Consider the following 56,047-nt stretch of genomic DNA (forward strand, 5'->3'; position numbering starts at 1 on the left):
TGGCGGCTTCGGTGTTGTACTTGAACTCCTGCTTGCTCAGGGCCAGGGTTTTCAAGGCCTCGTAAGGTTCATTGCGGTCCGCCAGCACATGGGCCAGGCCGGTGTAGGCGCCAGGGGCTTTGTAGGGAGAAAACTCACCGATCTTGATGGTCTTCTCGAAGGCGTTTTGGGCCACATCGAGCGAGCCATTGCGGTAGGCCGTATCCCCCAGCATCTTTTGCCGGGTGGGCGAGTTGGGCGAAATTTTGACCGCCTCCAGCAGCACCTGTTCGGCCTCTGCGGTGTCGCCCAGACGGGTGCAGGCTTTGGCCAGCCAGTCCGAGGCCTCCATGTACACCGTGTGCTCGCGCAGCACCTGCTGAAAAACTTCCCTGGCCTGCGCAAACTGGCGCGCCTGGAAGTGGATCTTTCCAATGCCGGTCTGGGCCCAGGGCACATCGCGTGTTGCCAGAATGGATTGGAACAATGTGCCTGCCGTTGCGTACTCACCCATACCCAGCAGCAACTCACTCTTGACGCGCAAGATTTCATGCGGGTAGGGCACCTTGGCCTTGAGCTGTACATCGCATTGGGCAATCGCGTCGGCATAGCGCATGGCCTTGATGGCGGACTCAATGGGCGCCAGCACGTGCTTTCTGGCAATCAGCTTGCTCAGGCGGCTTTCCAGCACGACCTGGCTGATGGGCTTGAGCAGGTAGTCGTCGGGACGCACTTCGGCCGCGCCCATCACCATTTCGGGCGTCTTTTCGGCGGTCACCATGGCCCAGACCGTGGCCACACCAATCAGGTTCTTGAGCCGGGCCTCCTCCAGCACCTGCTGGCCATTGGGGCCGGGCCCCAGGTTGTAGTCGCAGATGACAATGTCGTAGCGGTTGGCGCTGAGCTGGGCAATCGCATCCCGCCCGCTGGTGGCCGTGTCTATGGTGGTGACGCCCATAGAGCGGACAAAGTCGCGCAGCATGGTGCGCATGCCCTGAAAGTCATCAATCACCAGGACGCTGGCTTTTCGCAGGGTGAGGGTCATGGTCTGGTGTGTCGTGTGCCTCTGCTCGTGCCTTCGTTCATGGCAAGCGCAAAACAAAACAGCCGCCACCCAGGCTGCCACCGTTCTCTATCGCCAGCGAACCGCGCTTGCGGCCGTTCTTGTGCAGTCGCGCCACCTGGTCCGAAAAGTAAAAGCCCAGGCCGGTGCTGCCGGTCTCAAAGCTCACACCCTGGTCGGTGGGAATGTCCTGGTTAATCAGCATGCGCTGGGGGTAGCCCTGGCCGTTGTCCTCCACCCGCAACTCCAGGCGCTTGTCCTTGACGGTGGCCAGGATGTGGATTTTGTCGGTGGTGTAGTGGTAGGCATTGTTCAGTGCATTGACCAGCACGCCCTTGACCAGTTCGCGGTCCATGTACCAGTAGCAGTCGGGTGCGCAGTCCACGCTCACCACAATGCCTTTGAATTCCATCATCGACTGGTTTTGCATCACGGCTTCCTCAATCACCTCGGCTACGGCCTGCTCGGTGATGTCCATGGGATAGATCGACTTGCTCAGCTTGTACAGGCTCAGCAGTTCCACCAGGTTCAGGTTCATGCGGTTGGCCTGGTAGATCACCCGCCCCAAGTCCTGGAACATGGCGTCATCGCCCGTTTCCCGGCTTTTCAGCGCGATGCCTTCCAGCGCACTGACCTGAAGATTGAGCGAGTTCTTCATGTCGTGAATGCAGGACGCAATCAAGTCGGTAAAGCTGATGTCTTCTGGCGCCATTGTCTGTTTCTCCCGCAGTGTGGAAGCCCCCTTGCATACCAAAGGGCGCCCGCAAAAGGCCCCTGAATTGTGAGTTCACACCCGATACTAAACCGGCAGCAGCCCTTTTTTGGTTGGCAGGGCTGACGCAAGGCACCTTCCGTGGGGTGTTTTGCCAAGTAATATCGGTGTCCGAGACAGAAATACAACGAGACAAGACACCATGCCCATCCCATTCCCTACCTCTTTCCCCCCAGTCCGATCAGTCAGCCGCCGCAGCGTGCTGGCAGCCAGTGCCGGTGTGGCACTTGCGGCCGGTGGCGTGCCGGCTCTGGCCCAAAGCAAGATTGTCTTGCGCATCTCCACCCCGGCCGTGCCGGATGACTGGCACGCCAGGATGTGGACCGTGTTCAAGGACAGCCTGGAGAAGAGCGCACCGGGTGAGTTTGATGTGCAGATCAACCTGAATGCCTCGCTCTTCAAGCAGGGCGCAGAGCCCACTGCCATGGCGCGCGGCAACCTGGAGCTGACCACCGTCTCGGCGCAGGACTTGGCCAAGCAGGTACCCGAGTTCTCCATCTTCACTGCCGGCTACATCGTGCGCGATCCGGCCCAGCAGCAGAAAATCTTTAACGGCCCCATTGGCGCCGAGATGTTCAAGCTGGTGGCCGAGAAGATGGACATCTCACCCCTGTCCACCTGCTACTACGGCACCCGCCAGGTCAATCTGCGCGAAGTGCGCACCGTCAAGACCCCGGCCGACCTCAAGGGCGTGAAGCTGCGCATGCCCGGCTCCAAGGAGTGGCTGTTCCTGGGCGAGGCGCTGGGCGCCACGCCCACGCCGCTGGCTTTTGGCGAGGTGTACCTGGGCCTCAAAAGCGGCACCATTGACGGCCAGGACAACCCGCTGCCCACCGTCAAGGCGGCCAAGTTCTATGAAGTGACCAAGCAGATCGTGCTCACCAGCCATCTGGTGGACGCGCTGTTCATCGCCATTTCCAGCAAGACGCTCAAGGCCCTGAGTCCGGCCAACCAGCAAAAGGTGCTGGCTGCAGCCAAGGCGGCATCGGCCTACAACAACGACAACCGCATCAAGGAAGAGGCGCAGCTGGTGGAGTTCTTCAAGAAGGAAGGACTGCAGGTCAGCACCCCCGACCTGGATGCCTTCCACAAGACCGTGCAGGCAGCCTACCAAAATTCGGACTATGCCAAAGTCTGGCCCAAGGGCCTGCTGGAACGCATCAACGCGACCAAATAGCCCGCCCCTGTGAAAGCCCTGCGATTCTTGCGGGCCGCTGCCCAAGCCCTGGGCGGCGGCCTGTTCCTCACCCTGTTTGTCGTCTTCATCCTGCAGGTCACAGCCCGCTTTGGCTTCAACAAACCCTTGCCCTGGACTGACGAGGCCGCCGTGGTGCTCTACGTCTGGGTCATCCTCTGGGCGGCGGCAACAATAGTCCCCGAGCGCGAACATGTGGTGTTTGACCTGCTGTGGAACATGGCACCGCGGCGCGTGCGGCTGGGTATGCGTATCGTGGGCAATCTGGTGGTGGGCGGCTTGGCCGCCGTGGCTATTCCGGCCACCTGGGACTATGTGCACTTCATGCAGCGCGAGAGCACTCCCGTGCTGGGTATCCCGTTTATGTGGGTTTTCCTGCCCTTTGTCTTCCTGATGCTGGCCTTGGTGGCGCGCTGTGCCTGGGCGGTTTACACGGCGCTGCGTGGACAGGGGCTGGAAGCGGAGCTGCATCTCTCATGAGTCAGCATGCATTGGCCATCCTTGCCCTGGTGCTGGTGGGCGGCATGCTCTTGCGCATGCCGATTGGCTTTTCCATGCTGGCCGCTGGCATTGGCTACCTGCTGGCCAAGGGGCAGGACCTGGGCCTGGTGGCCGAGCAAGTGGGCAACGGCCTGTACAACAGCTACGTGCTGCTGGCTGTGCCCATGTTCGTGTTTGCCGCCAACATCATGAACGCGGGCACGGTGAGCGAGCGCCTGTTTGATTTTTGCCGCATCCTGGTGGGCCGCATGCGCGGCGGCTTGGCGCAGGTGGACATTCTGGTGAGCGTCATCTTCTCGGGCATGAGCGGCAGCGCCATTGCCGACGCCGCAGGCCCTGGCCTGGTAACCATCCGCCAGATGCTCAAAAAGCCCGAATACTCGCGCGGCTTTGCCGGTGCCGTGGTGGTGGCCAGCGCCACGCTGGGCCCCATCATTCCGCCTTCCATTCCCATGGTGATTTACGCGCTGGTGTCGGGTGCTTCGGTGGGCGCGCTGTTCCTGGGCGGCGTGCTGCCAGGTGCATTGATGGCGATTTTGATGATGGTGGTGGTGCACTTCATTGCCACCAAGCGCAACATGCCGCGCGAGGACAAGATTCCGCTGCGCGAGTGGCCCGCCATCCTCTACCGCGGCGCCTTGCCGCTGTCCATGCCCATCGTGCTGCTGGGCGGCATTTACTCCGGCGCCTTCACCCCCACCGAGGCCGCGGCCGTGGCGGCCCTGCACGCGCTCATCCTGGCCGGGGTGGTGTACCGGGCGCTGACCTGGCGCACGTTCTGGGGCGTGGTGATGGAGTCCACCCGGGGCAGCGCCGTCATCACGCTGATCCTGGCGGGCTCCTTCATGTTGAACTACGCCTTCACGTCGGAAGGCGTACCCCAGGCCATGGCGCTGTGGGTAGACAGCATGCATTTGTCGCAGCTGAAATTCCTGCTGCTGGTGAACCTGATGTTCCTGGTGCTGGGCTGTTTTCTGGATGTGTCGGTGCTGCTCTTGGTGTTTGTGCCCATGCTGCTGCCTGCAGCCAAGCTGCTGGGGGTGGACCTGGTGCACTTTGGCGTGCTGGTGGTGCTCAACATGATGATCGGCCTGATCCACCCGCCATTTGGCATGCTTTTGTTCGTCACCAAAGCGCTTACCGGCATCCCGATTGGCGAGATGATGCAGGAGGGATGGCCGTTTCTGGTGATGCTGCTTTTGCTGCTGCTGACGATTACGGTGTTCCCGCCAATCGTGCTCTGGTTGCCGCAAACCATGGGCTATGTCACGCACTGAGGGCCAAGGGCTTCGGCTGGCGCAGTGCCTACCAAGGGGTGCCGTCATGAAGAGCCTTGTATTTGCCGTGTGTTGCTGTGCCGTGCTGCTGCTGGGCACGGTGGGACTTGGCCCTTCGGCCCACGCCGCCCCATTGGCTGAAGCCTCCTTGCCCCGCCGGGACCTGACGGTGGAATTGCGTCAGATTGAAGAGGGGCATGATGCGCCGGGCAGCTACTCCGCAGGCAGATCCGATGACCACACCTGGGAGCCGCAATCGGTGCAGGTGCGCAATGGCGAAAAAGCGCTGCTGCGCATGAACGACGCAATTCCCATGCAGTGGACGCAGTCGGTGAGCACGCAAAGCACCTCAGCCACCGCCAAGCCCCAGGCCAGCGTGAGCAATGCCCTGGTCTGGTTTGATGCCGGCCAAAGCCTGTCGGTGCAAGCCAAATGGCCCGGTGGCAACAAGCCCGCCGTGTTGGTGATCGAAGTGCAACGCGCCGCAATGGACGCGCAGGTGGGGGCGGCCTTGCCGGCACAGAAGCGCAACACCGTGTCCACCACAGTTACCGTGCCGCTGGCCGAATGGGTCACGGTGGCGGCTACCGGTCGGGCGGCCAAGGCCGGTGTGTACAGCAGTGACGCGGGGGTGTTGGGGCGCAGGCTGTTGCAGGTGCGGGTGATGGCGCCTTGAGTTGTTTTGCTTGAGTTTGGTTTTTTCAGTGGTGTCTTTTTCGCTCGCTGCGCGGGAAGGGGGTATGCCGGGCGCCTCATGGCGGAGTACCGCAAATCGGCGCCCGGCACACCCCCTTCCCGCGCGAACCATTCGCAGACGAAACGCTTCAAGACACGGTGGACTGAGCGATCGCGTGGCTGCGCGGCTGTTGGAATTCCCATCAAGCGAAACAACGCCCCAGTGAGCAGGAGGGGCAAGGGCGGGCGACGATTTGCGGTACTCCGCCATGAGGAGCTCGCCCTTGCCCCTCCTGCGCACCCACACGCAGGCATGAACGGTATTTAAACCTCAGCAGTCTTCAAAGCATCCAAGGCCGCAGACAAAGCCTGTACATCGCCCACAGGCTCCAACTGCTCCGCCAGAACAGACAAGGCCGCCACTCCGTCCTTTTGCAGCAGCCCAATGCTCTTGCCCGCCATCTGCGGCGTCTCCAGCCCCAGACTTTGCAGCAGCACAGTTCCCTTGCTGTCGGCCAGCTTGAAGTAGAACTTGCCGTCCTTCTCGCGGTACTGCTTGAAGCCCACACCAGAAGTTTTGGCCACTTTGACCTTGGCCTGCACCACACCGGAAGTCAGGCTGCGCAATCCCACGGCCTGGCGCAGTTGGGCCATGAACGGTGTTGCAATCGCGCGGGCCTTTTGGGCACCGGCCAGCAGCAGGGCTTCGACTTCCTCAGGGTGCTCCATCAGGTGCTGGTAGCGCGCCCGCATGGGGGCGATCTCCTGGTCAATGCGCTCCAGCAAAATTTGCTTGGCATCACCCCAGGCAATGCCGCTGGCGTAGGCTTCGCGCAGCGTGGCCGTCTCGGCTTCCGTGGCAAAGGCCTGGTAAATCTGGAACAGGGCCGAGCCCTCGGTGTCCTTGGGTTCACCGGGTGCGCGCGAGTCGGTCACGATGCCGGCTATTAACTTCTTGAGCTGCTCGCGGCTGGCAAACAGCGGGATCGTGTTGTCGTAGCTCTTGCTCATCTTGCGACCGTCCAGGCCGGGCAGGGTGGCTACCGACTCTTCGATGGCAGCTTGCGGCGGCACAAAGTGCGCGCCGTAGCGGTGGTTGAAGCTGTGCGCCATGTCGCGCGCCATCTCGATGTGCTGGATCTGGTCGCGCCCCACCGGCACCTGGTGGGCGTTGAACATCAGGATGTCGGCGCCCATCAGCACCGGGTACATGAAGAGGCCGGCCGTCACATCGCTGTCGGCGTCCACGCCGGCAGCGGTGTTCTTGTCCACCGAGGCCTTGTAGGCATGCGCCCGATTGAGCACGCCCTTGCCCGTCACGCAGGTCAGAAACCAGGTCAGCTCCGGGATCTCGGGCACATCGGACTGGCGGTAGAACACCACGCGCTGCGGGTCCAGCCCGGCGGCCAGCCAGCTGGCGGCGATCTCCAGGGTGGAGCGCTGGATTCGATCGGGCTGGTCGATCTTGATCAGCGCGTGGTAGTCGGCCAGAAAGTAAAAGCTCTCCACGCCGGGCGTCAGGCTTGCGCGCACCGAAGGGCGGATCGAACCCACATAGTTGCCCAGGTGCGGCGTGCCGCTGGTGGTGATGCCGGTGAGGAAACGAACGGGGGCAGAAGAAGATGGCATGCAGTGCAACACAACAATAAATGAAAGAAGGAGGCGCCTGGCTTGTGCGGGCCTTAGCGGACCAGCGCAGCCAGAGGCGACAGCAGCAGATCCACCAGGCCAAAGGTCAAGGCCATCACCGGTTGCATCCACAGGCTGCTGACAATGCCGCTGACCACCAGGGCCATGACGATGAAGAAGCCGTAGGGCTCCACACGAGAAAACGCCATGGCCTGCTTGTAAGGCAGCAGGCCGACCACGATGCGCCCGCCATCCAGCGGCGGTAGCGGGAACAGGTTGAAGGCAAACATCACGATGTTCACCAGCACGCCGCCTTGGCACATCTTCATGAAGAACACCTCGGTAATGCCCGCACCATGCAGCACGTACAGCAGGATTCCCCAGACCAGGGCCTGCGCGAGGTTGGCCGCAGGGCCTGCCAGCGCCACCCAGACCATGTCGCGCTTGGGGTTGCGCAGGTTGCCAAAGCGCACCGGAACCGGTTTGGCGTAGCCGAACAGAAAGGCGCCCGAGGTGGCAAAGTACAGCAGCAGGGGCATCAGGATGGTGCCCACGGGGTCGATGTGGACGATGGGGTTGAGCGTAACGCGCCCCAGCTGCCAGGCCGTGTTGTCGCCAAAGTGGCGCGCCGCGTAACCGTGTGCCGCCTCGTGCACCGTGATGGCAAACAGCACGGGCAGGGCGTAGATGGCAACGGTTTGAATCAGTTGAGCAATGTCCATCCCGGCATTGTCTCAGAGAGCGGCTTGCGCCGCCCTCGGTTCATCACTTCAAAGCGATGGTGACAGGCACAGTGGCCGTAGCTGTCAGTCCGGCGTTGTCAGTCACCACCACCTTCAGGGTGTAGCGGCCAGCCACCGGGGCGGGCCAGCGTGCAGTGATGGTCGTGCCACTGACCGAAAAGCCCATGCCCAAGGGCACACCCGAGATGGAGATGGACAGGTAGGTGGCCGTGGGGTCGGAAATGGCGATGGTGCCGCTCATGGCTTTTCCAACCACACCGGTCATGGCGGGTGCAGTGATCACCGGGCCGGCCGTGGCAATCTTGACGGTATACACACCCTGGCCGGTGAGGCCGGTCTTGCTGTCCTTGGCAATGACCGTCACGGTGTAGCTGCCCAGAACCGGGCTGGCCCAGGTCACCAGACCGGCGGTGCTGATGGCCATGCCAGCTGGTGCGCCGCTCAGGCTGTAGGTCACCGGGTTGGGTGCGGTTGCCGTTGCGCTGAAGGACAGGGCCACACCGGGCTTGCCCTGCACCGTGGCACTGCTGAGCGAGGGCGGCAGGGGCGCAGAGATGGCGATGGTGATCACGCCCTGACCGGTGAGCGCGGTCTTGCTGTCCTTGGCCAGCACGGTGACTTTGTAGCTGCCTGCTATCGGGCTGGCCCAGGCCAGGACGCCGGTGCTGCTGATGGCCATGCCTGCTGGTGCGCCGCTCAGGCTGTAGGTCACCGGGTTGGCGGCCTTCACTGCGGTGGCGTAGCTCAGCGCGGTTCCAGCGGTGCCGGTAATGGAAGCAGCGGTGACGACCGGTGCGGCTTGCTGGGCAATGGTGACGGTGTAGACGCCTTGACCACTCAGCGCGGTCTTGCTGTCCTTGGCGGTCACGGTAACTGCGTAGCTGCCAATCACAGGTGTGGTCCAGGTCACCACGCCGGTGCTGCTGATGGCCATGCCTGCAGGTGCGCCGCCCAGGCTGTAGGTCACCGGGTTGGCTGCGGTCACCGAAGCAGTAAACGACAGGGGCGTACCGACCACGCCGCTGATGGCAGCGGGTGTCACCACCGGAGCGGTGGCGGCGGTGGTTCCGGTGAGCGCGCTCAACAGTCCGGTGACGTTGGGCGTGCCCAGGCCGGTCAGCGGGTCATAGCCCACCTTGGCCGTGCACAGGGCGCAGGTGCCGTCGCTGCCTGCGGTGATGTCGGCAAACGCGCTGTAGTAGGTGCCGGGCACGGTGGAAATCTGTCCATACAGCACGGCGTGGGGCGCGCCAAGGGCCGGCTTGCCGTTGAGTGCCCGTGCAGCATTGGCCACCGCGATCAGGCCGGCCCACTGCGGCGTGGACAGGCTGGTGCCGCCCACGCTGAGCCAGCTCATGGCGGTGGTACCAGGGGTCAGCACGGCAACATACTGGCCGGATGCGGGGTCGGCGTTGAAGGCTACGTCGGCCACGGCGCGGCGTGCCAGCGTGCCCATGCCGGGGACGGCGCTGGTCTGGTAGCTGGGCTTGGCGGTATAGGCGCTGACGCCACCCCCTGTGCCCGACCAGCCCACTTCGCTGCGTGCGCCAGTACCCGTGTAGGTGAGGGTTGTTCCACCCACAGCCACCACGTTGGGCGACACCGAGGGCCAGGACACGGCGGCACCGGAGTCGCCGGTGGCAGCCAGGTAGGTCATGCCGGGTGCGGTGAATACGGAATCGACCGATGCCGTCCAGCTGCCTTCCAGCGCGCCAAAGCTCATGGACACAATGCCGGGGCCCATGGTGTTGGCCAGCTTGACGGCGCCCAGCAGGCTGTTGAGGGAAGCATCGGCCGCCTCAATCAGGACAATGCGTGCCAGCGGTGCCGTGGCATGCGCCCACTGCACGTCCAGCGTGATCTCGGTAGCCCAGCCGGAGTCATAGGCCGGCGCGGTGGACGTCATCCCGCCTGCTGCCGTGTTGTAGACCACGGAGAAGTCACAGCCTGTGAGGGGTGCCGCTGGCAGGGGCAGCGTGGCGGTGATGGCAATGGCCCTGGTGGTGCAAGTGGGCAGACCGAATTTCTGGTTGAACGCGGCCAGCTCGGCCACCACATTGGGGTCATGCTGCGCATCCACGATGTAGATGGTTTGGCCAGCGCCCAGCTGGGCGGCCTGCGCCGTGGTCAGTGCGGTGCCAGTTGCAGGCAGGGCGGGCAGGCCATAGGCTGCGCGGATCTGTGCGGGTGAATACGTGCTCACCACACTGCTGGCGGCCATGGGCGTTACCGTACCGTCTGGGACCATGCCGGGGTTGTGCCGGGCGCGCATTCTGCGGGGCTCGCGCATGTCCTGAACCGTGAGCTGGCGGGTGGACAGGTCTGACAGATCGGCGGCCATGTGCTGGCTGTGCGGGCTGCGGCGCGCCGACGCGTCTGGATTGACGGCATCCGCATTGTCTGGCTCCTGCAGCAGGCCGGGTGCCGAGTGGAAGAAGGGCTGGGCAATTTCCAGTGCAGCCGCTTCCGGCAGCACGGCCATGTTCATCGACAGGGTGGTGGTGCCAGTGGCTACTTGCTGGGTGGGGATGCTGCTTGCGGTGCCATCGGTCCCACCGCCACAGGCGGCCAACAGCAGGGAGGCTCCGGCGGCAAGAACCCAGCTGCGTGGGTGCGCGTGGCGGCAAAGAAGGGAATGTATTTTCATGGCAAACGCTCCAAAAAATGGGCGAGGGCCACGCAGAACAATGTGTGAAGCACATTGGCAACCCCGCTGCCGTTGCGCTTGCGCGCTTTAGGCCGGAGGCTTTGCGTCCCAGTCTTTCGACTGGTTTGCCCTCAACAACTGCGGATTGCAGAAGTTGAACGGAAGTATAGGTATCTTTTTTATCAATTGCAAGCAAATGTTTCGTGTCGGCATTGGTTGCTGCCGGATGTCACAAAAGTGCCTATTCCAGAGTGAGGCAGAAGCGCTGTGCCAATGCATCACGCGCCTCTGCCACGGCTTCGGGCCAGCTGTCGTAATGTTTTTGCCTGAACACTCTGGCGCTGGGGTACCAGGGGCTGTCCTGGCGGCCCAGCAGCCAGCGGTAGTCGGGCACGGCGTGCACCAGCACCCAGACCGGTTTGCCCAGCGCCGCCGCCAGATGGGCTATGGATGTGTCCACCGTGACCACCAGGTCCAGGTTGGCAATCAGCGCTGCGGTCTGCGAAAAGTCCGTTAGCGAAGCCCCATGCCGGTGCAGCTGCGGCAGGGCTGCCAGTGCCTCCTCGTCTTGGGCCCGGCTCTCCTGTTGCAGGCTGTGAAAGTCCAGAGGCAGCTCCAGTAGCGGTTGCAGGGCAACGAGTGCGATGCTGCGCCGGTGGTCATGCAGGTGCTTGGGGTTGCCAAACCAGACCAGGCCTAGGCGGGGCCGTTGGCGCGGGCCCAGCGTGTGGGCCCAGGCCGCTTGCAGCGCGCCATCGGCAAAGTAGTAGGGGCAGGGGGCTGGCACCGTGTCCAGCGTAGTGGAGAAGGCATAGGGCAAGCTCATCACCGGGCAGTGGAAATCAAAGTCCGGGTGCTCGGCGTTGCCGATGATGGTCTTGATGGCAGGATGCATGCTTTGCAGCAGCGGGTGCAGGGTGCGTGGCGCGCCGAACACCACGCTGCCGCCCCGTGCAATCACATCGAGCGCGTAGCGCGAGAACTGGATCACATCGCCAAAGCCCTGCTCGCAGTGGATGAGCAGCGTCTTGCCTGCGATGTCTTCGCGCCCGGTCCACTGCGGCACGTCGAAGCTGCGCTGGGTCTCGCCGCCATCGCGCTTCCAGCGCCGTTCGTAGTGCAGCCAGCCGTTTGCATAGTCGCCGTGCAATAGTGCCGCCAGGGCCTTGGCCCAATGGAAGTTGGCGTTGTCGGGTTGCAACTGCAGCGCCAGGTCAAAGCTGGCGATGGCCTCTGGCAGGCGCAGAGCCTGCTGCAGGGAGTTTCCCCGGTTGAAGGCCGCCGCCACAAAGCCGGGGTTCAGGTCCAGGGCTTGCTGGTAGGCCTGTGCGGCTGCGTCAAAGCGCTTCAGGGAATGCAGCACGCGGCCCCTGTTGTAGTGCAGGTTGGCGTTATCCGGGGCGCGCTCGGCACAGCGTTGCTGCAGTGCCAGTGCCTCTTCATATTCGCCCAGATGGTCCAGGGATACGGCCAGCTTGTGCAGTGCGTCCAGGGAGTCGGGTTGCATTGCCAGCGCAGTTGTCAGGCTGGCTTTGGCCAGCGCATATTCGCCCAGCTGCAGGCGGATATCAGCCAGCTGCATGGCGGTGCCGAAATCTGGCTGCAGCGATAGCGACAGGTCCAGCAGGCGTGCGGCCATGGCAGGTTGCCCTGCGTCTATTTCCAGCAGGCCCAGCAGCTTGGCCACATGGGGGTTCTGTGGTTGTGCCACCAGCAGTTCGAGGTAGGCCGCGCGCGCCGCCTCCCACTGGCCTTGGGCGTGCAGGTCCGCCGCATGCTTGATCTTCTGCAACCAGTCTGCGCTGGGTAGTGTCAGGTTCTTCATGGCGAAGAATCTTAAGTCAGGCCCGGCGATTGGGCCACCCGTCACATCAACGCGGGCAGCTGCCCGGGCGGCAGCGGCTTAAAGCCCCAGCAGTGCTGCGTCGCCGCGTCCCTGGCGGATGATCTCCGGCGTCTCGCCGCTCAGGTCCACCACCGTGGTGGGCTCCTGTGGGCAGGCGCCGGCGTCCACCACCCCGGCAATGACCTTCTCGAAGCGTTCGCGGATGTCCTCGGCATCATTGAGGGGATGGGTGTCACCCGGCGGTATCAGCGTGGTGGCCAGCAGCGCCGAGCCATGCAGGGTGAGCAACTCCTGCAGCACCTTGTGGTCGGGCACGCGCAGGCCTATGGTCTTGCGCGAGGGGTGGCTCACGCGCCGGGGTACTTCCTTGCTGGCTTCCAGGATGAAGGTGAAGGGCCCGGGTGTGGCGTTCTTGAGCAGACGGAACTGGCGGTTGTCCACCTTGGCATAGCTGGAGAGCTCGCTCAGGTCGCGGCACAGCAGGGTGAGCTGGTGTTTGTCGTCCACGCCGCGCACGCGGCGCAGGCTGTCGACCGCGTTCTTGTCATCCAGGTGGCAGACAAAGGCGTAGCTGGAGTCGGTGGGCACAGCCAGGATGCCGCCTTTTTCCAGCAGGGCTACGGCTTGTTTGAGGAGGCGGGTTTGGGGGTTTTCGGGGTGAACTTCGAAGTACTGTGCCATCGTGCGGTCTTGCTTTTCTTATTGAATCCGGCTGCCAAGCAGGTCCCAGACGGGGGTGAGTTGGCTGTTGAGCAGGGGCAGGGTGCCCAGCTCGGTGTGGCTCTCGGCGGGGCTGTGGAAGTCGCTGCCGCGCGAGGCGGCCAGGCCAAATTCGCGCGCGGTGTGGGCGTAGCTGACGTACTCGGCGGCGCTGTGGCTGCCGGTGACCACTTCCACACCCTGGCCGCCAAAGCCCTTGAACTCGGTGAACAGGGCGAATTCTTCGTTGGGGGTGAACTTGTAGCGTGCCGGGTGGGCCACCACGGCCACGCCACCGGCCTGGGTGATCCAGGTCACTGCGTCCCTGAGCGTGGCCCAGCGGTGCGCCACATAGCCGGGCTTGCCTTCGGTGAGGTATTTGCGGAACACCTCGTTGGTGTCTTTGCACACGCCGCTCTCCACCAGAAACCGGGCGAAGTGGGTACGCGAGATCAGCTCGGGGTTGCCCACATAGGGCAGGGCGCCTTCAAAGGCACCGGGGATGCCGACCTTTGCCAGTCCCTCGGCCATTTCCCTGGCCCGCTGGGTGCGCCCGCCGCGCGTGTCGCGCAGGCCTTGCGCCAGGGCGGCATTGTTCACATCAAAGCCCAGGCCCACGATGTGCACCGTGTGGCCGATGAAGGTGACCGATATTTCCACGCCGGTCAGGTACTTCATGCCCTGGGCGTGCGCCGCCGCCAGCGCGCGCGCCTGGCCGCCGATTTCGTCATGGTCGGTCAGGGCCCACAGTTCGACGCCGTTGGCCTTGGCGCGCGCAGCCAGGTCTTCCGGGGTCAGGGTGCCGTCGGATACAACCGAGTGGCAGTGCAGGTCGGCGTTGAGCAGGTGGGAGGTGGAGTGGGTCACACGGCCATTTTAGGCCTGCGCGTCAAAGCCATCGGCCAACTGGAAACTTAGCCTTGCACCGGTCTGCGGATGGGCAAAGGCCAGCTCGCTGGCGTGCAGCAACAGGCGCGGGCTGGCCGCAGCGATTTCCGGGGGCGCATACAGCGCGTCGCCCACGATGGGGTGGCCTATGGCCTGCAGGTGTACACGCAGTTGGTGGGTGCGGCCAGTGAGCGGCTCGAGCTCCAGGCGCGTGGCGTTGCGCTGGGAGTCATAGTGCAGTGTGCGCCAGCGCGTGCTGCTGGGCTTGCCCAGTTCCAGGTCAATCTTGCGCAGGGGACGTCGGGGCCAGTCGACCATGATGGGCAACTCTATGGTCTGCCATTCGTCGCTCGCGTGGCTTTCGCTCTCGCGGCAGTCGCCACTGGCCAGGGCCACATAGCGCTTGTGCACGCGGCGCTCGGCAAAGTCGGCGTTGAGCAGGCGCTGGGAGGCAATGCCGCGCGCCATCACCATCAGGCCCGAAGTGGACATGTCCAGCCGGTGCACGATCAGAGCGTCCGGAAACTGCGCCTGCGCCATGCCGCTCAGGCAATGGTCGCTGGTCTTGCCCGGCACGGCCAGCAGGCCGGAGGGCTTGTTGAGCACCACGATGGCCGCATCGGCATAGACCACCTGCAGTTGCTGCGCTTCAGTCAGCATGGCCACCCAGAATCAGGCGCTGCACGGTCTCGCACAACTCATTCACGTCATTGGGTTTGTAGACCAGGGCACTGGCACCGGCCTCGAAGGCGCTTTTTTCGATTTCGGGGGTGACATAGCCGCTGGCCAGCGCCACCGGCAAATCTGCGCGCAGGGCCTTGGCCGCGCGCAGCAGGTCCACGCCGCTGAAGCCTGGCATGTTGTAGTCGGTCACCAGTAAATCGAAATCCTGGGCGCGCTCGGCAAGGGCGGCCTGTGCCTCCAGCGGGTCGGTAAAGCTGGTGACGGTAAAGCCCTTGCGGCGCAGCACCCGCTCCACCAGAAACACCAGGGCCTGGTCGTCGTCCACGTACATCACATGGCGTCCCTGGCCGTGCACTGCGGGTGCGGGTGCGGGTGGTTCATCGGCCACGGGCACGGCTTCATCACAGGTCGGGAAGTACAGGTGAAAAATACTGCCCTGGGCCGGTGTGCTGTGCACATCAATGCCGCCCTGGTGCGTCTTCATGATGCCGTGCACCACCGACAGCCCCAGGCCCGTGCCCTGGCCCACCTGGCGGGTGGTGAAGAAGGGCTCGAAGATGCGTTGCAGCGTGCTCTGGCTCATGCCGCTGCCGGTGTCCTGCACCGACAGGTCCACATAGTGGCCGGGCGGCACGCCCACGCGGCTGCACTCCGGAAAATCCAGCAGGGTGTTGCCCAGTGCAATCGTCACCAGGCCCTTGGTCTGGCCCACGGCCAGGATCGCGTTGGTGCACAGGTTGAGCAGGGCCTGCTCCACTTGGGTGGCATCGGCCAGTACGGTGGCGCAGTCGGGCGCCTCCAGAACCCGGATTTCCACCCCCGGGGGCACCGTCACTTTGACCAGGCGCACCGTCTCGTGCACCACCTCGGACAAACGCATGGGCGTGCGCCGGGCCGGCTCATTGCGGCTGAAGGTCAGGATCTGGCGCACCAGGTCACGGGCCCGGCGCCCGGCCTTCTCGATCTCGTCCAGGCTGACCAGTGCGCCGGACTGGGCGGCCGTGTCCTGCTTGGCCAGTTCCACATTGCCCAGGATGGCGCTCAGGATGTTGTTGAAGTCGTGCGCAATGCCACCGGCCATGGTGCCCACGGCCTGCATTTTTTGTGACTCGCGCAGCTGCGTCTCCAGCGCCAGGCGCTGTGCCTCGGCACGTTTGCTGGCAGTCAGGTCGCGTGCGAACAGGGTGGTGATGGCGCTGCTGCCATGCTGCGGCGTGCCCGTGGCGCTTTCCTGCGACACGCTGATCTCCACAAAAATATGCTCACCCTGCAAAGTGGTAGCCGGGTATTCCCCCAGCATGGCCTGCGCCGCTACCGAGCCCTGCTTGAGCAGCTTTTCTACCTCCGGCAAAAAGCGCGACAGCGGGCTGCCAAAGGCCGACTTGGCGCTGCAGCCAAACAGCCGGGTGGCCGCCGGGTTGAAGACGCTGATGCACAGGCTCTCATCCACGCACAGGATGGCGTCGAGCGACGAGTTGATGATGGCCGCCATGCGGGTTTCGCTGACGAGCAAGTCCTCATTGCTTTGCACCAGCACCGCAGCACTTTCCTGCAAGGCCAGGCGCTGGGCCAGCAGCGGGCCCTGGTCGATGATGGCGCAGATGAAGTGGGCAAGGTCGTCCTGCGGGTTCTCGATGCGGGCGATGTGCAGGTCACCGGTAAACGTGCCCTGCGCGCCGCTCTGGAAAACCACTTCGCTCACTTCGCTGGCGCCGCTGCTCTTGGCGCTGAGAAACGACACGGCCACTTCGTCGGCATGGTCGGGCCCTACAAAGGGCAGCAGGAAGTTGAGCGGCGGGTCGCTCTCCAGCGGCTGGAACAGGCGCAGCGCCATGGCGTTGCTGGCCAGCACCAGGCCCTCTTCGTCCACCACCATCAGGGCCAGGGGCACGCTGGAAAACAGCGTGGCAAAGCGCTCGGAGGCGCCTTCGGCCTCCTGCTGGCTGTAGCGCAAGGCCTTGTTCTGGATTTCCAGCTCGGCCTGGTATTTGCGCAGGTCGGCAATCATCTGCGCCGGGCGGTAGCCGTCGATGATCAGCTCTTGTGTGGGGTCCTGTGGCTGGGTTGGGCGCACAGTTGTACGCGGTGTGACCCGGATCCCGCGGTGCCTGTGCAAACTAGGCATGGCTTGCGGTCTTTCGCACCGGTGCCAGGGGGGGTGTGGCAGAGGTGAGGGTCGGTAGCATGGATTGAATTTTAGGGCGCCCGCGTGCGGCGAAACTTGTTTATATCAAACTCGCTCAGGGCCGGTGCCTGGTTGCCCCAGCTGCTGCGGATATGGCTGAGCACAGCCGCCAGTTCGGCGTCGCTCAGGCGCAGCGCAAAGGGTGGCATGCCAAAAGGGTGTGGCTGGCCTTTGGTGGCCGGTGCAAAGCCGCCTGCCAGTACGCTGTTGATCAGGTTGTTGGGCGGCACCTGCAACACGGTGCGGTTGCCCGCCAAGGCCGGATAGGCACCCGCGCGGCCCTGGCCTTGTTCGCCATGGCAATCGGCACATTGTGTTGTGTAGAGCCTGGCGCCCTGTGCCAGGACCGTGCTGCTGGCCCGGCCCCCTGTTGCGTTGGCTACTGCGACGCGCTGTGGCAGAGCCTTGAGGTAGACCGCCATGGCCCGCGCATCGGCATCGTTCAGGTACTGCGTGCCGTGCAGCACCACCTCGGCCATGGGGCCGCTGGCCTGGGCCTGGCGGCTGCTGCCGGTTTGCAACAAGGTGGTGATATCGGCCAGCGTCCAGTCGGCCACCGATGCGCCGCCTGGCTCGCTGAACGAGGGGGCGAACCACTGGCCATCGCTCAGCACGCTGCCGCCTGTGCCGGGCGCTTCGGGTGCGCCCGACAAGGCACCCAGTGCATTGCGTGCGCCATGGCACTCCAGGCAGTGTCCGGGGCCCCGCACCAGGTAGCGACCGCGCTGCCAGTCGGCACTATCCGCAGGCACCACGTGCGCGGGTGCAGTCGGGGCTGCGCTGTCGGCTGGTTTGAAGAACAGGGCACGCCAGCCCCGCAGGGCCAACGCTGTGTTGAAGGGCCAGCGCAGTGCGTGGCTGGTGTTGTGCTGCGCAGCAGGGGGCACGGTCTTCAGGAACGCAAAAAGGGCGTCGGCATCCCCACGCGTCAGATGGGTGTAGCTGGTGTAGGGGAAGGCCGGGTAGAGCGCATGGCCGTCCTTGGACAAGCCCAGATGCAATGCGCGCCAGAAGTCGTCGGCTGTCCACTTGCCAATGCCCTGCACCGGGTCGGGCGTGATGTTGGTGGAGAACACGGCGCCGAAGGGTGTATCAATGGCACGGCCACCTGCATACGCCATGCCGCCGCGTTGGGTGTGGCACAGCGCGCAATTGCCAAGGCGCGCCAGATAGGCGCCCCGTGCGGCCAGTGGGTCCGCGTCCTGCGGCCGCAGGGTGGCGGGCGTGGGCGCATCGGCTGCAGTGTCGCTGCCGCAGCGCATCTCTGGTGTTGCGGGTGGGGCCGGTGGCCTGCGGTCGGCTGCCTGCGCATGGGCCGGTACCGCTTGTGCGGCAAGCCAGCGCGCAATCGCACTGGCATCGCCGGGGCTGAGCCGCTTGGCGACTTGGGCCATGCAGTCGGGCTCGGCCGCATGGCGCTGTCCTGTCTGCCAGCCACCCAGCTGCGCCACGAGGTAGTCCGCCGGCAAGCCCAGCAGCCCGGGTGTGGCCGGGTTCACGCCGGTGAGCTGCAAGCCATGGCACTGGGTGCATGCGGGAACGCCCTGGGCCTTGTCACCCTGCAGCACCAGCTGGCGTCCGCGCTCCAGTTCACGCGGGGTGGCCGTGCTCTTCGCGGGGGGTGGGTAGGGCAGTGCGAGGGCAGAAAAATACCCGGCCAATGCATGCAGATAGTCGTCATCCAGCGTGTCCAGCAAACCCTGCATCAGCGGGTAATGGCGACGCCCGCTGCGGATATGGATCAACTGGTTGTAGAGGTAGCCTGCAGGCTTGCCCGCCAGGCGCGGGTAGTAGCCGTCGGGCCCGGCCTGGCCCTGCGCTCCATGGCAAGCGGTACAGGCCAGCGCGCGCTGTGCCATGTTGTCTTCAAAATGGGTGGCTGACAGCGCAAGGGTGTTCAAAGCCAAAGCAAGCCACAGCAGCAGAATTAAGCGAATGAACCCCATATCAAACTGAGCTTAAGGCATCGCGGTGGCTGGTGAGCAGCGGAGGGCCAATGAGGCTGTACACCGGCACAGGGTGGCTGTATGGCCCAGTGTTCACGGGCATTTGCGGCGACAATGCAGCTTTGATATTTCGCAATCGTACAACGCTAATACATGTCCAGCACGACAACTCTTCACGTGCGTCCCGCCACTTTGCGCGACGCCAAGCAAATCGCCGAACTCCACAACGCCACCGTTCGCGATGCCTTCAAGACCATTGCCATCGACACGCCCATTCCCGTCGTACCTGTGGACAAGCGCCAGGCTTACTGGCGCGAAGCCATCGAATACAGCGAACCGCAGGTGCATGTGGCCATTGACGACGACAAGATCGTGGGCTTCGTGGGTTTCGATCGTTCGCGTGACAAGGGCACACCGCCCACCATGGGTGAAATCTGGGCCATCTATGTGGCCACCAGCCACTGGGGCCGTGGTGTGGGTCTGGCGCTGTGGGACGCTGCACGCGAAGGCTTGCAGGAAGAGGGCTGCGCCAAGGTCAGCATCTGGCTGCCGATTGCCAATGACCGTGCCGTGCGCTTTTTTGAGCTGGCTGGTTTGAAGCGCGAAATGTCCAGCGCCAAGACCATCGCAGTCGGCGGCGTAAAGATCGAAGAGATTCGTCTCAGCCGGACACTGTAAGCGGCAGAGCACAGCGCTCGGCCAGCCACCGGTCAATCACCTGCGGGTCATTGACCGTGCGCAGTTCCAGATAGGCAGCCGTTGCTTGTGGATAGCGGTGGCGCAAAAAATTCAGCCATTGCTTGAGTCGACCGGCCTGCTTTTTGCGGTCCAGGCGCGTGCGTACCAGCTGCCAGAAGTCGGCCACCAGCGGCAGCAAGGTGGGCCAGGCAATGACGGGCGCAGCGTCGGCCGGGCCTTCGCCAGACCCGTGGCCATCTCCATCCCCCAGCGCCGCAATCGCCAGCGCCAGCCCCGGATCGGTCACCATGCCGCGGCCCAGCATCAGGTCGCCACAACCGGAGAGCGCGCGGCAGCGCAGCGCGTCCTGCACATTCCAGATTTCACCATTGGCGATGACCGGTATGCGCACCACGGCGCGGATGTCGGCAATGCGTTCCCAGTAGGCGGGAGGGCGGTAGGCGTCGGCCTTGGTGCGCGCATGTACCACCAGCTCGGTGGCGCCGCCCTCCTGCAGCGCCAGTGCGCATTCCTCGGCCCGTTTGTCATCGTGCAGCCCCAGCCGCATCTTGGCCGACACGGGCATGTGTGCGGGCACGGCGCGGCGCACCGCGCACAGGATGCGGCTGAGCAATTCCGGGTCTTCCAGCAGGGCGGCACCGCCGCCGTGGCGGTTCACCACCTTGGCGGGGCAGCCAAAATTCAGGTCCACGCCAAACGGCCCCAGGCTGGCCAGCACGGCGGCGTTGTCGGCCAGGCAGGCCGGGTCCGAGCCCAGCAGCTGCGGGCGCACCGGCACACCGGCAAAGGTGCGCCCGCCGTTGTGCAGCTCGGGCACGATGCGCTCAAACACGCGCGCGGGCAGCAGGGTGTTGGTCACGCGGATGAACTCGGAGACGCAGCGGTCAATTCCGCCCGAGCGGGTGAGGATGTCGCGCAGGACAAAGTCCAGCAGGCCCTCCATGGGCGCCAGCACCAGGGTGTCAGGACGCACTGCGCAATCGCTGGAAAGTGAGCTGCAGCACGCGCGCATCGGCACTGGCCCGGTGCCTCTGGGCACCGCGCTCGGAGCCGATTTGCGCCTTGATCTGGTGCCACCGCTCGGCTTCGGTTTCAGTCAGCAACACGCGCAGGTTCTCAAGCTTGAAAGTGGGTGTCATGTCGGCGGCGTCAAACAGGGCGCCCAGCCAACTGTAGTCATTGGCCCAGCCATCGGAGTAGACGGTTTGCCCACGCAAATCGGTGTTGAGCTTGCGCGCTACTTGCTCCACGGTCTGCCCTTTTGCCTGCAGCAGGGTGCGCGGTATGTGGTGGGTCATCGCGGCCTGTGCGTCCCAGTGGGTCCAGTGTTCCAGCGGGCGGATCAGCGTGCAAAACGTGTGGCCGTCCGGCAGCACGAAACCGACTTCTATCGGGTAACTGTTGCGGCCAAAGCCCGAGGCCTCCACATCCAGCACGGTGGGCAGACTGAGTGTGGCGGTGGCTGGTACGGTGGCGGCAAGTGGCATGGGTTTTTCGCGGTTCGGGGCATTGTGCTACAGCCCCGGTGGCTTGGACATCCTCCATTTCCCGCCCATGCAAGTTGTGGGCCTGCATCGCCGGTCGCGACAACCGCCGCTGGGCCATCGCCAATTTGCTATCCTGCAAGGCTTCCTTCACCACCGTGCCTCTGCGCATCGCTCCCATGGCCAGCAGTCTTTTTGCCCTTCTCGATGACATAGCCACCCTGCTGGACGATGTAGCGCTGCTGACCAAAGTGGCTGCAAAAAAGACGGCCGGTGTGCTGGGCGATGACCTGGCGCTGAACGCCCAACAGGTCAGCGGTGTGGCCGCCGACCGGGAGCTGCCGGTGGTGTGGGCCGTGTGCAAGGGCTCGCTGGTCAACAAGCTGATTCTGGTGCCCCTGGCCATGGTGCTGAGCGTGACCATGCCCTGGCTGATCACGCCGCTGTTGATGCTGGGTGGCGCCTACCTGTGCTATGAGGGTTTCGAGAAGCTGGCGCATGCCTTCATGCACCGCGCCGGCGACCCGGATGACCTCAGCGATGAGCTGATGCAGGCCCTGGCCGATCCGTCGGTGGACCTGGTGGCGCTGGAGAAGGACAAGATCAAAGGCGCCATCCGCACAGACTTTGTGCTGTCGGCCGAGATCATCGCCATCACCCTGGGCACGGTGCAAAGCAGTGTGTGGACCACCCAACTGGCCGTGCTGTCGGGCGTGGCCTTCATCATGACGGTGGGCGTGTACGGCCTGGTGGCCGGCATCGTGAAGATTGACGACCTGGGCCTGTACCTGAGCCGCCTGCCCGTGCAGGGCAGCCGCTGGAAGCAGGCTTTGGGCCTGTGGCTGCTGGACGCCGCACCCTGGCTGATGAAGGCCCTGTCGGTGCTGGGCACGGCCGCCATGTTCCTGGTGGGTGGAGGCATCCTGGCACACGGCCTGCCCTTTGTGCACCACGCGGCTGAGGCTATCGGCGAAGGCTTTGCTGCAGGCGTGGGCACAGCGGGCGCCTGGTTGGCCCCGGTGGTGTCGCTCAGCCTGGACCTGCTGGTGGGAGTGGCCGCAGGTGCCCTGGTGCTGGTGCTGGTGATGGCCGGGCAGCGGCTGGTACACATGCTGCGGCCCGCGCGTGGCAGCTGAGGTGGGTGAGCAGGCCCGGCCACCGGCAGAGGCGGCGGCTGCGCGTGCGGTGGTGGCCGAAGCCCCTGCAGCTCTGGCCACCGGCCTGGTGCTGGCCCTGGTGGGGGCGATTGCCTTCAGCGCCAAGGCCATCATCGTCAAGCTGGCCTACCGCCACGGGGTGGATGCCGTCACGCTCATCATGCTGCGCATGCTGTTTGCGCTGCCTTTCTTTCTGGCCATCGTGTGGTGGAGCGGGCGCCCGCGCGGCGGCATCACGCCACCAGCCCTCACGCGCGCCGACACGCTGGGCGTGCTGGGTCTGGGTTTTTGCGGCTACTACCTGGCGAGCTTTCTGGACTTTGCCGGGCTGGCCTATATCAGCGCCTCGCTGGAGCGCCTGATCCTCTACCTCAACCCCACGCTGGTACTGATCCTGGGGCGCACGCTGTATGGCAAGCCCATCAGCCGCAACCAGATGCTGGGCATGGCGATCAGCTACTGCGGTGTGCTGCTGGTGTTTGGCCACGAGGTGCAGCTGGCCGGCTCCGACGTGGCGCTGGGCGCGGGGCTGGTGTTTCTGAGTGCGGTGGCCTATGCCATCTACCTGTCCTACAGCGGCGAGCTGGTGCTGCGCCTGGGCTCCCTGCGCCTGGTAGGCTTGGCCACCAGCTTCGCCTGCGTTTGCTGCATCCTGCAGTTCGTGCTGCTGCGGCCCTTGCAGTCAGCCTTTGCGGTGGCGCCCGAGGTGCTGTGGCTGTCGCTGCTCAATGCTATTGGCTGCACGGTGATTCCGGTGCTGCTGGTGATGATGGCCATAGAGCGCATTGGCTCGGGCCTGGCCGCGCAGATCGGCATGGTGGGCCCCATGTCCACCATCACCATGGGCGTGCTGCTGCTGGGTGAGCCCTTTACCGGCTGGGTGGTGGTCGGCACCGTGCTGGTGCTGCTGGGCATTTATGTCTGCAGCCGCGCGCCGGCACATTTGTGGCACCATGCAGCGCGCAAGCCAAACCCGGCAAACCATCCAACACAGAAGAGACGACCATGACGCAGATTACTTCCCGTGCCATCCACATCAGCCAGCATGGCGGCCCCGAGCAGCTCAGCCTGGTGCAGGTCACCGTGGGCGAGCCCGGTCCTGGCGAAATCCGCATCCGCCACAAGGCCGTGGGCCTGAACTTCATCGACGTCTACCAGCGCAGCGGCCTCTACCCCATGAACCTGCCCATGCAACTGGGCATGGAGGCCTCGGGCGTTGTCGAGGCGGTGGGCGAGGGCGTAACCCACCTGCAGGTGGGCGACCGCGCCGCCTATGCCAGCCAGCCACCTGGCAGCTACTGCGAGGTGCGGGTGATGCCCGCCAAGTGCGTGTGCAAGCTGCCCGACGGCATTGGCTTTGACACGGGTGCCGCCATGATGCTCAAGGGCCTGACCGCACAGTACCTGCTGCGCCGCACCCTGCCTCAGGGTGGCTTGAATCCCGGCGACTTTGTGCTGTTCCATGCCGCTGCCGGCGGCGTGGGCCTGATCGCCTGCCAGTGGGCCAAAGCCCTGGGCCTGCAGCTCATTGGCACAGCCGGCTCGGATGCCAAATGCGCGCTGGCCAAAGAGCATGGTGCTGCCCACGTCATCAACTACGCCACCGAAGATTTCCAGGCCCGCGTGAAGGAAATCACCGGCGGACGCGGCGTGAAGGTGGTCTATGACTCGGTGGGCAAGGACACCTGGGACAAGTCGCTGGACTGCCTGGCACCCTTTGGCCTGATGGCCAGCTTTGGCAATGCCTCGGGCCCGGTGGCACCGTTCTCGCCCGGCATCCTTGGCCCCAAGGGCTCCATCTACGTGACCCGCCAGACCCTGTTCACCCACATTGCCACGCGCGAATCTACGCAGGCCATGGCCGACGAGTTGTTTGCGGTGGTGTTGTCGGGTGCGGTGAAGATTCGCATCGACCAGCGCTTTGCGCTGGAAGATGTGCAGGCCGCGCACCGTGCTTTGGAGGCGCGCCAGACCACGGGCTGCACCATCCTGACGCTCTAGGGCCTGCCTATAATTCCCTGCATGGTCAGAACACATGGTTTCCTGCTCACGCGTCACATCCGCTGGGCGATTGTCCTGGCCCTGCTGGTCAATGCGGCCTCACTGTTCACACCCGTCATCAACGAGGGTGACTCGGTCCTGTACGCGGTGCTGTCCCAGCACATGGTGCAGACCGGCAACTGGGGTGACCTGGTTCTGGACAAGTTGGACTGGCTCGACAAGCCGCACTTTCCCTTCTGGCTGACGGCGCTGTTCTTCAAGATCGGCGGCGTCAGCACTTTCAACTACATCCTGCCGGGCTTTCTGTTCCATTTGCTGGGCAGCTACTACACCTACCGCATTGCCCGCATGTTTTATGGGCGTGATGTGGCCTTGCTGGCGCTCCTGATGGTGGTGTCCACCTACCACCTGATGTACACCTCCAGCGCCATCAAGGCCGAGGCTTTTTTGACTGGAAGCATCACCGCTGCCTGCTACTACTGGCTACGCTATGACGCGCGGGCCCGGGCGAAGTACCTGCTGCTGGCCGCGCTGTTCAGCGCTATTTCGGTGATGACCAAGGGCATCTTCACGCTGATCACCATTGCCAGTGGGCTTGCCTGTGTCTGGATATACCGTGGCCAATGGCGCAACTTCTGGAGCCCCAAGTGGCTGCTGGCGCTGGCCCTGTCGCTGCTGTTTACCTTCCCCGAGGTGCTGGCGCTGTACGTCCAGTTTGATGCGCACCCCGAGAAACTGGTGTTCGGCAAGACCGGTGTGTCGGGCATCCGTTTCTTCCTGTGGGACAGCCAGTTTGGGCGCTTCTTCAACTCCGGCCCGATCAAGAACGAGGCAGGCACACCGCTGTATTTTGTGCACGTGTTCATCTGGGCCTTCCTGCCCTGGGTTGCCGCCTTTGTGGCGGCCCTGGTTGCGGGAGTGCGTGCGTTTGCCGGGCAGAACCAGGAGGAGCGCGCGAAGTTTGTATTCCTCTGCGGCGCGTTCTTTGTGACTTTTGGCCTGTTCAGTGCCACTTCCTTCCAGCTGGACTACTACACCGTCATCCTGTTCCCGTTCGCAATCATCCTGTGCGCGAACTTCATGCAGCAGTGGCTGCAGCGCGACAGCACCCCGTTCTTTGTGGCCCAGATCGGTGTGCTGGTGTTCACGCTGGTACTGGTGTTTGCCTTGGCGGTGTATGTGGGCAACGCACGCTTGCTGGTCGGCCTGTTGCTGATGGCCTGTGCAACTGTGGCGTACGCCGTGGTGCAACGCCGATACATACGCCCGCTGACTGCGGTGATTTATCCGGTGGTGGCCGTCTGCATGCTCTATGTATTCCTGGAAGCGACGACGCTGGGCATCAACCTCCAGTACGGCATGGCCTACAACCTGAACAAGCTGCTGGCGCAGGACCGCAGCACCCCTGTCTATGTCTACCAGTTTGACTCCATCGTTGCTTGGGAACTTGGCATTTACCGCGACGCGCCCAGTGTGGGTGTTCAATCCGCCGCGCAATTGCCCGGGCCGGGTGCCGACTACATCCTGGTGGTACGCGAGGCCCAGATCGCCGAGCTGTCTGCTGTGCTGGGGCGCACCCAACTGCTGGCCCAACGCGCGTGGGTAGACCACAAAACCGGCACATTGCCTCGGCAGCTCAACCTGGCCCGAGGTGTTGAGCCGCTGGACCAGGTCAGCGTGCTCAGGGTGACGCCGCCCTAGAACAGAAAGCCGGTGGACAGCACCTGTTCACTCATCCAGATGGTCTGGTCGGCTGTGCCCTGGTACACCGGAACACCCCGCAAAGCGCCATAGGCCACTTTTTGTGTGAGTTCGAGATAGATGGACTTGTAGACCGTGTAGCGCACACCCACTTCGACGCCAGCTGTCCAGCCATTGAGTTGCCACCAGTCACCACTGGAGCAGCAGACGTTCTGGTTCTTGGGGCCCACCTGGTTGTCGTTGCCGAAAATGGTGACGTCGGCGTGGGGCAACAAGATGCCTGCTCCAACGCGGCTGATCAGTTGCAGGTCACCCGGCTTTTGGATCGGCCCTGCCAGGTGGTGCAGCCAGACCGCATTGAGCATGATGTGGTTCAAGCCGTTGTGCAGGGCGTAACTGAAGTTCTGCGGGGTGATCGTCATGTTTCCGGTGGAGGGGCCGGTGGTAATGGTTCCGCTGACCGGCACGGTCTGGTTGTAGTCGACGTTGTACTTGCTGTGGTCCAGGGAGAACTCGATGGCGAAGGTTTTCTCCGGGTTCATGAACTTGCCAATCCGCACGTTTTCCTGGGGATTGGTGAAGTCCAGGCTGAACAGGGATGTGACGGTGTCCGACACACTGGAGGGGTAGTCGCTGGCCGCCGCCTGGTGCAGCGTGAAATCATTGCCAAGCCCGGGCTGGGACACGTGGATGTCAGACGGTGCGTATTGCTGGCGGCTGTAGCCCCAGGAGAAATACCAGTTGTTTTCGCCCTTAAGGGCGCGATCAAATTGGGCCTGGGTGGTGGACTGCGAGGCGGGGCTGGTCACTGCTGCAGTCGGCGCCTCCGCTGCAACCTGGGCCAGAACCACGGAGCAAGGCACGATGGACAAGGCCGCCGCAGCGATCAGGCGCTTGGAAAATTTTGATGTCATGGGGAGGTCTTGAGGGCTGTGAATGGGTGGTGGCCGTTGGCCAGCCGAAGGCCGGATTTTATCGCCCATCCCGTGGAATGGGTTGACCGGGGTCAACGGCCGCGCCGTACGCGCAGCAACTCGTCCAGGATCAGACAGGCCGCGCCTATGGAAATCGCGCTGTCGGCCACGTTAAAGGCCGGGAAGTGGTAGCCGTGGCTGTGGAAGTCCAGAAAGTCCACCACATAGCCATGCACCATGCGGTCCACCACGTTGCCAATGGCTCCGCCCAGTATGCAGGCCATGGCAAAGGAAAACAGGCGCTGGCCGGGGTGGCTCTTGAGCATCCAGATGATCACACCCGCTGCAACAAGCCCTAGCGCGGTGAAGAACCAGCGCTGCCAGCCGGAGGAGTCGGCCAGGAATGAAAACGCCGCGCCCCGGTTGTGCGCCCGCACCACGTTGAAGAAGCTGGTGACGTAGGTGCTGTCGCCCAAGTGGTAGTAGCCCACGATCAGCACCTTGGTGAACTGGTCGACCAACATGATGATGAAGGCCAGGCCCAGCCATTGCAGCATGCCGGAGCTGCCCGCGCGCTGCAGGCCGATGCCGCCTGATTTTTTGGAGGCGCGGGCCATCAAATGCCTCCCGCCGGGGGCAGCGAATACGCGCAGCGTTGAGCGTGGGGGCGCATCATGCAAACGCTCGCACTTCACCGGCGCCATAGAGATTGCTGACGCAGCGCCCGCACAGCGTGGGGTGTGCGGCCACGCTGCCCACATCGCTTTGGTAGTGCCAGCAGCGTTCGCACTTGGTGGCGTCCGAGGGCCTGACCGCAATCGCCAGTTCATCGCCTGCCGCCAGGGTGATACCCGAGGTGATGAACACGTATTTCAGGTCCGCGCCCAGGCTGGAGAGCAGGGCGTGGTCGGCAGCAATCACGGTGAGCGTGACCTCGGCCTGCAAGGAGGCACCCACCTGACCGGCCGCACGCAGGACTTCGATGTCCTTGTTCACGGCTTCGCGCAGCTCGCGCACGCGTGCCCACTTGGCCAGCAGCGCCTCATCCGCGGGCACCAGTGGCAAGTAGGTTTCCAGGAAGATGGTCTGGGCTTTGGCCACCTTGCCGGCCTCACCCAGCACGGCCCAGGCCTCTTCGGCGGTGAAGCTCAGGAAGGGCGCCATCCAGCGCAGCATGGCCTGGGTGATCTGCCACAGCGCGGTCTGGGCCGAGCGGCGGGCCAACGACTTCGTGGCCGTGGTGTAGAGCCGGTCCTTCAGGATGTCCAGGTAAAACGCGCCCAGGTCCTCGCTGCAATACACCTGCAGCTTGGAGACCACGGGGTGGAACTCGTAGACGTTGTAGTGCTTGAGGATGTCTTCCTGCAGGGCTGCCAGACGGCTCAGCGCATAGCGGTCGATCTCCAGCATCTGCTCGGGCGCCACGGTATCGGTGCTTGGGTCGAAGTCGCTGACGTTGGCCAACAGGAACTTGAGCGTGTTGCGCACGCGGCGATAGGTGTCCACCACGCGGGCCAGGATCTTGTCGTCGATGTTGAGGTCGCCCGAGTAGTCGGTGGAGGCCACCCACAGGCGCACAATTTCGGCGCCCATCTTGTCGGTCACGGTTTGCGGTTCGATGGTGTTGCCCAGCGACTTGCTCATCTTGCGGCCTGCGCCGTCGGTGGCAAAGCCGTGGGTCAGCAGGCCCCGGTAGGGCGCGCGGTCAAACAGGGCGCAGCCCAGCAAGAGGGAGCTGTGGAACCAGCCGCGGTGCTGGTCATGGCCTTCCAGGTACAGGTCGGCCTCAGGGCCTTCTGCGTGGAAGGGCGCTCGGCCATAGGCGTTCTTGTGGCTGCCGCGCAGCACATGCCAGAAGGTGGAGCCGCTATCGAACCAGACTTCCAGAATGTCGGTGCTCTTGGTGTAGAGGGGGGCGTCTGCCGCACCCAGAATTTCTTCGGTGGTCACGCGGCTCCAGGCTTCGATGCCGCCTTGTTCCACGATGCTTGCTGCCTGGTCCAGGATCTCCATGGTGCGCGGGTGCAGCTCGCCGGAATCCTTGTGCAGGAAGAAAGGCACAGGCACGCCCCAGCTGCGCTGGCGGCTGATGCACCAGTCGGGCCGGTTGGCAATCATGTCGCGCAGACGGCTCTTGCCGTTTTCGGGGTAGAACTGCGTGTTTTCGATGGCATCCAGCGCGAGTTGGCGCAGGGTCTTGGGCGCCTTGTCCTGGGTGAACACGCCCTCGCCCTCGTCCATGCGGATGAACCACTGGGCCGCAGCCCGGTAGATCACCGGAGTCTTGTGGCGCCAGCAGTGCGGGTAGCTGTGGGTGATGGGGCTGGTGGCCATCAGGCGGTCACTTTGGGCGAGCACCTCGATGACGCGGGCGCAGGCCTTCCAGATGTGCTGGCCACCAAACAGCGGCAGCTCGGCCGCATAGGCGCCATTGCCCTGCACGGGGTTCAGGATCTCGTCGTACTTCATGCCGTGGGCCACGCAGCTGTTGAAGTCATCCACGCCGTAGGCAGGCGCGGAGTGCACGATGCCGGTGCCGTCGCTGTCGCTGACGTAGTCGGCCAGGTACAAGGGGGACAGGCGCTTGTAGCTGTATTCACTGTTGCCGCTATCTGTGTCGTACAGGGGATGGCGGAACACCAGGCCGCGCAGGGCTTCGCCCCGGGCGGTGGCGATCACACTGCCTTCGAGCTGGTAGCGCTCCAGGGCCTTGTCTACCAGCGCAGCACCCAGCAGCAGCACGCCGCGGGGCGTGTCCACCAGGGCGTAGTCCAGCTCGGGGTTGGCGTTGAGCGCCTGGTTGGCGGGGATGGTCCAGGCGGTGGTGGTCCAGATCACGGCGAAGGCTTTTTTGCTTCCTTCGCCGGGCAATCCGGACAGGCCAAAAGCTTTTGCCAGAGCGGCCGTGTCATTCGACTCAAACGCCACATCCAGCGTGTCGCTCTTCTTGTCCGCGTATTCGATCTCGAATTCGGCGAGCGATGAGCCGCAGTCAAAGCACCAGTACACGGGTTTCAGTCCACGGTACACAAAGCCGCGCTCGATCACACGCTTGAAGGCGCGGATCTGGCCGCCTTCGTTGGCCGGATCCATGGTGCGGTAGGGGCGGTCCCAGTCGCCCAGAACGCCCAGGCGTTTGAAGTCCTCGCGCTGCTGGTTGATCTGCTCGGTGGCGTAGGCGCGGCTCTTGGCCTGCATGTCATCGCGGCTCAGGTTGCGGCCGTGCAGCTTCTCGATGGCGTTCTCGATGGGCAGCCCATGGCAGTCCCAACCGGGGATGTATTGCGCATCAAACCCTGCGAGCTGCTTGGACTTGACGATCATGTCTTTGAGCACCTTGTTCAGCGCGTGGCCGATGTGCAGTTTGCCGTTGGCGTAGGGCGGGCCGTCGTGCAGCACAAACAGGGGCGCGCCCAAGCGGGCGTCGCGCAGCTGCTTGTAGGTGCCTTGCTCGCTCCAGGCTTTGGCCCAGGCGGGTTCGCGCTTGGGCAGGTCGCCGCGCATGGGGAAGGCGGTGTCGGGCAGGTTCAGGGTGCTGCGGTAGTCAACTTTTTCGGACATGGCGAAATCTCGGGTTTTTGGGGCGCTGGGCTTAACGGGTGGATGGCAGTGCGAATGCAGGACTGCCACCGGTAGGGGGTTCAGGAGACGCGGGGCCAGGTGCGTCCGGGGGCCCCGTCAAATTCGGCTGGCAAGCCAGGCACGTGCGTCGTCACAGTCGCGGCGTATGCCTTGGGTCAAGGCGTCCAGACCATCGTATTTCAACTCGTCGTGCAGTTTGTGCAAAAGTTCCACCCGGATGATTTTACCGTAGGCCCCCTCGGCCCCCAGGGCCTCGGGCCAGTCCAGGCAATGCGTCTCCAGCAGCACGCGCCCACCATTCACGTCATTGGGGTCAATCGAGGGGCGCACGCCCAGGTTGGCCACGCCACGCAGAGGCGCGTCCGACAGGCCGTGCACCAGCACCACAAAGATGCCGCTGGCGGCGGGCTTCCAGTGCGCAAAGCGCAGGTTCAATGTCTTGAAGCCCAGCGTGCGGCCCAGCTTGCGCCCGTGCACCACGTGGCCGGAGATGCAGTAGGGGCGGCCCAGCAGGCGCGCTGCATCCTGCATGCGGCCCTCTCCCAGAGCCTGGCGCACAGCCGAGCTGGAGACGCGCAGGCGGTGCACCTCATAGGAGTTCATGCGCGCCACATCGAAGCCGTAGCTCTCGCCCAGCGTGTCCAGCGTGGCGTAGTCGCCCGCGCGCTTGGCACCAAAGCGGAAGTCGTCGCCCACCAGGATGTAGCGCGTGCCCAGGCCACGGATCAGCACGTCCTGCACAAAAGCCTCGGGCGACAGGCCCGCCAGCCGCGCATCGAAGGGCAGCACGATGGTCTGGTCCACACCGCAATTGCCCAGGTCCACCAGCTTGTCGCGCAAGGTGCCTACGCGTGCGGGCGCCAGGTCGGGCTTGTTCTGAACCGCCGCGAAGAAATCGCGTGGATGGGGCTCGAAGGTCAGCACGCAACTGGGCACGCCGCGCTGGGCTGCCTCGCCGCGCAGTAGGGAGAGCATGGCCTGGTGGCCCCGGTGTACGCCGTCAAAGTTGCCAACCGTCAGGGCGCAGGCCCGGGCCACGCCGGGGTGCTTGAAGCCGCGAAAAACCTTCATGGAGTCGTTATCTTTTTGATAGCAGGCAGCGCCCTTGGGCACGGCCTGTGAAGCGAAGTTGTCATGGAAACCCTGTATATTGTCGCTTAGCGCAGCCTCAAGCCGGTCTTGAGAGGGGCGCACCTGACATTTGCAGTCCGTATTGGTGGTTTTAACCGTTGATGGAGGTCTTGAGTGAAAGTCTTGAAGTTGTCGGCCCAGGGGCTTCCGCAGTCCTGGATTACGCTGGAACAGGCGGTGATCCACTATGCTGCAAACGAGGTGCGCTGGGAGTCGGGTGCCGAAGTGGCCGTGTTCCATGGCGGGCACAACGCGCGCACCGGGCAGCAGTCCATCATCCGCGTCAACAGCATCATCGGCACGCGCGGTGTGCCCAACATCAACCCCTTCAACCTGCGCCCGGGCCTCACCAACGGCAAGCTGTTCATCCGCGACCGCAACGTCTGCGCCTACTGCGGTGGCCATTTCCACGAGACCGACCTGACGCGCGAGCACATCATTCCCTTTGCCCAGAAAGGCATAGACACCTGGATGAATGTGGTCACGGCCTGCCGCCCCTGCAACCACCGCAAGAGCAGCCGCACGCCCGAGCAGGCCAACATGCCGCTGCTCTACACGCCCTATGTGCCCAGCCTGTGGGAAGACTTTATTTTGCGGAACCGCCGCATCCTGGCCGACCAGATGGAGTTCCTGATGGCGCATGTGCCACGGTCTTCGCGGCTGCTGGTTTAGCGGCCACAGGTCTCTTCATCGTCGCGGCGCTTGGACCGCGCACCGGCCCCAAGTGGCCGGTTTTTTCAGTCGACAGGGAGTGCATCCATTTGCTGGAGTTCACTCACCCATGTCCACCGCTGATTCAACTGCTTTTGATCCCCTGATGCTTGGCCGCCGTGCACTGCTGCACGCCGGTCTGGTACTGCCTTTTGCCACGGTGTTACCACGGCCGCAAGCTCATGCAGCCACTGCCACATCGAGTGTGGATGCCATGCTGGCCACGCCCTGGCAAGCCCGCCTCCACCCCGCCGACTACCTGGTGAGCGAAAAGCTCGATGGTGTGCGGGCCTTGTGGGACGGCAGCACGCTGCGCTTTCGCAGCGGCAGGCCCATTGCCGCACCCGCCTGGTTTCTGGCGTCCTTGCCTGCCATCTCGCTCGATGGTGAACTGTGGGCGGGGTGGCGCAGCTTTGATGCGTTGTCCGGCGCTGTGCGCAAGGACGTACCGGTGGACGCCGAATGGCGCACCCTGCGTTACATGGTGTTTGACTTGCCGCATGACCGCCGCCCGTTTGCCCAGCGCGCCTCGTACCTTGCCGACCTGTTGGCCGCAACAGCCCAACCCTGGCTGCAGGCCGTGGCCCAAACCACTGTGCCCGATGCCGCAGCACTCCAAGCACGTTTGAAGAAAGTGGTTGCAGGAGGCGGCGAAGGCCTGGTGCTGCACCGCGCCGACGCCTTGTGGATGCCAGGGCGCAGCGAGGCCCTGCGCAAGCTGAAAGTCCAGTCTGACGAGGAGGGCACAGTGCTGGCTCACGTGGCAGGCCGCGGCAAATACCAAGGCCGCATGGGCGCGCTGCTGCTGCAAACCCCGGACGGCCAACGCTTCGCGCTCGGCACCGGCTTCAGTGATGCCGACCGCGCCAACCCGCCTGCGGTGGGTTCGGTGGTGACCTACCGTTACCGGGACAGGACGGTTACAGGGCTGCCCAAGTTCGCGAGCTTTTTGCGGGTGAGGGCGGCGGAATAGGCCAGTCCCCGTGGGTCTGCTTGTGTCAGCCCGTAATTTCGATGGAAGGTGCCTTGTCGTCCACCAATGCGGCGTGGATGGCATCCGCGTTGTCCAAGAGCACCTTCAAGGTAGCTGCGCGGCTTTGGTTGCGGGTCTTGAGCCAAATGACCTGCGGCGGCTAGCCCCAGACCAAGGTCAGTTCCTGAAAATCCGAGTCACGGGTGACGATGGTGTAGCCCTGATCTTTAGCCAGTTGCCAAATGCTGGCATCGTCCGCCGACTCTATACCCAGCAAAGTAACTTGGCTGGACTCCGGGTGGGCGTGTTGCAAAAAAGGAACCAGCCTGCGTGACAGGTTTTCGTCCAGCAACAGCTTCATTGCAGTTTGAGCGATGCAATGGAATGTTCCCGATTGGCTGCATAGGCCAAAACTGCCAATATGTCCTCTTCCACCAGTTCGGGAAAGTCTTCCAGTATTTCCTTGTGTGTCATGCCGTCGGACAACATGGTGAGCACGTCGTAGACGGTGATGCGCAGCCCCCGCACGCAAGGGCGTCCACCTCGTTTACCTGGCTCCAAGGTAATTCGGCTCATGTCGCATCCTTTGCTGGTCACTGGGTTGAAAGAGCATTCTAGGCAAAGCCGCCCGCCATGACAAAATCCCCGCACATGAAAAACATTGTCATCCTGATTTCCGGCGGCGGCTCCAATATGGCGGCTGTGGTGCGCACGGCCGAGCGCGAACACTGGGCCAAGCGCTACGGTGCCAAGGTGGCGCTGGTGATCAGCAACAAGGCGGATGCGAAGGGTCTGGACTTTGCCCGCGCCCAAGGTATTGCCACCGAGGTCCTGGACCACAAGTCCTACCCCAGTCGCGAAGCCTTTGATGCCGCGCTGGGCGATTTGATTGCACGCTACGACACGCCAGAGCAGCCCGCCTTGGTGGTACTGGCGGGCTTCATGCGCATCCTCACCCCTGCCTTTGTGGAGCGCTTTGCCGGACGGCTGACGAATATCCATCCCTCGCTGCTGCCAGCCTTCACCGGGCTGCACACGCACCAGCGCGCCATCGATGCGGGCGTCCAGTTTGCCGGTGCCACCGTGCACCTGGTGACGGCCGAACTGGACCATGGGCCCATCCTGGAACAGGCGGTGGTGCCTGTGCTGCCAGACGACACTGCGGACACATTGGCGGCGCGCGTGCTCACGCAGGAGCACCTGATTTATCCGCGGGCGCTTGCGCGCTTGCTAGAGGGGCACTGAGCCTTCGGCCACCTTGGCAAAGCGCGGCTGGCGCACGCCCTGGAATTCGATCTCTTCCAAAAACATCGCGGCCGGGCGCACCCACAGGCCGTGTTCGCCGTACAGCGCCCGGTACAGGGTCAGGGGTTCCAGCGTCTCGCTATGGCGCACGGTGTCAATGACCTGGTAGAGATTGCCCTTGTAATGCCGGTACAAACCAGGCGGTGTGATGATCAGTGTGGGGAGGTTTTCTATGGTCATGGGACAATGGAGGGCTATGCACCCAAAAGCTTTGTTGGACGCCTGCGCCGAATTGGTCAGGCTCACTCTTAAATTCGACCATCCGGCTGACGCCATTGTGGCCCGTTTCTTCCGCGACAACCGCGGCCTGGGGCCGCGCGAGCGGGCCACCATGGCCGAGACGGTGTACACCGTGCTGCGCAAAAAGCAGCTCTTTGACCACCTGGCTCCCTCGGGCAGCGGCCCCAAGGAGCGGCGTCTGGCCATCCTGGGCTTTTACGGCCCTGGTGATTTTCTGCGCAGTGCGCTCACCGACCAGGAAGTGCGCTGGCTCGATGCCTGTGAAAAAGTAGACCCGGCTGACCTGATGGAGCGCCACCGCCACAACCTGCCCGAGTGGCTGGTGCAGCCCCTCAAGGAACAGGTGGGTGCGGGCTTCTGGCCGCTGGTGGAGAGTCTGAATAAAGGTGCGGGGCTGGACCTGCGCGTGAACGACTTCAAGGCCAAGCGTTCCGACATCCAGAAAGAACTGGCTCAGGCCGGCATAAAGGCCGTGCCCACGCCGTACTCGCCCTGGGGTCTGCGCATTGCTGGCCGCCCGGCCCTGAACAAGATGGAAGCCTTTACCCGCGGCGACTTTGAGGTGCAGGACGAAGGCTCCCAACTGCTGGCCATGCTGGTGGATGCCAAGCGCAGCGAGATGGTGGTGGACTTTTGCGCTGGAGCTGGCGGCAAGACCCTGGCCCTGGGTGCGGCCATGCGCAGCACCGGGCGCCTGTACGCCTTTGACACGTCGGCACACCGCCTGGATTCCTTCAAGCCGCGCCAGGCCCGCAGTGGCCTGTCCAACGTGCACCCTGCGGCCATCGCGCATGAGCGCGACGAGCGCGTCAAGCGCCTGTCGGGCAAGATCGACCGCGTGCTGGTGGATGCACCGTGCACCGGCATGGGCACACTGCGCCGCAACCCCGACCTGAAATGGCGCCAGAACCTGCAGACCGTGGAAGAAATGGCAGTGAAGCAAGCAGCCATTCTGCAAAGTGCTGCGCGCCTGCTCAAAAGCGGCGGGCGCCTGGTGTACGCCACCTGCAGCGTGTTGCCCCAAGAGAACGAAGCCATTGCCGAAGCCTTTAGCGCGGCCAATCCGGACTTTGTGCCGATGTCTGTGGGAGAAGTGCTGACCGGCCTGAAGGTGAGCGATGCGGCCAAGCTGTGCAGCGGCGGTGAGGACGGCCAGTTGTATTTGCGCTTGTGGCCTCATCTACATGAGACAGACGGCTTTTTTGCTGCCGTCTGGCAAAGGAAATAGGGCAGGGAAAACGCTGCTTGCCAGCAGCCCCTTGCCACTTAAAATAGCACTCTGCATCGTTGGTTTGAGGCGAGCGCCCCAAGCACATTATTTTTATATAAATGGGTGGAAGTATGTTGTTACCTGACTGGACCGTGCTGAACGCAGCAATCGAGTGGCTGTCGCACGGAGTGCTCTCCTGGAGCTGGTGGCAGATTGTGTTGTTTGCCCTGGCTGTTACGCACATCACCATGATCAGCGTCACCGTGTTTCTGCACCGCCACCAGGCCCACCGCGCGCTCGACCTGCACCCCATCGCCTCCCATTTCTTCCGCTTCTGGCTGTGGCTGACCACCGGCCAGGTGACCAAGGAGTGGGCCTCCATCCACCGCAAGCACCACGCCAAGTGCGAGCAGCCCGATGACCCGCACAGCCCCCATGTCTACGGCATCAAGACGGTGCTGACACGGGGCGCCGAACTCTACCGCGCCGAGTCCATGAACCAGGAAACTCTGGCCCGCTACGGGCACGGAACACCCAATGACTGGCTGGAGCGCAATCTGTACACGCGCTTCTCGTGGCAGGGTGTGGGCCTGATGATGATCATCGACCTGAGTCTGTTTGGCGCCGCCGGTCTGTCTGTGTGGGCCCTGCAAATGGCCTGGACGCCGATCATGGCCGCGGGCATCATCAATGGCGCGGGCCACTACTGGGGTTATCGCAATTTCGAGGCGCCGGATGCCAGCACCAACATCTCGCCCTGGGGCATCCTGATTGCCGGTGAAGAACTGCACAACAACCACCACACCTATCCCACCTCGGCCAAGCTCTCGGTTAAGCCCTACGAGTTCGACATTGGCTGGATGTACATCAGCCTGATGCAGATGGCAGGTCTGGCGCGCGTGAAGAAGACACCGCCCAAGGCCGCCTATGGCGACATCCGCCCTGTGGCCGATGAGAAGACGCTCGAAGCGCTGATTGCCAACCGCTACGAAATCATGGCCGGTTACGCCAAGGGTGTGCGCCAGGCTGCCCGCGAAGAGTTTGAAGCCATGAAGACCCGTAGCGCCGATGCCGCCGTGATCAAGGCGGCCAAGCGCTGGATGCACCGTGATGAAGAAAAAGTCCCTGCATCCGTAGCGCCAGAATTGGCCAAGGCCCTGGCCGCCTCACCCGTGCTCACCAAGATGGTGACCATGCGGGAGGAACTGCGCCAACTGTGGCTCAACACCCATGTGTCGCGCGACCAGTTGACGCTGGACCTGCAGGGCTGGTGTCACCGGGCTGAAGAGAGCGGTATTTCTACTTTGCGCGAGTTTTCTCTGCGGTTGCGGGCGGCTCGGGTTTAGGTTTTTATGTCTGTGTCTTTTTAAGGCACTTCTATCGGGCGGGGGATGGGGTGTCGGTATGGGCCTCATACTGGAGTACCAGAAATCGGCCCATACCGACACCCCATCCCCCGCCGGTCATTGGCTCGCGGTGCATTGCAATACCTAAGGCTAAATCCGATAACCACGAGCACTGTCTATTGTGTTTGGGTCATGCAGCACCAATGGTCCGCGGGAGGGCTGGCTTGGGTGGCTGACGATTTGCGGTACTCCGCTATGAGGAAGCTACCCAAGCCAGCCCTTCCGCAGCGCAAGCAACAACGCTACTAAAGCCGCAGCGCAAGAAACAACGTCACCAAAAAAACACCAGGCGTAAAAAAGCCCGCATACAGCGGGCCTTCTTACTGGAGAAAAAACTGAATTACTTCAGCTTCATTTCCTTGTAGTCCACATGCTTGCGAGCCTTGGGATCAAATTTCTTGATCAGCATCTTCTCGGGCATGGTTTTCTTGTTCTTGCTGGTGGTGTAGAAGTGACCAGTGCCAGCTGTAGATTCAAGCTTGATTTTTTCGCGTCCGCCTTTGGTTGCCATGGTGCTACTCCTTAAGCTTGGCCACGTGCGCGCAGATCTGCGAGCACAACATCAATACCGTTCTTGTCGATCAAACGCAGACCAGCGTTCGAAATCCGCAGGCGGATCCAACGGTTTTCTGACTCGACCCAGAAACGGCGGTATTGCAGGTTCGGCAGGAACCGGCGCTTGGTTTTGTTGTTGGCGTGGGAAACATTGTTCCCGACCATGGGGCCTTTGCCCGTTACTTCACATACGCGTGCCATGAGGACACTCCGATATAAACAGCTATCACTGGCGATCAAAACAACTTGCGCAACCGCTAAGGTCTGCACGTTGTCCGATCTCGCTCTAGCCTGACCTCGCCAAGAAAAAGGGTGGCGGTAACCCTGTGCTGTTGCCAGCAAAGCCGCTGATTATAGCCTGATTGCGCAACCGGCCCCTTGGGGCCAGTTGCGTGCTTATTCCTGTTCCAGGAAACGCTGTGCGTCGAGCGCTGCCATGCAGCCGGTGCCGGCGCTGGTGATGGCCTGGCGGTACACATGGTCGGCCACGTCGCCAGCGGCAAACACGCCGGGCACGCTGGTCATGGTGGCAAAGCCGTTGAGGCCGCCCTTGGTGATCAGGTAGCCGCTGTTCATTTCCAGTTGGCCATTGAAGATCTCGGAATTGGGCGCGTGGCCGATGGCAATGAAGCAGCCCTTGAGGGTCAGGTCTTCGGTGCTGCCGTCCACCGTGCTTTTCAGGCGGATGCCGGTCACGCCCGAAGCATCACCCAGCACTTCATCCAGCGTGGCAAAGGTCTTGAGTTCGATCTTGCCGGCAGCCACCTTGTCCATCAGCTTGTCGATCAGGATGGCCTCGGCCTTGAACTTGTCGCGGCGGTGCACCAGATACACCTTCTTGGCGATGTTGGAGAGGTACAGCGCCTCTTCCACGGCGGTATTGCCGCCGCCCACCACGCAGCACACCTCTTCACGGTAGAAGAAGCCGTCGCAGGTCGCGCAGCCGGAGACGCCGCGGCCCATGAAGGCGGTCTCGGAGGGCAGGCCCAGGTACTTGGCGGAGGCGCCGGTGGCCAAGATCAGGCTGTCGCAGGTGTAAGTGTCTGTATCACCCTGGAGCGTGAACGGGCGCTTGGACAGGTCCACGGTGTGGATGTGGTCGAACACGATGTCGGTCTTGAAGCGCTCGGCATGTTCCAGAAAACGCTGCATCAATTCAGGGCCCTGCACGCCGTTCACATCGGCGGGCCAGTTGTCCACTTCGGTGGTGGTCATGAGCTGGCCGCCCTGGGCAATGCCGGTCACCAGCATGGGGCTGAGGTTGGCGCGGGCGGCATAGATGGCGGCGGTGTAGCCTGCGGGGCCGGATCCCAGAATCAGGACCTTGGCGTGTTTGGATGCGGACATGGGGTGCTTTCAAAGAAGGGGTGCTGGGGGACAAGGGTGCTTGCTGCCCAGGCCTGCATTGTAAATAGGAGCATATGGGCCTGCTTCAAGGGCGGGAACAGGCGGGTGTCGGGGTGGCCCGGCCCGCTTGGGGTGCAGCCATTGCTTGGGGTAAGCTTGCAGGCACTGGTTTTTTACATGACATATTCGCTCCATACGCTTTCCTCTTCCGGGCCACGCCCTGCTGCCACGCCCACTGGTTTTGCCCGCTTTGCCAATGAAATGGCACTGGTCACCGGGTTTGTGCTGGTGGCCGTCTGGCTGCTGGCCATGCTGAGCTATTCGCCACAGGATGCCGCCTGGTCCACCTCGGGTTCGGGTGCTGCTGTGCTCAATCGCGCCGGGCGCCTGGGTGCCTGGATTGCCGACATGAGCTATTTCCTGCTGGGCTATTCGGTCTGGTGGTGCCTGGCTGTGGCTGTGCGCCAATGGTTGTCACTGCTGGCACAGCGCCTGCGTGGCGACGCCTTGCCTTCTGACGCACCACAGGCCGCCTCGGGTGAGAACGGTGTGCAGCACCACCGCTGGACCTTCTGGTTGGGCCTGGCCCTGCTGCTCTATGCGAGCAGCACGCTGGAGTGGAGCCGCATGTACCGTTTTGAGACCCTGCTGCCCGGACACAGTGGTGGCGTGCTGGGTCAAATGTTGGGGGCCTGGAGTGTGCGCTGGCTGGGCTTTGCAGGTTCTGGTCTGGTGGCCATTGTGCTGGGCGTGGCGGGGTGTGCCCTGGTGTTCCGCTTCTCCTGGATGCAGGTGGCCGAGCGGCTGGGTGCCTGGGCGTATTCGTTTATCGAGCAGCAGCGCGAAAAGCGCGAGATGGCACAGGACATGGAAATCGGCCAGCAGGCCATGCGTGAGCGCGAGGAAGTGGTGTTCGAAGAGCGCGAAGAAATCATCCAGCACCACGCTCCGCCCGTCATCATCGAGCAGCCCGTGCACCTGGAAGCCGCACAGAGTACCCGCGTTGCCAAGGAGCGGCAAAAGCCGCTGTTCATCGACATGCCCGACAGCAAGCTGCCGCAGGTGGCCCTGCTGGACGAAGCGCTGCTGCGCCAAGAGACCGTGTCGCCCGACACCCTGGAGATGACCAGCCGCATGATTGAGAAGCGGCTCAAGGACTTTGGTGTGGAAGCCCGCGTGGTGCTGGCCCAGCCCGGGCCGGTGATCACCCGCTACGAGATCGAACCCGCCACCGGCGTGAAGGGCTCGCAAATCGTCGGCCTGGCCAAGGATTTGGCGCGTTCGCTCAGCCTGGTATCTATCCGCGTGGTGGAAACCATTCCTGGCAAGAACTACATGGCGCTGGAACTGCCCAATGCCAAGCGCCAAAGCATCCGCCTGGCCGAAATTTTGGGTTCGCAGGTCTACAACGAGGCCAAGTCCCTGCTGACCATGGGCTTGGGCAAAGACATCATCGGCAACCCCATCGTGGCCGATCTGGCCAAGATGCCCCACGTGCTGGTGGCCGGTACCACCGGCTCGGGCAAGTCGGTGGGTATCAACGCCATGATTCTGAGCCTGCTCTACAAGGCCGAGGCGCGCGATGTGCGCCTCTTGATGATCGACCCCAAGATGCTGGAAATGTCGGTGTACGAGGGCATACCGCACCTGCTGGCGCCCGTGGTCACCGACATGAAGCAGGCGGCCAACGGGCTGAACTGGTGCGTGATGGAAATGGAGCGCCGCTACAAGCTGCTCAGCAAAATGGGCGTGCGCAATCTGGCCGGTTACAACACCAAGATCGACGAGGCCAAGGCCAAAGGCGAGTTCATCTACAACCCCTTCAGCCTGACACCCGGAGAGCCCGAGCCCCTGGAGCGCCTGCCGCACATTGTGGTGGTGATCGACGAGCTGGCCGACCTGATGATGGTGGTGGGCAAGAAGATTGAAGAGCTGATTGCGCGCCTGGCACAAAAGGCGCGCGCCGCTGGCATCCATCTGATTCTGGCCACACAGCGCCCCAGCGTGGATGTGATCACCGGCCTGATCAAGGCCAACATCCCGACCCGCATCGCCTTCCAGGTGTCCAGCAAGATCGACAGCCGCACCATCCTCGACCAGATGGGTGCCGAGGCACTGCTGGGCATGGGTGACATGCTTTACATGCCCAGCGGTACTGGCCTGCCGATTCGCGTGCACGGTGCCTTTGTCAGCGACGAGGAAGTGCACCGCGTGGTGAGCTACCTGAAAGAGCAGGGCGAGCCCAATTATGTGGAAGGCCTGCTCGAAGGCGGCACGGTGGACGGGGACGATGGCAACGGTGGCGGCGCGGGTGACACCTCGGGTGAAAAAGACCCGATGTACGACCAGGCCGTGGAAGTGGTGCTGAAGAACCGCAAGGCCAGCATCTCGCTGGTGCAGCGGCATTTGAAGATTGGCTACAACCGCGCCGCGCGCCTGGTGGAAGACATGGAGAACGCCGGCCTGGTCAGCGCCATGAGCACCAGCGGCCAGCGCGATATTCTGGTTCCGGCCCGCAACGAGTAAACCCATGTTCAAACAAAAAATTGTTGTTGCTATGTTGGCCCTGTGTGCCAGCCTGGCCCAGGCCTCCGGGCTGGACAGCCTGGAGCAGTTCGTCAAGACCGCCAAAACCGGCCGCGCCGAATTCACCCAGGTGGTGACCGCTCCGGCCAAGGAAGGCCAGGCCGCACGCAGCAAAACCTCCAGCGGAACCTTCGAGTTCTCGCGCCCCAACCGCTTCCGGTTTATTTACCGCAAGCCGTTCGAGCAAACCATAGTCGCCGACGGCCAGACCCTGTGGCTGTATGACGTGGACCTGAACCAGGTGACCTCGCGCAAGCAGTCCTCCGTGCTGGCCTCCAGCCCGGCCGCACTCATCGCCTCGGCCGCTGACATCAAGGCCTTGCAAGCCGACTTTGTCCTGGCGGCAGCGCCCGACAAGGACGGCCTGGAATGGGTGCTGGCCAGCCCCAAGGCCAAGGAAGGCATGCTGCAGTCGGTGCGTGTGGGCTTCAAGGGCGCTGATTTGGCCGCACTGGAAATCGTGGACAGCTTTGGCCAGCGCTCGGTCATGAGCTTTGCCAGTCTGCGCGTCAACACGCCGCTGGAGGCTTCGGTGTTCCAGTTCAAACCGCCGCCCGGCGCGGACCTGATCCAGCAATAGCATTTCTGCCACCCTATGGCACAGGCACCGTCCAAGCACAAACCCGCGCACCAGCCTCTGGCCGAGCGCCTGCGCCCCAAGAACCTGGGCGAGGTGATAGGCCAGCAGCATTTGCTGGGCGAGGGCATGGCGCTGCGCCTGGCCTTTGAGTCGGGCCAGCCGCACAGTTGCATCCTGTGGGGGCCGCCGGGCACAGGCAAGACCACCATCGCGCGCCTGATGGCCGATGCCTTCGATGCGCAGTTCATCACCATCAGCGCCGTGCTGGGTGGTGTGAAGGACATCCGCGAGGCGGTGGAGCAGGCGCAAATTGCGCGTGACGGCCTGGAGCAGCGCCACACCATCGTGTTTGTGGACGAGGTGCACCGCTTCAACAAAAGCCAGCAGGATGCCTTCCTGCCGCATGTGGAAAGCGGCCTGTTCACTTTCATAGGCGCCACCACCGAGAACCCGTCCTTCGAGGTCAACTCGGCCCTGCTATCACGTGCTGCCGTGTATGTGCTGCAGCCGCTCAGTGCCGAAGACCTGCAGCACATTGTGGACAAGGCCCTGGCGCAAAGCGCCATTCCCCCGGTTGAAGCCGCAGCCGTGGACCGGCTGATTGCCTATGCTGATGGCGATGCCCGGCGCCTGCTCAACACCCTGGAGACCCTGGCCATTGCCGCCATGCAGGAGAAGACCGAGCAGATCACCGACATCTGGCTGCTCAAGGTGCTGGGTGAGCGCATGCGCCGCTACGACAAGGGTGGCGAACAGTTTTACGACACCATCTCGGCCCTGCACAAAAGCGTGCGCGGCTCGGACCCGGATGCCGCGCTGTACTGGTTTGTGCGCATGCTCGATGGCGGTGCCGACCCGCGCTACATGGCCAGGCGCCTGATCCGCATGGCCAGTGAAGACATCGGTCTGGCCGACCCGCGTGCCCTGCGCCTGGCGCTGGACGCCGCCGATGTGTATGAGCGCCTGGGCACGCCCGAGGGCGAACTGGCGCTAGCTGAATGCGTGGTCTACCTGGCCGTGGCGCCCAAGTCGAATGCGGTCTACAAGGCCTACAACGCGGCCAAAGCTTTCATCAAAAAGGACGGCACCCGGCCGGTGCCCATGCACCTGCGCAACGCGCCCACCAAGCTGATGAAGGAGCTCGACTACGGCAAGGGTTACCGCTACGCGCACGACGAGGAGGGCGGCTTCGCCGCCGGTGAGCAATACCTGCCGGACGGCCTGCAGGACCTGCGCCTGTACCAGCCGGTGGAGCGAGGACTGGAGATCCGCATTGCCGAGAAGATGCGCAATTTGCATGCCCTCAACGAAAAGAAACATAAGGGCGGCTAATGAGGCTTGAGAAGCGGCACCGCGAGGGTAAACCCCCCCGGAACGCCACCTGAATCGCCCCTTGGCGTCGGTACAATCCGCCACACCCAAGCGCCACGGAATCGTACGTGGCGAGTTTCTTGCTTAGGAAACTGGTAGAGCCCACAAGGCCGAGCCGCTTGTCAACAAAATGCAAAAACAGCTTGTTGGACCAGGCGCCGGCCACAAATCGGAGATAAGTTTTATGGATATATTGGTACAGCAGATCATCAACGGTCTGGTGCTGGGGAGCATGTATGCGCTCATTGCGCTCGGCTACACCATGGTGTACGGCATCATCAACCTGATCAACTTCGCCCACGGCGAGGTGATGATGGTCGGGGCCCTGACGAGTTGGACCATCATCGGCCTGATGCAGGAGTCCATGCCGGGTACACCGGGCGCCGTGATTCTGCTGATTGCCCTGGTGATCGCCTGTGTGGTGGCCGCCTCCCTCAATTTCGTGATCGAAAAAGTGGCCTACCGCCCACTGCGCAACAGCCCCAAGCTTGCGCCCCTGATCACCGCCATCGGCATGTCCATCCTGCTGCAAACGCTGGCCATGATCATCTGGAAGCCCAACTACAAGTCCTACCCCACCCTGTTGCCCAGCACGCCGATTGACGTCCTGGGCGCGGTGATCACCCCCACCCAGGTGATGATCCTGGGCGTGACCGCCGTGTCGCTGGCCTTGCTGATGTGGGTGGTCAACTACACCAAGCTGGGCCGTGCCATGCGGGCCACGGCAGAAAATCCCCGTGTGGCCGGCCTCATGGGTGTGAAGCCCGACATGGTGATCTCGGCCACCTTCATCATTGGCGCCATCCTGGCAGCCATTGCCGGCGTGATGTATGCCTCCAACTACGGCACGGCCCAACACGCCATGGGCTTCCTGCCTGGCCTCAAGGCCTTTACCGCAGCCGTGTTCGGCGGCATCGGCAACCTGGCTGGTGCAGTGGTGGGTGCGCTTCTGCTGGGCCTCATCGAGTCTATCGGTGCGGGTTACATCGGTGACCTCACCGGCGGCGTGCTGGGAAGCCATTACTCCGACATTTTTGCCTTCATCGTGCTCATCGTGGTGCTGACCTTGCGGCCCTCGGGCCTGCTGGGCGAACGCGTTGCAGACCGTGCCTGAGGAGCGACCGACATGACACAACAAAAGAAAATCCTCGCCTTTATCGCCACCGCCATTGCGCTGCTGGTGCTGCCGCTGATGCTGCAAAGCTTTGGCAATGCCTGGGTGCGCATTGCCGACATGGCCCTGCTCTATGTGCTGCTCTCGCTGGGCCTGAACATCGTGGTGGGCTATGCCGGTCTGCTGGACCTGGGCTATGTGGCCTTCTTCGCCATTGGCGCCTACGCCTACGGGCTGGGTGCCTCGCCCCACCTGGCAGAAACCTTCCCGGCCTTTGCAGCCATGTTCCCGGAGGGGCTGCACACGCCGTTGTGGGTGATCATTCCGGTGGGCGCGGGTATTGCGGGCCTGTTTGGCGTGCTGCTGGGCGCACCCACTTTGCGCCTGCGCGGTGACTACCTGGCCATCGTGACCCTGGGCTTTGGCGAAATCATCCGCGTGTTCCTGAACAACCTGGATGCGCCGGTCAACATCACCAACGGCCCCAAGGGCATCAACCAGATCGACTCGTTGCACTTCTTCGGCCTGGACCTGGGCAAGAAGCTGATGATCGGTGACTTTGTGGTGGCCTCGGTGACCCTGTACTACTACCTGTTCCTGGCCCTGGTGCTGGTCAGCATCGTGATCTGCCACCGTCTGGAGGTGTCCCGTGTGGGGCGCGCCTGGATGGCCATCCGTGAAGACGAAATCGCCGCCAAGGCCATGGGCATCAACACCCGCAACATGAAGCTGCTGGCCTTCGGCATGGGCGCCACCTTTGGCGGTGTGTCGGGTGTGATGTTTGGCGCCTTCCAGGGCTTCATCTCTCCGGAATCCTTCACGCTGATGGAGTCGGTGATGATTGTGGCCATGGTGGTGCTGGGTGGCGTGGGGCATCTGCCCGGCGTGATCCTGGGTGCGGTGCTGCTCTCGGCCCTGCCCGAAGTGCTGCGCTACGTGGCCGGCCCCCTGCAGGCCGCTACCGGCGGGCGCCTGGATGCCTCCATCCTGCGCCAGTTGCTGATTGCTTTGGCCATGATCTCCATCATGCTGATGCGTCCGCGCGGCCTGTGGCCCTCGCCCGAGCATGGCAAGTCCTTGCAGACGGCTAAATCCTGAAAGCACGGGGAAATAACAACATGACAGATACCGTATTGAACGTCTCCGGCGTTTCCAAGCGCTTCGGCGGCCTGCAGGCACTGAGCGACGTGGGCATCAACATCAAGCGTGGCCAGGTCTATGGGCTTATCGGGCCCAATGGCGCGGGCAAGACCACTTTCTTCAATGTGCTCACTGGCCTGTACACGCCGGACGGTGGCAGCTTTGAGCTGGCGGGCAAGCCCTACCAGCCCACTGCCGTGCACCTGGTGGCCAAGGCCGGCATTGCGCGCACCTTCCAGAACATCCGCCTGTTCTCCGAGATGACAGCGCTGGAGAACGTGATGGTGGGCCGCCACATTCGCACCCATTCGGGACTGCTGGGCGCCATGCTGCGCACCAAGAGCTTCAAGAAGGAAGAGGCCGAAATCGCCCAGCGCGCGCAGGAGCTGCTGGACTATGTGGGTATTGGCAAGTTCACCGACTACAAGGCCCGCACACTCAGCTACGGCGACCAGCGCCGCCTGGAGATTGCCCGCGCCCTGGCCACCGACCCGCAGCTCATCGCCCTGGACGAGCCCGCCGCCGGCATGAACGCCACCGAGAAGGTCATGCTGCGCGAGCTGATTGACCGCATCCGCAAGGACAACCGCACCATCCTGCTGATCGAGCACGATGTGAAGCTGGTGATGGGCCTGTGTGACCGCGTCACCGTGCTCGACTACGGCAAGCAGATCGCCGAAGGTACACCGGCCGATGTGCAGAAGAATGAAAAAGTGATTGAGGCCTATCTGGGCACCAGCGGGCACTAAGGTCACCAAGGACAGACATGACTACAAATACTTTACTCAAGGTCACGGGCCTGCAGGTGGCCTACGGCGGCATCCAGGCCGTCAAGGGCGTGGACTTCGAAGTGCACGAGGGCGAGCTGGTCTCGCTGATCGGCTCCAACGGTGCGGGCAAGACCACCACCATGAAGGCCATCACCGGCACCCTGCCCATCAAGGCCGGCGACATCCAGTACCTGGGCAAGAGCATCAAGGGCCAGGGCCCTTGGGATCTGGTCAAGCAGGGCCTGGCCATGGTGCCCGAAGGCCGCGGCGTGTTCACCCGCATGACCATCATCGAGAACCTGCAGATGGGTGCCTACATCCGCGACGACAAGGCCGACATCCTGGCCGACATCGACAAGGTCTTCACCATCTTCCCGCGCCTGAAAGAGCGGCGCGACCAGCTTTCGGGCACCATGTCCGGCGGCGAGCAGCAGATGCTGGCCATGGGCCGCGCGCTCATGAGCCGCCCCAAGGTGCTGCTGCTCGACGAGCCCTCCATGGGCCTCTCTCCCATCATGGTGGACAAGATCTTCGAGGTCATCAAGGACGTATACGCGCAGGGCGTGACGGTGCTGCTGGTGGAGCAAAACGCCAGCCGTGCCTTGGGCATTGCCAACCGCGGCTATGTGATGGAGTCCGGCATTGTGACCATGGGCGGTGATGCCAAGGAAATGCTCAACGACCCCAAGGTGCGCGCGGCTTACCTCGGCGAATAAGCAGTCGCATCCAGAGACCAGCCACCCGGGGCCCGCCCTGGGTGGCTTTTTTTATTGCTTGTCGGCTTCCGAGGTGAAAGCGTCGGCAAAGAAGTTGTCTTCTGGCAGGCCGGCACTGGCGCAAAAATCCCTCTTGGCCGAGTCCACCACAATCGGGGCCCCGCAGGCATAGACCTGGTGGGCCGACAGGTCCGCATGGTCTTGCAGCACGGCCTTGTGGACAAAGCCGGTGCGCCCGTTCCAGGCATCTTCTGGCAGGGCGTCGGACACTACCGGAACATAGCTCAGCCAGGAGTTGGCGGCGGCGAAGTCACGCACCCAGGCGTCCATGTACAAGTCGCCCGGACGGCGGCCACCCCAGTACAGTGTGCTCGGGCGCGTGATGCCTTTTTGCTGCATGTTTTCCAGCAAGGCCTTGATGGGTGCAAAGCCGGTGCCTGATGCCAGCAGGACGATGGGAGCGTCCGAATCTTCGCGCAGGAAGAAGGAGCCAAACGGTCCTTCGATGCGCAGAATGTCTTTTTCCTTCATGCTGCCAAACACCAGGTCGGTGAACTTGCCGCCTGGCATGTGGCGTATGTGCAGTTCCACTTGTGCGCCTTCGGTTGGTGCATTGGCCATGGAGTAGCTGCGCCGCGCGCCGTCGCGCAGCAGGAACTCAATGTACTGGCCAGCGCGGAACACAAAGGCATCGTTGGCCGGCAGTTGCAGCTTCATCAGTACCACATCGGCAGATTTTTTTTCCAGGCTGGCAACCCGCACCGGCATCTTCTTGATGGGCAGCGCGCCGGCCTCGGTCACTTGGCGCGACTCCAGTAGCAAGTCGCTCTGCGGCACGGCGCAGCAGGTCAGGATCAGGCCAGCTGCAGCTTCTTCAGCGGTGAGTGCCTTTTCCTGGTGCGCTCCGTGCACCACCGTGCCCGAGAGCATCTTGCATTTGCAGCTGCCGCACGCGCCATCCTTGCAGCCGTAGGGCAGGCCGATGCCCTGGCGTATGCCGGCGGGCAGGATGGCCTCATCGCGGTCCACCGTGAAGGTGCGGCCGCTGGGTTGAACGGTGACCGAGTAGCTGGTGGTGCCTGCGGCGTTTGTCGTCATCTTTTTGGGTATCCTGTGAGCTGTATTCTTTTAGCAGCCTTCCATTGTGCCTTCAAACCAAACCCCCCTCGGTGCACTGCCCGCACGCTTCAGACGCCAGCGTGTGCTCATTGTGGGCTGCGGTGACGTGGGTCTGCGCGTAGCTGCTGGCCTGGTCCCTCGCACCCGCGTGCTGGCACTGACGTCTTCTGCCAGCCGTGTGCAGGCGCTGCGCGAGCAGGGCATCGTGCCGCTGCTTGGCAATCTGGACCGGGCCAACACGCTGTCACGCGTGGCGGGACTGGCCACCCGCGTGGTCTATCTGGCCCCACCCCCATCCGAGGGATGGACCGATCCGCGCATACGCAATCTGTTGCGCGCCTTGCGCCTGCGGGGTGCACCGGTGCAATTGGTCTATGGCTCCACCAGCGGTGTCTATGGGGACTGTGGCGGGGCCTGGGTGGATGAGACCCGCAGCAGCCAGGCCATCACGCCCCGCGCGCACCGGCGGGTGGATGCGGAAGCGCAGGTGCGCTTCTTTGGCCGCTCGGCCGGGGCCAGTGTGCAGCTGCTGCGCATCCCCGGCATTTACGCCAAGGACCGCGATGGAGGCACGCCGCGCGAGCGCCTGCACAAAGGCACGCCGGTGCTGTGTGCCCAGGACGATGTGTTTACCAACCACATCCAGGCCGATGACCTGGCGCGTGCCTGCATTGCTTCCCTTTGGAAGGGGCGGCCACAGCGCCGCTACAACATCAGCGATGACACGGTGCTCAAGATGGGCGACTACTTTGATCTGGCCGCCGACCTGTACCAGTTGCCCCGGCCACCGCGCGTGGCACGCGATAGCGCCAATCAGCAGTTGCCCGTGATGCTGCTGAGCTTCATGAGTGAATCGCGCCGCCTGGTGAACCGGCGCATGAAGCAGGAGCTGGGCTTGCGCCTGCGCTACCCGACGGTGGCCGAAGGTCTGCGGTAAAGCAGCATCAGCTTCCACACCAGCCAGCTGGTGCCCATAGTGACGGGGAAGGCCCACAGCACGTCGCTCAGCCAGTGGGCCACGTCGGCCATGCGGGCAAAGCCGATCACAAGCCCTGAGGCCACACCAACGGCCGCCCACACGCGCTGGCGCCTGCGGTGCACCAGACCGATGGAGACCAGAAACACGCCACAGGCCACGTGGCCGCTGACAAACGAGCAGTTGGCATCGCACTGGTTGGTCATCACCGCTGCGCGGCTGAAGGTTTGCGTGCCGCCAAAGGCCTGCACCTGGTAGGGGCGGGCGCGCTGCCAGTTGTCCTTGAAGCCCCAGTTCACCACGGCGCCTGGGCCCAGAATGCCCGCCACCACCACAAAGGCAAGCGCCATGCGCCAGCCCTTCCAGCGCTCCATGAACAGGCTGGCCACCCAGCCCATGAAGGCGATCAGCAGGAAGTAGCGAAACACGGTGGGTATCTGCGCATTGATCCACACCACCCACCACCAGCCACCGGCTGGTATGGCGGCCTGTGGTCCGACAAACAGGGCGGCGGCCTGCAGGTCCAGTGTCGTCCACAGTGTGGGCACCAGCGCTGCCAGCAAAAACAGGGCAATGACCCCGATAAAAAGCCTGGGCGTGTCCGTAGCAGGTGTCGCAGGCTGGAGGGGGTCGGTCATGGGCTGGTGGCAGTCGTTGCGGAGAAGGTAAGAATCACAAGGGCTATGCTAACCTGCCTCACCATTCCAAAAGGGCCACCCTATCCGTGTTACCTCTCTGGCTTGTCCATTACCGGCGTGAAAACCTGTCCAGCGATATCGTGGCGGGCGCCATTCTTGCCATTCTGGTCATTCCCCAAAGTCTGGCCTATGCGTTGCTGGCCGGCCTTCCGCCGCAGGTCGGCCTGTATGCCAGCATCCTGCCCGTAATTGCCTACATCTGGCTGGGCAGCAGCAGCCTGCAGGCCCTGGGGCCGGTGGCCATCACCTCCATCATGACCTATGCGGTGCTCAGCCCGTTGATGGCGCCTGGCAGCCCGCAGTACATCACCATGGCGGCTGGCCTGTGCCTGTTGTCAGGCCTGATGACCATGGCCTTTGGCTTTCTGCGCCTGGGCTTTTTGTCGCAGTTGCTCAGTCGCCCGGTGGTCAGCGGCTTCATATCCGGTTCGGCCGTGCTGATCATCATCAGCCAGCTCAAATTTCTGCTGGGTGTGCAGGCCACAGGCAGCAACAGCTGGCAGTCCTTGCTGTCGCTGCTGGAGCATGTGCAGCAGACCAATCCGGTCACCCTGACGCTGGGCATCAGCGCCTTGCTGTGGCTGATGCTTTCGCGTTACGGCCTGGTGCCGCTGGCCAGCCGTCTGGGCTGGAACACCAAACGGGCCGAGGTCTGGGTGCGTGTCATGCCCCTGGTGGTGCTGGCCACGGCCAGTGTGGCCATGGTGGCGCTGGAACTTGATACGCGGCACCAGGTGGCCGTGGTGGGCGCCATCAAGGAGGGGCTGGGCGGCATTCATTTCTTCCTGCCTGGCCTGGATGATTTGCGCACACTGTTTGCGCCCGCCCTCATCATGGCTTTTATAGGCACGGTGCAGAACATCACCATGGGTCAGGCGCTGGCTGCCAAGTACCGCGAGCGTCTGGAGCCCAACCGCGAACTGGTAGGCCTGGGTGCGGCCAATGTGGTGGCCGCCTTTTACAGTGGCATGCCCGTGGGCGGCGGCTTGTCACGCACGGCCATCAACCTGGCGGCCGGTGCGCGCACACCCATGGCCAGTCTGTCGGCTGCGATCAGCATGCTGCTGATCGTGCTGGCGGGCACCCACTGGTTTGCACGTTTGCCATTGGCGGTGCTGGCAGCCAGCATTGTGGTGGCCGCCATCAGCATGATTGACCTGAAAGCCTTTGTGCAGGCCTGGAACTATGACCGTGCCGATGCGCTGGCCCTGTTGGGCGCTGCGGCCGGGGTGCTGCTGCTGGGGCTGGAGCTGGGCATAGCCACCGGCATTCTCCTGTCCCTGGTGACCCTGCTGGTGCGGGCCAGTACGCCGCATATTGCCGTGATTGGCCGCATCGTGGGCACCGAGCACTTCCGCAACGTGGAGCGCCATGGTGTGGAGACCATTCCGGGCGCACTGTTTCTGCGCATTGATGAAAGTCTGTTCTTCGGCAACCTGAATGCGGTTGAGGCGCGGCTGTCTGCAGAGCTGATGAAAGACGCGCGCATTTGTGATCTGGTGCTGATCATGAGTGCAGTGAACCGGGTGGACACCACGGCCATGGAAGCCTTGACCGATGTGAACCGCGATCTCAGTGCGCGCGGCATACGCCTGCACCTGGCCGAAGTCAAAGGACCGGTGCAAGACCGCCTGCTGCATTCACCGCTGTGGAAAGCCCTCTCGGGCAAGGTGCACATGTCGGTCAACAGTGCGTTCGAAACCTTGGCGGCCGAACGGCGGGTGGATACCGGCCTCTACGTTATTTAGTGCCAGTGCCAGTTCGTGGGCGCAGTCGCTCTGCAGCCCATTGGGTAATCGCATCGAGGTGAAAAGGTTTGCTGAAAAAGCCGTCTGCACCTTTGGCCATGGCCAGTGCACGGTCGCCCGGGTCGGCGCGGCTGGTGACCATGGCCACCAAGATGTCTTTGGTTTGCGGGTCGCTTTTCAACCGGTCCAGCAGGTCCAGGCCTTCATTGGCACTGGGCATCATGATGTCCAGAAAGATGATCTCAGGCTTGTTGCGCTGTATCGCCGATAAGGCCGCCGCACTGTCCTGCGCCTCGCACACACTGAAATGACGACTCAAAGCCATTCCCAGCAATTTACGAATCATGGGGTTGTCATCGACGACGAGAATTTGAGTCATAAGTTTCCTGACTCAAGTATCAACGATAAAGTGCGGCAAGTCGCCGACCTGAGGGGTGTCCCGCCTGCACCAGCGGACACTGGTGCATGCAGATGTGCGCCGGTGCGGCGCGCAGTTTGTTAGGGGTTGGCGTCGCTGGCCTTGCGCAGGATGCCGTAGAGCTGGTCTTTGAGCAGCAGCTTTTCTTTTTTCAGCGCCTCGATGGCCTCATGGCTTGCCACCTCGATGCGGGATTCCATGTTTTTGATCTTCTGGTCCAGATCATTGTGTTGGTCAAACAGGCGGCCAAAATGGTGGTCGCTGGTTTTGAGGCGGGTAATCAGGTCACGGTATTCTGGGAACATGAAGAAACTCCTGTGGATAAGCGGGTGTTGTAATTGTGCGCGCTTGAGAAGCTTGAAACCATGGCTTGAAGCCGTGGTGCCGGGGCCGGAATCACAAACTAAACGCCAGCCCGCATGGATACTAGGTTCCCTTGAACCAAGCCATGAAGGTACCGTCAAAAATACCGTCAATTTTGAAAGTGACCCAAATGTGGCGTTTTAGACACTGAATTTTGATTTACCTTCCGCTCTCGGCTTGCGCCTTTCAAGCATACACGCCTGCGCCCCGCTCGGGGTAGCTCTCGTACACGTGCTCAAACACCGCCGAGCACTTTTCCCGGTACACCTCTGGAGTGTAGGCTCTTGGCAATCCTGAATCCAGCGTGTCTTCAATGGTCAACTTCAACTGCGATCGAGCCGTAGACTTCTGCCGCCAGTTCAGCACCAGCAGTTCCTTGAGCCGCGCCAGCAACTCCCTAGCAACCTTCTTAACCTCCGCCCGCTCCTCGGCGCCCAGCTCGGGTGAGGGTCTGGTCAAAATGTCAAAAATCACCAATTCTTCCTCGCTCATGTTCTCCCGCACATGGCGGTGCTCCTCGTCGTTGAGGCTGTTGCTCAGCTCCAGCAGTTCCTGGTACAGCGCCTCAATGGTCCGGCTGCCTGCGTTGTAGCTCTCAATCAGCTCCTCGAACTTTTCCGAGAAGTCTGCGCGAGTGCGGTTGAGTTCCACCATCTTTTCCAGCTTGGCACGGATGGCAGCCTTCAACACTTCCAGGTCGGTGTTCTTGTGCTTGGACTGGCTGAAGCGCTGCGCCAGCGCCTCGAAGTTGATTTTGGAGAGGTCCAGCGCCGGTGGCCCCTGCTCGCGGATGGCATGGCCGGTGATAGAGGCGTCCAGCAAGTCGTTGATGCCGCTCAGCACCGTGGAAATATCCGGTGGGTTCGGATTCAGCTTGGCGCGTATGGCTTCGGCAATGGTCGATAGGCAGGCCACGCGGCTAGCGAATTCCAAGGCAGAAGGGTCGGGCTTGACGGCCTTGTAGAGCGTGGAGACAAGCCGCTCATGGCCAAAGAAGTCACGGCGCAAGGGGTCGGGCGAAATCAAGGCGTTCAGGGCATCGGCCACAGCCTGCAACCGCTCCAGGCTACCGCCTGCAAGTTCCTCCATAGCGGCCAGCATCACGCCCTTTGCAGCGCAAAACGTGGTGGCGTCCATGACAGAGCGCCGAAGTTCTGCCACCAGTTGCGCCTTGTCCCGTACCGGGCTGGTGCCGTCCTTGCCCGCACCGTAAATTGCCAGCGCCTTTTCCAGCGACGCGAACACATTCGCATAGTCCACGATCAGGCCGCTGTGCTTGCCGGGGAACACCCGGTTGGCCCTGGCAATGGTCTGCATCAACGTGTGGTTGCGCATGGGCTTATCCAGGTACACCGTGGAACAGCTTGGCGCATCAAAGCCGGTCAGCCACATGGCGCAGACAAACACCAGCCGCACCGGGTCTTGGGTGTCCTTGAACTTTTCGTCCAGGCCGGGGTTGGACTCGTTCATGCGCTTGCGGTGCACGGCTATGTCCAGGCCCCGCTCCTGCATCTGCTGGATTTCGTTCTGGCCAGGTGACACGATCACAGCCATGTCGGTGGTGTTCAGCACCGATAGGCGTTGCTTCAGCTCGGCCGTGCGGGCCTCTCGTTGCGCCAGCTCGGCACTCATTCCATCAACAACTGGCAGATAGGCCAGTTGCCCCAGCTCCTTCTCCACCAGCGCGGTTTCCACCAGCCAATGCTGCCGCACCTTGTCGTACATGCGCAGCGCGGTGGCCTTGTCGATGGACACCACCATGGCCTTGCCCACAAAGCCCCGGCCCAGAAAGTGCCGCACGATGTCTTTTGCCACCGTGTCAAGGCGGTCGTCACGGGTAATCAGGTGGTACTGCCGCCCCAACTCGCGCTCCAGCTTGGCCTCCTGCTCGGGGTCCAGGTCGGCGCTTTCAATCAGTTGGTAGATGTCGTCATTCAGGTCGGGGTTAACCAGTTGCAGCTCGGGTGTGCGATTCTCATAGAACAGCGGCACAGTGGCGCCATCTTCGATGGACTGCTGGAAGTCGTAGATGGACACATAGTCGCCAAACACTTCCTTGGTGCGCTCTTCCCCTGCTATCAGCGGAGTGCCGGTAAAGGCCATGAACATGGCACGGGGCAAGGCCGCGCGCATGTTCAACGCCAGTGTGTCGTACTGGCTGCGGTGCGCCTCGTCGGTCAGCACAATCACATCCGAGCGGTCGCACAACAACTCTGGCGACTGGAACTTGTGCACCAGCGTAAACACATAGCGGTGGTTTCCACGCAGCAGCTCACGCAAGTCGGCGCCGCTGCTGGCATGGCACGCATCGCCCTCGGCATCGCTGACGGCACCCACGGTCTTGAAGGTCTTGGCAATCTGCTCGTCCAACTCCACGCGGTCGGTCACCACCACAAAGGTCCAGTTGCCCACCAATTTGCGCAGCACCTTCTGGGCAAAGAACACCATGGAAAAACTCTTGCCGCTGCCCTGTGTCTGCCAGAACACGCCCCCGCGCCCGTGGCCCAGCTTGCGTGCCTCCAGCATGGACGATATGGCGTTGTTGACACCCAGGTACTGGTGGTTCTGCGCAATGATCTTGACCAGCCCGGCCTTGTGTTCCGAAAACAGTGTGAAGTTTTCCACTACGTCCAGCAGGCGCGAGCGGTCACAGGTGCCGCGCAACATCACCTCCAGGGAGACTCGGCGTGGCTCGTCCTCGCGAGCAATGCGCTTCCACTCCACCCAACGGCCCCAGTCTGCCGTGAGCGAGCCCACGCGACTGTCCGTGCCATTGGAGGCAATCATCAGCGCGTTGAACCAGAACAGATTGGGTATCTGCTGCTTGTAGTGGGTCAGGTTTTCATCGAAGGCGGCGCGTGCGGGCACCCCTGGCTTTTTGAGTTCAATCACCACCCAGGGCAGGCCATTCACAAAGCCCACCAGATCGGGGCGGCAGGTGTAGAGCGCACCCGTCACGCTGAACTGGCTCACCAGCAGGAAATCGTTATTCTCTGGCTGGTCCCAGTCCGCCACGCGCAGGCGCTCCGTCTTCTGCCCGCCGTGCTCCAGGTCGGGCACAGAGACGGTGATGCCTTCTTTCAGAAGCCGGTACACCTCGCGGTTGGCGGCTTCCAGCAACATGGCCGAGCGGTCACGGCTGATTTCGTCTATGGCGTTGTTGATGGCCTCGGCAGGCAAGGCGGAGTTTAGACGTTCCAAGGCTTTGCGCAGGCGCGTTGCCAGCACCACTTCGCCCTTGGTCTCACGCCCCAAGGTGCCAGCGGCGCCAAAGGTCTCTTCCATTGCCGACACCGTTTGCCA

Annotated in this window: 51 protein-coding genes and 1 riboswitch (2 of these 52 running past the window's edge); of the genes, 23 read left to right on the plus strand and 28 right to left on the minus strand. The window is 63.0% G+C overall.

The genetic code is table 11. From position 1 onward, the window contains the following. Positions 1-1,024: the 5' portion of a tetratricopeptide repeat-containing response regulator gene (locus tag DIC66_RS12055; RefSeq protein WP_117177481.1), read on the minus strand. 590 nt of this gene lie to the left of the window's left edge; 1,024 of the gene's 1,614 nt are visible here — the first part of the coding sequence; the start codon lies at positions 1,022-1,024; its stop codon lies beyond the left edge, outside the window. 37 nt (positions 1,025-1,061) lie between these two features. Next, positions 1,062-1,754 (minus strand): sensor histidine kinase, encoded by a 693-nt coding sequence (locus tag DIC66_RS12060; RefSeq protein ID WP_117177483.1) that lies wholly within the window; start codon positions 1,752-1,754, stop codon positions 1,062-1,064. Positions 1,755-1,956: 202 nt separating this feature from the next. Here DIC66_RS12060 and DIC66_RS12065 point away from each other — a divergent pair, with 202 nt between their 5' ends. Genes DIC66_RS12065 through DIC66_RS12080 form a run of 4 tightly spaced genes read left to right on the plus strand, consistent with a single transcriptional unit; the run spans position 1,957 to position 5,463 of the window. After that, complete coding sequence (locus DIC66_RS12065) at positions 1,957-2,991, plus strand: sialic acid TRAP transporter substrate-binding protein SiaP (protein WP_117177485.1); 1,035 nt, start codon at positions 1,957-1,959, stop codon at positions 2,989-2,991. 9 nt (positions 2,992-3,000) lie between these two features. Next, positions 3,001-3,489 carry a TRAP transporter small permease gene (locus tag DIC66_RS12070; RefSeq protein WP_233505892.1) on the plus strand — a complete coding sequence of 163 codons (489 nt, stop codon included), beginning with the start codon at positions 3,001-3,003 and terminating at the stop codon, positions 3,487-3,489. Continuing rightward, positions 3,486-4,787: a TRAP transporter large permease gene (locus DIC66_RS12075; protein WP_117177487.1), complete on the plus strand. Its 1,302-nt coding sequence runs from the start codon at positions 3,486-3,488 to the stop codon at positions 4,785-4,787. The genes DIC66_RS12070 and DIC66_RS12075 overlap by 4 nt, the downstream gene beginning before the upstream one ends. A 46-nt stretch (positions 4,788-4,833) precedes the next feature. After that, positions 4,834-5,463 (plus strand): hypothetical protein, encoded by a 630-nt coding sequence (locus tag DIC66_RS12080; protein ID WP_117177489.1) that lies wholly within the window; start codon positions 4,834-4,836, stop codon positions 5,461-5,463. 323 nt (positions 5,464-5,786) lie between these two features. Here DIC66_RS12080 and DIC66_RS12085 read toward each other — a convergent pair whose 3' ends face one another. The 9 genes from DIC66_RS12085 to DIC66_RS12125 all read right to left on the minus strand — a co-directional run bounded on the left by DIC66_RS12085 (position 5,787) and on the right by DIC66_RS12125 (position 18,642). Further along, a complete protein-coding gene (locus tag DIC66_RS12085; protein WP_117177491.1) occupies positions 5,787-7,091 on the minus strand; it encodes a tryptophan--tRNA ligase in 1,305 nt (434 codons plus the stop codon). Between the two features lie 53 nt (positions 7,092-7,144). Next, a complete protein-coding gene (locus tag DIC66_RS12090; protein ID WP_117177493.1) occupies positions 7,145-7,813 on the minus strand; it encodes a site-2 protease family protein in 669 nt (222 codons plus the stop codon). A 43-nt stretch (positions 7,814-7,856) separates the two neighbouring features. After that, positions 7,857-10,481 (minus strand): putative Ig domain-containing protein, encoded by a 2,625-nt coding sequence (locus tag DIC66_RS12095; RefSeq protein ID WP_117177495.1) that lies wholly within the window; start codon positions 10,479-10,481, stop codon positions 7,857-7,859. A 53-nt stretch (positions 10,482-10,534) separates the two neighbouring features. Continuing rightward, positions 10,535-10,621: riboswitch (cyclic di-GMP riboswitch) on the minus strand. Between the two features lie 101 nt (positions 10,622-10,722). Further along, positions 10,723-12,306 carry a tetratricopeptide repeat protein gene (locus tag DIC66_RS12100; RefSeq protein WP_117177496.1) on the minus strand — a complete coding sequence of 528 codons (1,584 nt, stop codon included), beginning with the start codon at positions 12,304-12,306 and terminating at the stop codon, positions 10,723-10,725. Between the two features lie 78 nt (positions 12,307-12,384). After that, entirely contained in the window at positions 12,385-13,008 is a 624-nt protein-coding gene (locus DIC66_RS12105; protein ID WP_117177498.1) for an L-threonylcarbamoyladenylate synthase, read from the minus strand. A gap of 18 nt (positions 13,009-13,026) precedes the next feature. Next, positions 13,027-13,893, minus strand: a complete 867-nt coding sequence (locus DIC66_RS12110) for a 3',5'-nucleoside bisphosphate phosphatase (protein ID WP_117177500.1) — start codon at positions 13,891-13,893, stop codon at positions 13,027-13,029. A gap of 9 nt (positions 13,894-13,902) precedes the next feature. Further along, positions 13,903-14,574, minus strand: coding sequence for an RluA family pseudouridine synthase (locus DIC66_RS12115; protein ID WP_117177608.1), 672 nt, complete (start codon positions 14,572-14,574; stop codon positions 13,903-13,905). Further along, on the minus strand, positions 14,564-16,606 hold the full coding sequence (locus tag DIC66_RS12120; RefSeq protein WP_233505897.1) for a PAS domain-containing hybrid sensor histidine kinase/response regulator: 2,043 nt from the start codon (positions 16,604-16,606) through the stop codon (positions 14,564-14,566). The genes DIC66_RS12115 and DIC66_RS12120 overlap by 11 nt, the downstream gene beginning before the upstream one ends. A 188-nt stretch (positions 16,607-16,794) precedes the next feature. Next, entirely contained in the window at positions 16,795-18,642 is a 1,848-nt protein-coding gene (locus DIC66_RS12125) for a c-type cytochrome (RefSeq protein ID WP_158558903.1), read from the minus strand. Between the two features lie 264 nt (positions 18,643-18,906). Here DIC66_RS12125 and DIC66_RS12130 point away from each other — a divergent pair, with 264 nt between their 5' ends. Further along, positions 18,907-19,407 carry a GNAT family N-acetyltransferase gene (locus DIC66_RS12130; protein ID WP_338052492.1) on the plus strand — a complete coding sequence of 167 codons (501 nt, stop codon included), beginning with the start codon at positions 18,907-18,909 and terminating at the stop codon, positions 19,405-19,407. Here the strand turns inward: DIC66_RS12130 and DIC66_RS12135 are convergent. Together DIC66_RS12135 and DIC66_RS12140 are read right to left on the minus strand one after the other, a co-directional pair. After that, positions 19,391-20,371 (minus strand): tRNA-dihydrouridine synthase, encoded by a 981-nt coding sequence (locus DIC66_RS12135; protein ID WP_117177610.1) that lies wholly within the window; start codon positions 20,369-20,371, stop codon positions 19,391-19,393. The genes DIC66_RS12130 and DIC66_RS12135 overlap by 17 nt on opposite strands. A gap of 19 nt (positions 20,372-20,390) precedes the next feature. Further along, complete coding sequence (locus tag DIC66_RS12140) at positions 20,391-20,915, minus strand: 3'-5' exonuclease (RefSeq protein ID WP_117177508.1); 525 nt, start codon at positions 20,913-20,915, stop codon at positions 20,391-20,393. A 176-nt stretch (positions 20,916-21,091) separates the two neighbouring features. On the opposite strand from DIC66_RS12140, the gene DIC66_RS12145 reads away from it, so the two are divergent. Genes DIC66_RS12145 through DIC66_RS12160 form a run of 4 tightly spaced genes read left to right on the plus strand, consistent with a single transcriptional unit; the run spans position 21,092 to position 25,771 of the window. Continuing rightward, the gene (locus tag DIC66_RS12145; RefSeq protein WP_117177611.1) at positions 21,092-22,048 is read left to right on the plus strand and encodes a DUF808 domain-containing protein; all 957 of its coding nucleotides are present in this window, start codon (positions 21,092-21,094) and stop codon (positions 22,046-22,048) included. A 49-nt stretch (positions 22,049-22,097) separates the two neighbouring features. Beyond that, positions 22,098-23,078, plus strand: coding sequence for a DMT family transporter (locus tag DIC66_RS12150; protein WP_233505898.1), 981 nt, complete (start codon positions 22,098-22,100; stop codon positions 23,076-23,078). After that, positions 23,075-24,070 (plus strand): quinone oxidoreductase family protein, encoded by a 996-nt coding sequence (locus tag DIC66_RS12155; protein ID WP_117177512.1) that lies wholly within the window; start codon positions 23,075-23,077, stop codon positions 24,068-24,070. The genes DIC66_RS12150 and DIC66_RS12155 overlap by 4 nt, the downstream gene beginning before the upstream one ends. Before the next feature lie 21 nt (positions 24,071-24,091). Then, positions 24,092-25,771, plus strand: a complete 1,680-nt coding sequence (locus tag DIC66_RS12160) for an ArnT family glycosyltransferase (RefSeq protein ID WP_117177515.1) — start codon at positions 24,092-24,094, stop codon at positions 25,769-25,771. Here the strand turns inward: DIC66_RS12160 and DIC66_RS12165 are convergent. From DIC66_RS12165 to DIC66_RS12180, 4 genes are all read right to left on the minus strand, one after another. Next, complete coding sequence (locus DIC66_RS12165; RefSeq protein ID WP_117177517.1) at positions 25,768-26,685, minus strand: hypothetical protein; 918 nt, start codon at positions 26,683-26,685, stop codon at positions 25,768-25,770. The two genes, DIC66_RS12160 and DIC66_RS12165, sit on opposite strands and share 4 nt — an antisense overlap. A 92-nt stretch (positions 26,686-26,777) precedes the next feature. After that, entirely contained in the window at positions 26,778-27,302 is a 525-nt protein-coding gene (gene lspA / locus DIC66_RS12170; RefSeq protein WP_199534726.1) for a signal peptidase II, read from the minus strand. Positions 27,303-27,357: 55 nt separating this feature from the next. Then, positions 27,358-30,246 (minus strand): isoleucine--tRNA ligase, encoded by a 2,889-nt coding sequence (gene ileS, locus DIC66_RS12175; RefSeq protein ID WP_117177519.1) that lies wholly within the window; start codon positions 30,244-30,246, stop codon positions 27,358-27,360. A gap of 117 nt (positions 30,247-30,363) precedes the next feature. Further along, a complete protein-coding gene (locus DIC66_RS12180; RefSeq protein ID WP_117177616.1) occupies positions 30,364-31,338 on the minus strand; it encodes a bifunctional riboflavin kinase/FAD synthetase in 975 nt (324 codons plus the stop codon). Positions 31,339-31,512: 174 nt separating this feature from the next. On the opposite strand from DIC66_RS12180, the gene DIC66_RS12185 reads away from it, so the two are divergent. Together DIC66_RS12185 and DIC66_RS12190 are read left to right on the plus strand one after the other, a co-directional pair. Next, positions 31,513-32,070, plus strand: coding sequence for an HNH endonuclease (locus DIC66_RS12185; protein WP_117177521.1), 558 nt, complete (start codon positions 31,513-31,515; stop codon positions 32,068-32,070). Between the two features lie 109 nt (positions 32,071-32,179). Continuing rightward, positions 32,180-33,082 carry a DNA ligase gene (locus DIC66_RS12190; protein ID WP_233505893.1) on the plus strand — a complete coding sequence of 301 codons (903 nt, stop codon included), beginning with the start codon at positions 32,180-32,182 and terminating at the stop codon, positions 33,080-33,082. A gap of 160 nt (positions 33,083-33,242) precedes the next feature. Here the strand turns inward: DIC66_RS12190 and DIC66_RS23255 are convergent, their stop codons facing one another. Then, on the minus strand, positions 33,243-33,443 hold the full coding sequence (locus DIC66_RS23255; protein WP_199534727.1) for a DUF5615 family PIN-like protein: 201 nt from the start codon (positions 33,441-33,443) through the stop codon (positions 33,243-33,245). Then, a complete protein-coding gene (locus DIC66_RS12200) occupies positions 33,440-33,658 on the minus strand; it encodes a DUF433 domain-containing protein (protein WP_117177523.1) in 219 nt (72 codons plus the stop codon). The genes DIC66_RS23255 and DIC66_RS12200 overlap by 4 nt, the downstream gene beginning before the upstream one ends. Positions 33,659-33,733: 75 nt before the next feature. On the opposite strand from DIC66_RS12200, the gene purN reads away from it, so the two are divergent. Further along, positions 33,734-34,327, plus strand: coding sequence for a phosphoribosylglycinamide formyltransferase (purN, locus tag DIC66_RS12205; protein ID WP_117177525.1), 594 nt, complete (start codon positions 33,734-33,736; stop codon positions 34,325-34,327). Here purN and DIC66_RS12210 read toward each other — a convergent pair. Further along, positions 34,313-34,567: a DUF1653 domain-containing protein gene (locus DIC66_RS12210; RefSeq protein ID WP_117177527.1), complete on the minus strand. Its 255-nt coding sequence runs from the start codon at positions 34,565-34,567 to the stop codon at positions 34,313-34,315. The two genes, purN and DIC66_RS12210, sit on opposite strands and share 15 nt — an antisense overlap. Before the next feature lie 16 nt (positions 34,568-34,583). Between DIC66_RS12210 and DIC66_RS12215 the strand changes: the two genes are divergently transcribed. Continuing rightward, positions 34,584-35,855, plus strand: a complete 1,272-nt coding sequence (locus tag DIC66_RS12215) for an RsmB/NOP family class I SAM-dependent RNA methyltransferase (RefSeq protein WP_117177529.1) — start codon at positions 34,584-34,586, stop codon at positions 35,853-35,855. Between the two features lie 113 nt (positions 35,856-35,968). After that, positions 35,969-37,183: a DesA family fatty acid desaturase gene (locus tag DIC66_RS12220; RefSeq protein ID WP_117177531.1), complete on the plus strand. Its 1,215-nt coding sequence runs from the start codon at positions 35,969-35,971 to the stop codon at positions 37,181-37,183. 400 nt (positions 37,184-37,583) lie between these two features. Here DIC66_RS12220 and rpmG read toward each other — a convergent pair whose 3' ends face one another. From rpmG to trxB, 3 genes are all read right to left on the minus strand, one after another. Then, complete coding sequence (rpmG, locus tag DIC66_RS12225; protein WP_011465453.1) at positions 37,584-37,754, minus strand: 50S ribosomal protein L33; 171 nt, start codon at positions 37,752-37,754, stop codon at positions 37,584-37,586. Between the two features lie 11 nt (positions 37,755-37,765). After that, positions 37,766-37,999 (minus strand): 50S ribosomal protein L28, encoded by a 234-nt coding sequence (rpmB, locus tag DIC66_RS12230; protein WP_117177533.1) that lies wholly within the window; start codon positions 37,997-37,999, stop codon positions 37,766-37,768. A 195-nt stretch (positions 38,000-38,194) separates the two neighbouring features. After that, on the minus strand, positions 38,195-39,145 hold the full coding sequence (gene trxB / locus DIC66_RS12235) for a thioredoxin-disulfide reductase (RefSeq protein ID WP_117177535.1): 951 nt from the start codon (positions 39,143-39,145) through the stop codon (positions 38,195-38,197). A 177-nt stretch (positions 39,146-39,322) separates the two neighbouring features. Between trxB and DIC66_RS12240 the strand changes: the two genes are divergently transcribed. The 7 genes from DIC66_RS12240 to DIC66_RS12270 all read left to right on the plus strand — a co-directional run bounded on the left by DIC66_RS12240 (position 39,323) and on the right by DIC66_RS12270 (position 47,422). Next, positions 39,323-41,671, plus strand: a complete 2,349-nt coding sequence (locus DIC66_RS12240) for a DNA translocase FtsK (protein WP_117177620.1) — start codon at positions 39,323-39,325, stop codon at positions 41,669-41,671. A gap of 4 nt (positions 41,672-41,675) precedes the next feature. Continuing rightward, the gene (lolA, locus tag DIC66_RS12245) at positions 41,676-42,311 is read left to right on the plus strand and encodes an outer membrane lipoprotein periplasmic chaperone LolA (RefSeq protein ID WP_117177537.1); all 636 of its coding nucleotides are present in this window, start codon (positions 41,676-41,678) and stop codon (positions 42,309-42,311) included. 15 nt (positions 42,312-42,326) lie between these two features. Further along, on the plus strand, positions 42,327-43,643 hold the full coding sequence (locus tag DIC66_RS12250) for a replication-associated recombination protein A (RefSeq protein ID WP_117177539.1): 1,317 nt from the start codon (positions 42,327-42,329) through the stop codon (positions 43,641-43,643). A gap of 223 nt (positions 43,644-43,866) precedes the next feature. Then, positions 43,867-44,796 carry a branched-chain amino acid ABC transporter permease gene (locus tag DIC66_RS12255; protein WP_117177541.1) on the plus strand — a complete coding sequence of 310 codons (930 nt, stop codon included), beginning with the start codon at positions 43,867-43,869 and terminating at the stop codon, positions 44,794-44,796. 12 nt (positions 44,797-44,808) lie between these two features. Next, a complete protein-coding gene (locus DIC66_RS12260; protein ID WP_117177544.1) occupies positions 44,809-45,894 on the plus strand; it encodes a branched-chain amino acid ABC transporter permease in 1,086 nt (361 codons plus the stop codon). 20 nt (positions 45,895-45,914) lie between these two features. Beyond that, complete coding sequence (locus tag DIC66_RS12265; protein WP_117177546.1) at positions 45,915-46,685, plus strand: ABC transporter ATP-binding protein; 771 nt, start codon at positions 45,915-45,917, stop codon at positions 46,683-46,685. A 17-nt stretch (positions 46,686-46,702) separates the two neighbouring features. After that, positions 46,703-47,422, plus strand: coding sequence for an ABC transporter ATP-binding protein (locus DIC66_RS12270; RefSeq protein WP_117177548.1), 720 nt, complete (start codon positions 46,703-46,705; stop codon positions 47,420-47,422). 51 nt (positions 47,423-47,473) lie between these two features. On the opposite strand, the gene DIC66_RS12275 is transcribed toward DIC66_RS12270, so the two are convergent. Next, positions 47,474-48,520 carry a CDP-6-deoxy-delta-3,4-glucoseen reductase gene (locus DIC66_RS12275; RefSeq protein WP_117177550.1) on the minus strand — a complete coding sequence of 349 codons (1,047 nt, stop codon included), beginning with the start codon at positions 48,518-48,520 and terminating at the stop codon, positions 47,474-47,476. Positions 48,521-48,566: 46 nt separating this feature from the next. On the opposite strand from DIC66_RS12275, the gene DIC66_RS12280 reads away from it, so the two are divergent. After that, positions 48,567-49,478, plus strand: coding sequence for an NAD-dependent epimerase/dehydratase family protein (locus DIC66_RS12280; RefSeq protein ID WP_117177552.1), 912 nt, complete (start codon positions 48,567-48,569; stop codon positions 49,476-49,478). Here the strand turns inward: DIC66_RS12280 and DIC66_RS12285 are convergent. After that, entirely contained in the window at positions 49,448-50,155 is a 708-nt protein-coding gene (locus tag DIC66_RS12285) for a phosphatase PAP2 family protein (RefSeq protein ID WP_117177555.1), read from the minus strand. The two genes, DIC66_RS12280 and DIC66_RS12285, sit on opposite strands and share 31 nt — an antisense overlap. An 86-nt stretch (positions 50,156-50,241) precedes the next feature. On the opposite strand from DIC66_RS12285, the gene DIC66_RS12290 reads away from it, so the two are divergent. Then, a complete protein-coding gene (locus DIC66_RS12290) occupies positions 50,242-51,963 on the plus strand; it encodes a SulP family inorganic anion transporter (RefSeq protein WP_233505894.1) in 1,722 nt (573 codons plus the stop codon). Here the strand turns inward: DIC66_RS12290 and DIC66_RS12295 are convergent. The 3 genes from DIC66_RS12295 to DIC66_RS12305 form a co-directional block, all read right to left on the minus strand. After that, on the minus strand, positions 51,956-52,342 hold the full coding sequence (locus tag DIC66_RS12295) for a response regulator (RefSeq protein WP_117177557.1): 387 nt from the start codon (positions 52,340-52,342) through the stop codon (positions 51,956-51,958). The two genes, DIC66_RS12290 and DIC66_RS12295, sit on opposite strands and share 8 nt — an antisense overlap. Before the next feature lie 119 nt (positions 52,343-52,461). After that, positions 52,462-52,686: an HP1242/YdcH family protein gene (locus tag DIC66_RS12300; RefSeq protein WP_117177559.1), complete on the minus strand. Its 225-nt coding sequence runs from the start codon at positions 52,684-52,686 to the stop codon at positions 52,462-52,464. 244 nt (positions 52,687-52,930) lie between these two features. Continuing rightward, positions 52,931-56,047, minus strand: the 3' portion of a protein-coding gene (locus tag DIC66_RS12305; RefSeq protein WP_117177561.1) for a type I restriction endonuclease subunit R. It continues 72 nt past the right edge of the window; the window shows 3,117 of its 3,189 coding nt (coding positions 73-3,189); its start codon lies beyond the right edge, outside the window; it ends in the stop codon at positions 52,931-52,933.

The organism is Rhodoferax lacus, from assembly GCF_003415675.1.
In the GTDB taxonomy this organism is placed as follows: domain Bacteria; phylum Pseudomonadota; class Gammaproteobacteria; order Burkholderiales; family Burkholderiaceae_C; genus Allorhodoferax; species Allorhodoferax lacus.

Excerpts from the sequence above, each read along its gene's own strand:
- DIC66_RS12060 (WP_117177483.1), bottom strand. The coding sequence starts at position 1,754 with ATGGCGCCAGAAGACATCAGCTTTACCGACTTGATTGCGTCCTGCATT.
- DIC66_RS12065 (WP_117177485.1), top strand. The coding sequence starts at position 1,957 with ATGCCCATCCCATTCCCTACCTCTTTCCCCCCAGTCCGATCAGTCAGC.
- DIC66_RS12075 (WP_117177487.1), top strand. The coding sequence starts at position 3,486 with ATGAGTCAGCATGCATTGGCCATCCTTGCCCTGGTGCTGGTGGGCGGC.
- DIC66_RS12080 (WP_117177489.1), top strand. The coding sequence starts at position 4,834 with ATGAAGAGCCTTGTATTTGCCGTGTGTTGCTGTGCCGTGCTGCTGCTG.
- DIC66_RS12085 (WP_117177491.1), bottom strand. The coding sequence starts at position 7,091 with ATGCCATCTTCTTCTGCCCCCGTTCGTTTCCTCACCGGCATCACCACC.
- DIC66_RS12090 (WP_117177493.1), bottom strand. The coding sequence starts at position 7,813 with ATGGACATTGCTCAACTGATTCAAACCGTTGCCATCTACGCCCTGCCC.
- DIC66_RS12095 (WP_117177495.1), bottom strand. The coding sequence starts at position 10,481 with ATGAAAATACATTCCCTTCTTTGCCGCCACGCGCACCCACGCAGCTGG.
- DIC66_RS12100 (WP_117177496.1), bottom strand. The coding sequence starts at position 12,306 with ATGAAGAACCTGACACTACCCAGCGCAGACTGGTTGCAGAAGATCAAG.
- DIC66_RS12105 (WP_117177498.1), bottom strand. The coding sequence starts at position 13,008 with ATGGCACAGTACTTCGAAGTTCACCCCGAAAACCCCCAAACCCGCCTC.
- DIC66_RS12115 (WP_117177608.1), bottom strand. The coding sequence starts at position 14,574 with ATGCTGACTGAAGCGCAGCAACTGCAGGTGGTCTATGCCGATGCGGCC.
- DIC66_RS12120 (WP_233505897.1), bottom strand. The coding sequence starts at position 16,606 with ATGATTGCCGACCTGCGCAAATACCAGGCCGAGCTGGAAATCCAGAAC.
- DIC66_RS12125 (WP_158558903.1), bottom strand. The coding sequence starts at position 18,642 with ATGGCACAGCGCGCGCTGGCCTGTACCGCTTGCCATGGAGCGCAGGGC.
- DIC66_RS12135 (WP_117177610.1), bottom strand. The coding sequence starts at position 20,371 with ATGGAGGGCCTGCTGGACTTTGTCCTGCGCGACATCCTCACCCGCTCG.
- DIC66_RS12140 (WP_117177508.1), bottom strand. The coding sequence starts at position 20,915 with ATGCCACTTGCCGCCACCGTACCAGCCACCGCCACACTCAGTCTGCCC.
- DIC66_RS12145 (WP_117177611.1), top strand. The coding sequence starts at position 21,092 with ATGGCCAGCAGTCTTTTTGCCCTTCTCGATGACATAGCCACCCTGCTG.
- DIC66_RS12155 (WP_117177512.1), top strand. The coding sequence starts at position 23,075 with ATGACGCAGATTACTTCCCGTGCCATCCACATCAGCCAGCATGGCGGC.
- DIC66_RS12160 (WP_117177515.1), top strand. The coding sequence starts at position 24,092 with ATGGTCAGAACACATGGTTTCCTGCTCACGCGTCACATCCGCTGGGCG.
- DIC66_RS12165 (WP_117177517.1), bottom strand. The coding sequence starts at position 26,685 with ATGACATCAAAATTTTCCAAGCGCCTGATCGCTGCGGCGGCCTTGTCC.
- lspA (WP_199534726.1), bottom strand. The coding sequence starts at position 27,302 with ATGGCCCGCGCCTCCAAAAAATCAGGCGGCATCGGCCTGCAGCGCGCG.
- ileS (WP_117177519.1), bottom strand. The coding sequence starts at position 30,246 with ATGTCCGAAAAAGTTGACTACCGCAGCACCCTGAACCTGCCCGACACC.
- DIC66_RS12180 (WP_117177616.1), bottom strand. The coding sequence starts at position 31,338 with ATGAAGGTTTTTCGCGGCTTCAAGCACCCCGGCGTGGCCCGGGCCTGC.
- DIC66_RS12190 (WP_233505893.1), top strand. The coding sequence starts at position 32,180 with ATGTCCACCGCTGATTCAACTGCTTTTGATCCCCTGATGCTTGGCCGC.
- DIC66_RS23255 (WP_199534727.1), bottom strand. The coding sequence starts at position 33,443 with ATGAAGCTGTTGCTGGACGAAAACCTGTCACGCAGGCTGGTTCCTTTT.
- DIC66_RS12200 (WP_117177523.1), bottom strand. The coding sequence starts at position 33,658 with ATGAGCCGAATTACCTTGGAGCCAGGTAAACGAGGTGGACGCCCTTGC.
- purN (WP_117177525.1), top strand. The coding sequence starts at position 33,734 with ATGAAAAACATTGTCATCCTGATTTCCGGCGGCGGCTCCAATATGGCG.
- DIC66_RS12210 (WP_117177527.1), bottom strand. The coding sequence starts at position 34,567 with ATGACCATAGAAAACCTCCCCACACTGATCATCACACCGCCTGGTTTG.
- DIC66_RS12215 (WP_117177529.1), top strand. The coding sequence starts at position 34,584 with ATGCACCCAAAAGCTTTGTTGGACGCCTGCGCCGAATTGGTCAGGCTC.
- DIC66_RS12220 (WP_117177531.1), top strand. The coding sequence starts at position 35,969 with ATGTTGTTACCTGACTGGACCGTGCTGAACGCAGCAATCGAGTGGCTG.
- rpmG (WP_011465453.1), bottom strand. The coding sequence starts at position 37,754 with ATGGCAACCAAAGGCGGACGCGAAAAAATCAAGCTTGAATCTACAGCT.
- rpmB (WP_117177533.1), bottom strand. The coding sequence starts at position 37,999 with ATGGCACGCGTATGTGAAGTAACGGGCAAAGGCCCCATGGTCGGGAAC.
- trxB (WP_117177535.1), bottom strand. The coding sequence starts at position 39,145 with ATGTCCGCATCCAAACACGCCAAGGTCCTGATTCTGGGATCCGGCCCC.
- DIC66_RS12240 (WP_117177620.1), top strand. The coding sequence starts at position 39,323 with ATGACATATTCGCTCCATACGCTTTCCTCTTCCGGGCCACGCCCTGCT.
- lolA (WP_117177537.1), top strand. The coding sequence starts at position 41,676 with ATGTTCAAACAAAAAATTGTTGTTGCTATGTTGGCCCTGTGTGCCAGC.
- DIC66_RS12250 (WP_117177539.1), top strand. The coding sequence starts at position 42,327 with ATGGCACAGGCACCGTCCAAGCACAAACCCGCGCACCAGCCTCTGGCC.
- DIC66_RS12255 (WP_117177541.1), top strand. The coding sequence starts at position 43,867 with ATGGATATATTGGTACAGCAGATCATCAACGGTCTGGTGCTGGGGAGC.
- DIC66_RS12260 (WP_117177544.1), top strand. The coding sequence starts at position 44,809 with ATGACACAACAAAAGAAAATCCTCGCCTTTATCGCCACCGCCATTGCG.
- DIC66_RS12265 (WP_117177546.1), top strand. The coding sequence starts at position 45,915 with ATGACAGATACCGTATTGAACGTCTCCGGCGTTTCCAAGCGCTTCGGC.
- DIC66_RS12270 (WP_117177548.1), top strand. The coding sequence starts at position 46,703 with ATGACTACAAATACTTTACTCAAGGTCACGGGCCTGCAGGTGGCCTAC.
- DIC66_RS12275 (WP_117177550.1), bottom strand. The coding sequence starts at position 48,520 with ATGACGACAAACGCCGCAGGCACCACCAGCTACTCGGTCACCGTTCAA.
- DIC66_RS12285 (WP_117177555.1), bottom strand. The coding sequence starts at position 50,155 with ATGACCGACCCCCTCCAGCCTGCGACACCTGCTACGGACACGCCCAGG.
- DIC66_RS12295 (WP_117177557.1), bottom strand. The coding sequence starts at position 52,342 with ATGACTCAAATTCTCGTCGTCGATGACAACCCCATGATTCGTAAATTG.
- DIC66_RS12300 (WP_117177559.1), bottom strand. The coding sequence starts at position 52,686 with ATGTTCCCAGAATACCGTGACCTGATTACCCGCCTCAAAACCAGCGAC.